This is a genomic window from Paenibacillus woosongensis (genome assembly GCF_030122845.1).
Lineage (GTDB): Bacteria > Bacillota > Bacilli > Paenibacillales > Paenibacillaceae > Fontibacillus > Fontibacillus woosongensis_A.
In genome coordinates this window covers 4,727,844-4,785,514 of sequence record NZ_CP126084.1, presented here as the reverse complement: position 1 = coordinate 4,785,514, position 57,671 = coordinate 4,727,844, and the positions used below count along the sequence as shown (strand labels likewise).

Annotated in this window: 38 protein-coding genes (2 of these 38 cut by a window edge); 29 read left to right on the top strand and 9 right to left on the bottom strand. The window is 51.1% G+C overall.

Annotated features, from left to right (window positions below):
- Both QNH46_RS22095 and QNH46_RS24665 read right to left on the bottom strand, forming a co-directional pair.
- Positions 1-792, bottom strand: partial view of a glycosyltransferase gene (locus QNH46_RS22095; RefSeq protein ID WP_283926034.1) — the 5' portion only. The gene continues 2,904 nt to the left of window position 1, outside the view; 792 of the gene's 3,696 nt are visible here — the first part of the coding sequence; it begins with the start codon at positions 790-792; the stop codon falls past the left edge of the window.
- 97 nt (positions 793-889) lie between these two features.
- Entirely contained in the window at positions 890-1,900 is a 1,011-nt protein-coding gene (locus tag QNH46_RS24665) for a CatB-related O-acetyltransferase (RefSeq protein ID WP_283926033.1), read from the bottom strand.
- 379 nt (positions 1,901-2,279) lie between these two features.
- On the opposite strand from QNH46_RS24665, the gene QNH46_RS22085 reads away from it, so the two are divergent.
- The 19 genes from QNH46_RS22085 (at position 2,280) to QNH46_RS21995 (ending at position 28,953) form a co-directional block, all read left to right on the top strand.
- Positions 2,280-2,477: a cold shock domain-containing protein gene (locus QNH46_RS22085; RefSeq protein ID WP_155612535.1), complete on the top strand. Its 198-nt coding sequence runs from the start codon at positions 2,280-2,282 to the stop codon at positions 2,475-2,477.
- A gap of 322 nt (positions 2,478-2,799) precedes the next feature.
- Positions 2,800-3,348, top strand: coding sequence for a ribosome hibernation-promoting factor, HPF/YfiA family (gene hpf, locus QNH46_RS22080; protein WP_283926032.1), 549 nt, complete (start codon positions 2,800-2,802; stop codon positions 3,346-3,348).
- Positions 3,349-3,555: 207 nt separating this feature from the next.
- Positions 3,556-6,063 carry a preprotein translocase subunit SecA gene (gene secA / locus QNH46_RS22075; RefSeq protein ID WP_283926031.1) on the top strand — a complete coding sequence of 836 codons (2,508 nt, stop codon included), beginning with the start codon at positions 3,556-3,558 and terminating at the stop codon, positions 6,061-6,063.
- 77 nt (positions 6,064-6,140) lie between these two features.
- A protein-coding gene (gene prfB, locus QNH46_RS22070; protein ID WP_283926030.1) for a peptide chain release factor 2 occupies positions 6,141-7,257 on the top strand; the annotation gives its coding sequence in 2 pieces (ribosomal slippage) (positions 6,141-6,212 and positions 6,214-7,257; 1,116 coding nt in all).
- 78 nt (positions 7,258-7,335) lie between these two features.
- Positions 7,336-8,256 (top strand): YitT family protein, encoded by a 921-nt coding sequence (locus QNH46_RS22065; RefSeq protein ID WP_283926029.1) that lies wholly within the window; start codon positions 7,336-7,338, stop codon positions 8,254-8,256.
- A 179-nt stretch (positions 8,257-8,435) separates the two neighbouring features.
- A complete protein-coding gene (gene argC / locus QNH46_RS22060; protein WP_283926028.1) occupies positions 8,436-9,500 on the top strand; it encodes an N-acetyl-gamma-glutamyl-phosphate reductase in 1,065 nt (354 codons plus the stop codon).
- Positions 9,501-9,518: 18 nt separating this feature from the next.
- Positions 9,519-10,754: a bifunctional glutamate N-acetyltransferase/amino-acid acetyltransferase ArgJ gene (gene argJ, locus QNH46_RS22055; RefSeq protein WP_283926027.1), complete on the top strand. Its 1,236-nt coding sequence runs from the start codon at positions 9,519-9,521 to the stop codon at positions 10,752-10,754.
- A 61-nt stretch (positions 10,755-10,815) separates the two neighbouring features.
- On the top strand, positions 10,816-11,655 hold the full coding sequence (gene argB, locus QNH46_RS22050) for an acetylglutamate kinase (RefSeq protein ID WP_283926026.1): 840 nt from the start codon (positions 10,816-10,818) through the stop codon (positions 11,653-11,655).
- 76 nt (positions 11,656-11,731) lie between these two features.
- Positions 11,732-12,967, top strand: coding sequence for an acetylornithine transaminase (argD, locus tag QNH46_RS22045; protein ID WP_283926025.1), 1,236 nt, complete (start codon positions 11,732-11,734; stop codon positions 12,965-12,967).
- Between the two features lies 1 nt (position 12,968).
- Entirely contained in the window at positions 12,969-13,934 is a 966-nt protein-coding gene (gene argF / locus QNH46_RS22040; RefSeq protein ID WP_283926024.1) for an ornithine carbamoyltransferase, read from the top strand.
- Between the two features lie 45 nt (positions 13,935-13,979).
- Positions 13,980-15,215 (top strand): argininosuccinate synthase, encoded by a 1,236-nt coding sequence (locus QNH46_RS22035; protein WP_283926023.1) that lies wholly within the window; start codon positions 13,980-13,982, stop codon positions 15,213-15,215.
- Between the two features lie 37 nt (positions 15,216-15,252).
- The gene (gene argH / locus QNH46_RS22030; protein WP_283926022.1) at positions 15,253-16,668 is read left to right on the top strand and encodes an argininosuccinate lyase; all 1,416 of its coding nucleotides are present in this window, start codon (positions 15,253-15,255) and stop codon (positions 16,666-16,668) included.
- A gap of 331 nt (positions 16,669-16,999) precedes the next feature.
- Positions 17,000-18,997: a methyl-accepting chemotaxis protein gene (locus QNH46_RS22025; RefSeq protein ID WP_283926021.1), complete on the top strand. Its 1,998-nt coding sequence runs from the start codon at positions 17,000-17,002 to the stop codon at positions 18,995-18,997.
- Between the two features lie 799 nt (positions 18,998-19,796).
- On the top strand, positions 19,797-20,753 hold the full coding sequence (locus QNH46_RS22020) for a carbohydrate ABC transporter permease (RefSeq protein WP_283926020.1): 957 nt from the start codon (positions 19,797-19,799) through the stop codon (positions 20,751-20,753).
- The gene (locus QNH46_RS22015; protein WP_155612547.1) at positions 20,750-21,595 is read left to right on the top strand and encodes a carbohydrate ABC transporter permease; all 846 of its coding nucleotides are present in this window, start codon (positions 20,750-20,752) and stop codon (positions 21,593-21,595) included. The genes QNH46_RS22020 and QNH46_RS22015 overlap by 4 nt, the downstream gene beginning before the upstream one ends.
- A 101-nt stretch (positions 21,596-21,696) precedes the next feature.
- Positions 21,697-23,436: a cache domain-containing sensor histidine kinase gene (locus QNH46_RS22010; RefSeq protein ID WP_283926019.1), complete on the top strand. Its 1,740-nt coding sequence runs from the start codon at positions 21,697-21,699 to the stop codon at positions 23,434-23,436.
- Between the two features lie 110 nt (positions 23,437-23,546).
- Positions 23,547-24,854, top strand: coding sequence for an ABC transporter substrate-binding protein (locus tag QNH46_RS22005; protein WP_283926018.1), 1,308 nt, complete (start codon positions 23,547-23,549; stop codon positions 24,852-24,854).
- Positions 24,855-25,239: 385 nt separating this feature from the next.
- Complete coding sequence (locus QNH46_RS22000) at positions 25,240-26,856, top strand: response regulator transcription factor (protein WP_283926017.1); 1,617 nt, start codon at positions 25,240-25,242, stop codon at positions 26,854-26,856.
- 15 nt (positions 26,857-26,871) lie between these two features.
- On the top strand, positions 26,872-28,953 hold the full coding sequence (locus QNH46_RS21995) for an alpha-glucuronidase family glycosyl hydrolase (RefSeq protein WP_283926016.1): 2,082 nt from the start codon (positions 26,872-26,874) through the stop codon (positions 28,951-28,953).
- A gap of 68 nt (positions 28,954-29,021) precedes the next feature.
- Here the strand turns inward: QNH46_RS21995 and QNH46_RS21990 are convergent, their stop codons facing one another.
- Both QNH46_RS21990 and QNH46_RS21985 read right to left on the bottom strand, forming a co-directional pair.
- Entirely contained in the window at positions 29,022-30,323 is a 1,302-nt protein-coding gene (locus tag QNH46_RS21990) for a CynX/NimT family MFS transporter (protein ID WP_283926015.1), read from the bottom strand.
- A gap of 143 nt (positions 30,324-30,466) precedes the next feature.
- Positions 30,467-31,936, bottom strand: coding sequence for a VanW family protein (locus QNH46_RS21985; RefSeq protein WP_283926014.1), 1,470 nt, complete (start codon positions 31,934-31,936; stop codon positions 30,467-30,469).
- A gap of 222 nt (positions 31,937-32,158) precedes the next feature.
- Here QNH46_RS21985 and ftsE point away from each other — a divergent pair, with 222 nt between their 5' ends.
- The 5 genes from ftsE (at position 32,159) to QNH46_RS21960 (ending at position 38,874) form a co-directional block, all read left to right on the top strand.
- Positions 32,159-32,845, top strand: a complete 687-nt coding sequence (gene ftsE, locus QNH46_RS21980; RefSeq protein WP_155612555.1) for a cell division ATP-binding protein FtsE — start codon at positions 32,159-32,161, stop codon at positions 32,843-32,845.
- Complete coding sequence (ftsX, locus tag QNH46_RS21975) at positions 32,835-33,749, top strand: permease-like cell division protein FtsX (RefSeq protein ID WP_283926013.1); 915 nt, start codon at positions 32,835-32,837, stop codon at positions 33,747-33,749. Before ftsE ends, ftsX begins: the two co-directional genes overlap by 11 nt.
- Before the next feature lie 129 nt (positions 33,750-33,878).
- Complete coding sequence (locus tag QNH46_RS21970; protein WP_283926012.1) at positions 33,879-35,099, top strand: murein hydrolase activator EnvC family protein; 1,221 nt, start codon at positions 33,879-33,881, stop codon at positions 35,097-35,099.
- Between the two features lie 200 nt (positions 35,100-35,299).
- The gene (locus QNH46_RS21965; protein ID WP_283926011.1) at positions 35,300-36,763 is read left to right on the top strand and encodes a S41 family peptidase; all 1,464 of its coding nucleotides are present in this window, start codon (positions 35,300-35,302) and stop codon (positions 36,761-36,763) included.
- Positions 36,764-37,509: 746 nt separating this feature from the next.
- Positions 37,510-38,874 (top strand): PDZ domain-containing protein, encoded by a 1,365-nt coding sequence (locus QNH46_RS21960; RefSeq protein ID WP_283926010.1) that lies wholly within the window; start codon positions 37,510-37,512, stop codon positions 38,872-38,874.
- A gap of 954 nt (positions 38,875-39,828) precedes the next feature.
- Here the strand turns inward: QNH46_RS21960 and QNH46_RS21955 are convergent.
- Both QNH46_RS21955 and QNH46_RS21950 read right to left on the bottom strand, forming a co-directional pair.
- A complete protein-coding gene (locus QNH46_RS21955) occupies positions 39,829-40,695 on the bottom strand; it encodes a flagellar motor protein MotB (RefSeq protein WP_283926009.1) in 867 nt (288 codons plus the stop codon).
- A complete protein-coding gene (locus QNH46_RS21950; protein WP_283926008.1) occupies positions 40,692-41,528 on the bottom strand; it encodes a flagellar motor protein in 837 nt (278 codons plus the stop codon). Before QNH46_RS21950 ends, QNH46_RS21955 begins: the two co-directional genes overlap by 4 nt.
- 275 nt (positions 41,529-41,803) lie before the next feature.
- On the opposite strand from QNH46_RS21950, the gene uvrB reads away from it, so the two are divergent.
- From uvrB to QNH46_RS21930, 4 genes are all read left to right on the top strand, one after another.
- The gene (gene uvrB, locus QNH46_RS21945) at positions 41,804-43,798 is read left to right on the top strand and encodes an excinuclease ABC subunit UvrB (RefSeq protein ID WP_283926007.1); all 1,995 of its coding nucleotides are present in this window, start codon (positions 41,804-41,806) and stop codon (positions 43,796-43,798) included.
- A gap of 268 nt (positions 43,799-44,066) precedes the next feature.
- Positions 44,067-46,919, top strand: coding sequence for an excinuclease ABC subunit UvrA (uvrA, locus tag QNH46_RS21940; protein WP_283926006.1), 2,853 nt, complete (start codon positions 44,067-44,069; stop codon positions 46,917-46,919).
- Positions 46,920-47,228: 309 nt separating this feature from the next.
- Positions 47,229-49,082: a right-handed parallel beta-helix repeat-containing protein gene (locus tag QNH46_RS21935; RefSeq protein ID WP_283926005.1), complete on the top strand. Its 1,854-nt coding sequence runs from the start codon at positions 47,229-47,231 to the stop codon at positions 49,080-49,082.
- Positions 49,083-49,274: 192 nt separating this feature from the next.
- Positions 49,275-49,487 (top strand): hypothetical protein, encoded by a 213-nt coding sequence (locus QNH46_RS21930; protein WP_283926004.1) that lies wholly within the window; start codon positions 49,275-49,277, stop codon positions 49,485-49,487.
- Between the two features lie 515 nt (positions 49,488-50,002).
- Here the strand turns inward: QNH46_RS21930 and QNH46_RS21925 are convergent.
- Positions 50,003-51,748, bottom strand: coding sequence for a cellulase family glycosylhydrolase (locus QNH46_RS21925; RefSeq protein ID WP_283926003.1), 1,746 nt, complete (start codon positions 51,746-51,748; stop codon positions 50,003-50,005).
- Positions 51,749-52,168: 420 nt separating this feature from the next.
- A complete protein-coding gene (locus tag QNH46_RS21920; protein ID WP_283926002.1) occupies positions 52,169-53,518 on the bottom strand; it encodes a transcriptional regulator in 1,350 nt (449 codons plus the stop codon).
- A gap of 374 nt (positions 53,519-53,892) precedes the next feature.
- Here QNH46_RS21920 and QNH46_RS21915 point away from each other — a divergent pair, with 374 nt between their 5' ends.
- Positions 53,893-56,475 (top strand): U32 family peptidase, encoded by a 2,583-nt coding sequence (locus tag QNH46_RS21915; RefSeq protein ID WP_283926001.1) that lies wholly within the window; start codon positions 53,893-53,895, stop codon positions 56,473-56,475.
- A gap of 965 nt (positions 56,476-57,440) precedes the next feature.
- On the opposite strand, the gene QNH46_RS21910 is transcribed toward QNH46_RS21915, so the two are convergent.
- A protein-coding gene (locus tag QNH46_RS21910) for a hypothetical protein (protein ID WP_283926000.1) crosses the window boundary here: on the bottom strand, positions 57,441-57,671 show its end. It continues 408 nt past the right edge of the window; only the last 231 of its 639 coding nucleotides appear in the window; its start codon lies off the right edge, out of view; it ends in the stop codon at positions 57,441-57,443.

The following is a 57,671-nucleotide window of genomic DNA, read 5'->3' as shown; positions in this document are numbered from 1 at the left end:
AGTATGAATGGCCCAAATAATATAATTATCTGGGGCTAGCAATTGTTTTTTTTCGCTGGCTTTATTAAATTCGGAAATAAACTCATTAACTATTTCTTTTTTGTTAACTATGGAATGATATACATTCAATAATTCGTTCATATCATTTTGATTTATTGAAGCTGGTTCATCAACACGAAATATCATAAGATCTTCGGGAACCTCACTAAGTAAGGTTTTATCAATTAAGGGATAGCGAGTGTCACCTGCCGTAACAACAATAGGTTCCCAATTAAACAGTTTCAGATATTTGACGAATTTTAAAGTTCGTTGCACCCCAGACCCGCCGATGGGTGGGAAGATATGGGCTATTACAAGTACTTTCTTCTTAAGTGAGACAGTTTCTTCAGAAATTGTGTGATTCGAACTTAATGTATTTAATTTATGCTCAAGCTCCTCAATTAGCAATTCATCAAGGGAAGTGTCTTTCGCTCTTCTATAATAATGGTACGCATCTGTATAATTTTCTAGCAGTTCATTCACATGACCTAAGTTATACAAAAGATCAGTATTGTCCCCTTGAATGACTATTCCTTGTTTAAAGAAAGCTTGGGCTTTACTGAGGTCACCTTCTATTAGTTTAAGAATACCTTTAAAGGAATAGATATCGGGGTCATGAGGGAGATATGAATCAATACTATCTAAGATGACACCAGCTTCTCTTATTTCATTATTGTTAATATGATGTTGAATTTTTTTCTTTAATTGGTCAGCAATTTGGTTAAATTCTTCCTTATCTTTTATCCAATCCATCTCGTCTTCACCCCTGATAGTAATTAAGTTATAATATCGTTTATCGGCTATTTATCTAGTATTAATTAGCTTTTTAAAGCACCCAAAATATAATGTACTATTCTTCTCCCTTCAAAGGGGAATCGCTTTTTAGGGTGATGCTGGAGAATAAAGGATAATCAACTCCAGAAATCAAATCAACGCCAAACTCATCGGCAAATTCTATGTATCTCATGGTGTCTAAACTTCTTGTAGTTATAAAATAATCAGCCTGCGCAAATAAAATTTTTTCGTCAGTAATAATATCGTTTATTATTAAAATGTCTGGCAGATTATCTTTTGTCGAAATTATCTGTCGGATTAGGTCGACATTATGATCGAATTCATCATTCTGTTCAATTCTGAGTAATAATGATATATCATCGCTAGATGAAAAGTTAGCAATAAACTCTGAAATTACTTTTTTGAAAATAGGGTACTTTTCATAGAAATCCGGGATAAACAACACTGCTGTCGATTTTTTTTCCAACGATAATATATCGGTAGGCTCAGAGATCTGCTCGTCGAACTTTGCTATAAAATCCTCAATATCTTGGCCGAACCAACTTCTATTTTCTTCAATTGTATGACTGGACCAATTCCACCACTTGATATTCTGCAGTCTTGCTATTTGTTCTGGCTCGAATCTATATCTATGTATTTTCATCGGATTTCCCACAACTATAGAATATGGAGGGACGTCTTTAGCAACTACAGTGCCTGCCCCAATTACAGCGCCATTACCGATACGAACTCCGGATAAAATCGTAGCATCGTTACCAATCCAAACATCATGTCCAATAATAATTTGCCCTCTTCTTGGTAGTTTCCTAACTTCTTCAAGCAAAGGAGAAGTAGAAATTGATTTATAATCATGATTCCTATCTATAAGTAAATTAACATTATAAGCAATTGAACAGAAATTCCCAATGTGAACATTTGCTATTTCATTTCCGGGAGCGATTTGAATATTTATTTCATTTATATAGCTATTTCTACCGAGACTTAGTATAGGAAACTCTTGCTTGCCTCCATTATTAAAAACGAAAGATCTGATCGAATCATCACAAGCTGCTTTAAACTTAATCATTTTTTACCTCCCATTTATTATTGATTAGATTAGGGATCACCTAGCTAACAAACATATTGTAACAAACAATTAATAAATTCATGCTGTTCAAAAACTTATTTCTACTAAATGATAAATTTATATTGAGAAAATATAGGTTCGAGCAAAAGATATCTCGGAGAATTTCTGTTTCACTCCCCCCTTTCCAGGGTAATAAAATATAGCGCATTTCTGCCTCTGCTAGCTAAATGGGTCATTCCGCTTTTTGCGACAAGATTTTACAATAAATTAACAGTAAAACCTTTTCTTTTCCAATTGACACGATTTAAGCTGGAGTGGTATAGTCAGAAATGTGAGCTTGGTTCACACTCTTATTTGATAATGAAGGGAATGTTAGTGGATGCAAGGTAAAGTGAAATGGTTTAACGCAGAGAAGGGTTATGGCTTTATTGAGACTGAAGAAGGCGCAGACGTGTTCGTACACTTCTCGGCGATTCAATCCGAAGGCTTCAAAACGCTGGAAGAAGGACAATCTGTAGAGTTCGAGATCGTTGAAGGCGCTCGCGGACCGCAAGCGGCTAACGTAATCAAATTATAATCATCCGGCAGAGCCGACCTACATATAACGGTACGATGGTTAACAATTGAAGATTCGCTAGCATAGACCCGGGGCAACCCGGGTCTTTCACTTTTCCTGGCAAGCGCTTACATATAGCAGCATACTGACCGGCAGGTTCAAGAAAAACGGCCAGACATACTCAGCGGGCGCTGCACCAATTTGTCACAGAACTGCAAGACTAGCACTGGCGGCCTGCGCCATGGGCCTGGTCCTTTTTTAGGCTTTAATCCTGCATTTACAATTTTTACTTTGGGCTAACATCGTGGTATAATAAAGGTGCAAAGCAAAGGAGGAGTGCCCTATGAATTTTAGTATTCGTGGACAGCAAATTGAAGTGACTGACGCACTGCGAGATTACGTAGATAAGAAGCTCAGTCGACTTGACAAGTACTTTGAAGCACCCCCTACCTCAGAAGGCTACGTCACGTTAAGTGTCGTACGCGGTTTGCATACGGTGGAGGTTACGATTCCTCTAACCGGCGTCGTGCTTCGCGCTGAGGATCGCAGTGATGACATGTATGCATCGATTGATGCCGTCGTGGACAAGCTCGAACGCCAAATCCGCAAGCATAAGACGAAGATCAATCGCAAGTTCCGTCAGGAAGGCAGTCTGAAGAGCCTGTTCGTTGAGAATGGCGGTTCCGTCGCCGTGGATGAAGCGGACAGCGATGATCTGGAAGTCGTCCGCACGAAGCGGTTCACAATGAAACCAATGGACGTGGAAGAAGCCATACTGCAAATGAATATGGTCGGCCATAATTTCTTTGTATTCTCCAACATCGATACCAAAGAACTGAACGTTGTCTATAGACGGAATGACGGGAAATATGGTTTGATCGAGCAGGATTAGTATAACGTATCCAATCACGACGATTGTATGAATGACATGGTAATTCTTGCAATTGAACTTAGGGAAACGAGCCTTGTCCGCCCGCGGATGGGGCTCTTTTTTAGATATTGGAATGCCGCAGGAAACGTGACGGCGCTTGTTGCGGCATGCCTTACAAACTGTTACAATTTAGGTAAATCATTTGTTTAGCCGTGAAAGGGGTTAACTATGCTAGGAATAGTGAAGAAGATATTTGGCGACACGAATGAACGTGATGTCAAACGTCTTATGAAGACGGTGGACTTAATCAATACATTAGAACCGAAATTTGAGGCGCTGTCGGACGAGCAGCTGCAGGGCAAAACGGCCGAGTTCCGCGAACGGATCGAGAAGGGCGAGACATTGGATGAACTTCTTCCCGAAGCGTTTGCGACGGTTAGGGAAGCTTCGCGCAGAACGCTGGGCATGCGCCATTTTGACGTACAGCTGATCGGGGGGATGGCCCTCCATGAAGGCCGTATCGCCGAGATGAAAACCGGTGAAGGTAAAACATTGGTAGGTACCTTGCCGGTTTATTTGAATGCGCTCCTGGGCAAAGGCGTTCATGTCGTTACGGTCAACGACTATCTGGCTCAGCGCGACAGCGAGCAGATGGGACAGATCTATAATTTCCTCGGCATGACTGTCGGGGTGAATCTCAGCGGGATGGAGCATGCGGACAAGCAAGAAGCTTACGCCTGCGACATTACCTACGGAACGAACAATGAGTTCGGGTTCGACTATTTGCGCGATAACATGGTTCTGTACAAAGAGCAGATGGTTCAGCGTCCGCTTTATTTCTGTATCATTGACGAAGTGGACTCGATTCTGATCGACGAGGCGCGCACGCCGCTGATCATTTCTGGACAAGCTCAGAAATCGACGGAGCTGTATTACGCAGCAGACCGTTTTATTAAGAGACTTGTGCCTGAAGAGGACTTTACGGTTGATATTAAAGTTAAAGCAGTATCCTTGACCGAAAAAGGGGTGGCCAAAGCCGAGAAGGCTTTTGGCATCGACAATCTCTATGACCATGCCCATGTCACGTTGAACCACCATATCGTTCAAGCGCTTAAGGCGAATGTCATTATGCGCCGCGACGTAGACTATGTCGTAACCGAAGACGAAGTCATGATCGTCGACGAGTTTACGGGCCGCTTGATGGCGGGACGCCGGTACAGCGAAGGGCTGCATCAGGCGATCGAAGCCAAAGAAGGCATCGAGGTACAGAACGAGAGCATGACGCTGGCGACCATTACGTTCCAGAACTATTTCCGTATGTACCGCAAACTGGCGGGAATGACCGGTACGGCGAAGACCGAGGAAGAAGAGTTCAAGAAGATCTACGGCCTCGAAGTGCTGCAGGTGCCGACAAACCGTCCAAACCGCCGGATCGATATGCCGGATGTCGTGTATAAGAGCGAGGAAGGCAAATTCAAGGCTGTCGTCGAGGAAATCGTAAAACGGCACAAAGAGAAGCAGCCGATTCTTGTCGGTACGGTATCGATCGAGAATTCCGAGCGTCTCTCCGAAATGCTGAAGCGCAAAGGCGTCCAGCATAAAGTGCTCAACGCGAAATACCATGCTGAAGAAGCGGAGATCATTTCACGCGCAGGGGAGCCGAACTCCGTGACCATCGCTACGAACATGGCGGGCCGCGGTACGGACATCCTGCTTGGCGAAGGGGTAGCCGAAATCGGCGGTTTGCATATTATAGGTACCGAACGCCATGAATCGCGCCGGATCGATAACCAGCTTCGCGGACGTGCGGGCCGTCAGGGCGATCCGGGCTCCACACAGTTCTATCTGTCGCTCGGCGATGAGCTGATGAAGCGCTTCGGTGCGGATAACGTGCTCAACATGATGGAGCGCCTTGGTTTCGAAGAAGATCAGCCGATCGAGAGCAAGATGATCACGCGCGCCGTGGAATCCGCCCAGAAACGGGTCGAAGGCAACAACTTCGATGTGCGCAAGATCGTCCTGCAATATGACGACGTCATGAACCAGCAGCGCGAAATCATCTATAAACAGCGCCGGGAGCTGCTTGAATCTGATAACATCAAGCAAATTATTATCGATATGATCAAAGCGGTTATCGAGCGGGTGGTCGAAGCGCATACGGCCGACGAAATCCCAGAGAACTGGGAGCTGCAGGACGTAGCGGAGTACATGAACGCCAAAATGCTGGATGAAGGCGCGATTACGAAAGATGAGCTGTGGGGCAAAGAGCCCGAAGAAATGGTTGAATATATTTTCTCTAAAGTGATGACCAAATACGATACACGCGAGGAAGCGCTCGGGCCGGAAATGGTTCGCGAATTTGAGAAGGTTATCGCGCTTCGTGCCGTGGACAGCAAGTGGATGGATCACATCGACGCCATGGATCAGCTGCGCCAAGGTATCCATTTGCGGGCATACGGCGGTACCGATCCGCTTCGCGAATATCAATTCGAGGGCTTTGAAATGTTCAACCAGATGGTAGCCAGCATCCAAGAAGAGGTTGCCACATATATTATGAAAGCACACGTTGAGAGCAATCAGGAGCGCCAGGCGGTTGTGGACGAGAGCAAAATCTCCACCAGCGGCGAGCCCGCGGAGAAACGTCCGGTTCAACGCGGCGACCAGATTGGACGCAACGATCCATGTCCATGCGGCAGCGGCAAGAAATACAAACACTGCCACGGGCAGAATGCATAAAGTACGTGGAATGACTCTTGCAGCAGGCTAGAGCATCCTGAATCCTCAAGTACATTTGGGAAGGTGAATGAACAACGATGATCGACCCGAGCATCAAGCAGGATATGCGGGAAATCGCAAAGAAACTATCCAATCTTAGGGGGTCTCTTTGACTTAGATCTTAAGCATGAAATGATAGCCAACTACGAGGACAAGATGGCAGCCCCGGATTTCTGGGACGACAATGACAAAGCGCAGGGCATCATTGCCGAGCTGAATGCCATCAAGTCCTCGGTAGACCAATACGAAGCGCTGCAGCGGGAGTATGATGATACGGCGTTGATGGCCGAACTTGCCGAGGAAGAGGGCGACGAAGAGCTTGCGGCCGATATCGGCGGCTCCGTTGAAGCGCTGCTGAAGAAGCTGGAGGATTTCGAGCTCCAGCTTCTGCTCAACTCGCCGTACGATAAGATGAACGCTATTCTGGAGCTGCATCCTGGAGCGGGCGGCACCGAGTCGCAGGACTGGGGCCAAATGCTGCTGCGGATGTATACCCGCTGGGCGGAGAAGCATGGCTTCAAGGTCGAGACGCTGGATTATCTTCCAGGTGACGAGGCGGGGATCAAAAGTGTTACGCTGCTGATCAAAGGATACAATGCCTATGGCTACCTGAAGGCAGAGAAAGGGGTACACCGCTTGGTGCGAATTTCTCCGTTCGATTCTTCGGGGAGAAGGCATACCTCATTCGTATCCTGTGACGTCGTACCGGAGATTACGGAGGACGTGGATATCGAAATCCGGTCAGAGGATTTGAAGATCGATACGTACCGGGCAAGCGGGGCCGGCGGACAGCACATCAATACGACGGATTCCGCCGTACGGATTACTCACCTGCCGACAGGTATCGTGGTGACGTGTCAGAATGAACGTTCCCAGATCAAGAACAGAGAGCGGGCCATGACGATGCTCCGTTCCAAATTGCTCGAGCGCAAGCTGGAGGAGCAGCAAAAGGAATTGGACGAAATCCGCGGCGAACAGTCGGATATCGCCTGGGGCAGCCAAATCCGATCCTATGTGTTCCATCCTTACAGCATGGTGAAGGATCACCGCACATCGGTAGAGTCCGGCAACGTAGGGGCCGTCATGGACGGGGAGCTTGATCCGTTTATCGATGGATATTTGCGCAGCCAAATCAAGACCGAGCCCAAAAACTAAGCTATAGATTGAGACAAGAATTCCTACACTAGCGTTAGCGTGTAGGAATTTTTTTGGAGCCAAATAAGGAGGATTACCGTGCCATCAAAGTCACGCAAACGCAGGCCAGGGGACTATATCCCGTTAAGCGGCCCGTTCCGGCATGCGCTCGATACGTTCATGATCCTGATCGGGGCCTTCATCACCGCCATGGCCTTTAACTTGTTTCTTGTGCCGAATCACATTGCTTCCGGCGGTGTTTCCGGGCTATCGATTATTGCCAAGTCGCTTTTTAATATTGAACCGGCATTTACCCAATGGGCGCTGAATATCCCGTTATTTGCTGCAGGATACCTTTTGCTAGGAAGATATTATGCGCTCCGTTCGCTGCTGGGGACGGTAGTCCTGCCGCTGTTTGTGTTTTTGACCAAGGATTGGACGGCGCCTACAACGGATCCGCTTCTGGCCTCCTTGTATGGAGGGATTGGCGTCGGCCTGGGGCTAGGCCTTGTGTTTCGGGGACGGGGCTCCACCGGAGGACTATCCATCGCAGCGCAAATCATTCAGAAATACAGCGGGCTTAGCCTATCCCTTTGCGTAGTATTGATGGATGGGCTGGTCATTGTTCTGGCCGGCATCGTGTTGTCGCCGGAGCGGGCGCTGTATGCCTTAATCGGCCTTTATATTACGGGGAAGTTCATCGACGTTGTGGAGCTCGGCTTCAATTACACGAAGGTGGCTTATATTATAGCCGATAAAACCGATGAGATCGCAGATGCCGTGCTGCATCATCTTGACCGGGGACTCACCAAACTGTCCGCGCAGGGCGGCTATACTGGAGATGACCGGACCGTATTGATGGTCGTAGTCGGACAGAGTGAAGTGACGAGCCTGAAAACGCTGGTGCAGACGATCGAACCAACGGCATTTGTCATCATTACCAATGCCCATGAGGTACTGGGCGAGGGATTCTCGCTGGTCCGGGGGAGCAAATACAATAAATCGAAGAATCCGGGGTAAGGCCTGGGTTCTTTTTTTGTATATCGCTTCAGTTAGCCATTTGTGCGGAATAAATAATTATGCATTGCGGTTGTATTTATATAAGTATAATCGTATAATAATACATATTTTCTTTTCGGATCGCAAGTGAGCAGGGAACGTTTAGAAACAAACCGAAATTAGGGAGAGGAAGAGAGGTTATGACGGTGTCTGGAAATGCAAGCAAAGTAAAAGTGGCTATCGTTGGTTCCACAGGGTATGGCGGGGTAGAGCTGATTCGTTTTTTATTGGGACATCCGCTGGCGGAGATCACCTCTGTCATTTCGGCTTCAAGCGCCGGAGTACCGATTACGGATGGATTCCCGCATTTATCGGAAATCCTGGTTCAGGATCTGGACGGAGTAGACCCGGAGGAAATGGCCAAGAAGGCGGATATCGTATTTACGGCAACGCCGTCCGGAGTAAGCAGCAAGCTCGTGCCACAATTGCTGGAGGCGGGGCTTAAGGTTATCGATCTATCGGGAGATTTTCGCATCAAGGACGGTTCGGTCTATGAGGCCTGGTACAAACACGATGCCCCGGATGCTGGCGTACTGGAGCAAGCGGTATACGGGTTGAGCGAAATTAACGGCGACGATGTCGTTGGCTCGGAATTCATTTCAAATCCAGGGTGCTACCCGACAGCAACGCTGTTAGGGTTGATCCCGGCGTTAAGTGCAGGCTGGATTGATCCGGCGACGATTATTATTGACGCGAAGTCCGGGGTTTCCGGGGCCGGCCGCGGCACCAGCCTGATGACGCATTATGCGGAGATCAATGAGAATTTCAAGGCTTATAAAGTCAACAAGCATCAGCACATTCCAGAAATCGAGCAAAGTCTGTCGCAAATTGCGGGAGAGCAGGTGACCGTCACGTTTACGACGCAATTGGTGCCGATGACGAGGGGGATTATGTGCACGATGTACGCTCAGCTCAAAGGAGCTTATACCGATGAGGATTTAACCGAGCTGTATCGCCAGTATTATGAAGGCAGACCGTTCGTGCGGATTCGGGAGGCGGGTAAATGGCCGGCGACGAAGGAAGTATTCGGCTCGAACTACTGTGATATCGGCTTTGCCGCAGATCCTCGTACGGGAAGATTAACGATTATATCGGTTATCGATAACGTCGTAAAAGGTGCAGCAGGTCAGGCCATTCAGAATATGAATCTAATGATGGGTTGGGATGAGACGACGGGACTTAAGCTCAGTCCAGTTTATCCGTAATTGCGAGGGGAGAACGCCATGGGAGAGGTTAGCAAGTTTACTGTAGTTACTGAGGGAACGGTTACGACGCCGCAGGGTTTCCGGGCAGGGGGACTGCATTGTGGCCTGAAAAAAACATCGCGCAACGATCTTGGCGCGATCGTATGTGAAGTGCCTGCTGTAGCAGCAGCCGTGTATACATTAAATGTATTCCAGGCTGCACCGCTTAAGGTGACGCGCGACAGCCTCGCCTCTAGCAGCCAGCGGCTGCGGGCGATCGTCGTGAATAGCGGCAACGCCAATGCTTGCACAGGCAAGCAGGGCGAGGAGGATGCCTACGCGATGCGCGCAGCGGCGGCGGAAGCCTTCGGGCTGCGGCCGGAGGAGGTCGCCGTGGCGTCGACGGGCGTCATCGGCGAGCTGCTGCCGATGGAGCGCGTGAACGCCGGGATTCATGGACTTCCGGCAGTGGTAGCGCCGGGAGCCGACGGGGCGGAGGAATTCTGCCAAGCCATCCTGACCACGGACCTCGTGAAGAAAGAGGTATGCGTGAAGCTGAACGTGGATGGACGGGAGGTCAGCATCGCCGGAGCCGCCAAAGGCTCAGGCATGATTCACCCGAACATGGCGACCATGCTTGGCTTTGTGACGACCGACGCGGTTATCGAAGCCGAAGCGCTGCAGGCGCTGCTCCGCAAGGTGACCGATGCTACCTTCAATATGATCACGGTAGACGGCGATACGAGCACGAACGACATGCTGCTTGCGATGGCGAGCGGGCTGGCCGGAAATGAGCCGCTGACACCGGAGCATCCGGCATGGGAGAGCTTTGCGGCCGGCTTCGGCTATGTGTGCGAGGTGCTCGCCAAGGCAATCGCGCGCGATGGCGAGGGAGCTTCACGGCTCGTCGAAGTGAACGTGGAAGGCGCGGTCAGCGATCTGTCGGCCCGGGCTATTGCGAAGACGATTATCGGCTCCAGCCTGGTGAAATCGGCCGTATTTGGCGCCGATGCGAACTGGGGCCGCATCATCGCGGCGGTAGGCCGCGCTGGCGAGCCGGTGAACCCGGAGACGGTGGACATTTCGCTCGGCAGCATCCGTGTGCTGACAGGCTCCCGGCCGATTCCTTTCGATGAGGATGAGGCGCTTGCTTATCTGCAGGGGGACACCGTGGTTATCCATGTCCACCTGCATAACGGCGAAGGCCAGGCCACGGCCTGGGGCTGCGATTTGACCTATGACTATGTACGGATAAATGCGGCATACCGCACTTGACTTCGGGGTTTTTCGACACATAATGATTACTTCATAAGAATCGGAGAGGGGTTTTGGAGCGATGAGAACAGCGCTGGATAACAGTAATACGGCAAGCAATCCGCTTGCGGCAAACGGAACGTTTGTAATGAAATGTGGAGGCAGCACGCTCGCAGAGCTTCCGGATTCCTTTTTCGAGGATCTGGTGAAGCTGCAGCAAAGCGGAGTGCAGCCGGTCATCGTCCACGGGGGCGGGCCGGCGATTTCCGACAATCTGAATAAGCTCGGCATTGAAACGAAGTTCGTGAACGGGCTGCGATATACGTCTGAGGAAGTGCTGGACGTCGTAGAGATGGTGCTGGCCGGAAGCATCAACAAAGGCATCGTGCGCCGCATCGGGCAATCCGGGGGCAAAGCGCTAGGCTTGTCTGGCATAGACGGCCAGCTGATCACCGCGCAGCCGGTAGCGGCTAGTGCAGAAGTCGGGCTTGTCGGCGACGTTACCAAAGTTGATGCCGCTCTGATCGAAGGCGTAATCCAGCTTGGATTTATGCCGATCATCGCGCCGCTTGGCGTGGATGCGGCGGGCCAGCGTTACAATATCAATGCGGACACGGCAGCCGGGGCGGTAGCGTCCGAGCTCGGCGTGGAACGAATGATCGTCGTGACGGATGTGCCGGGCATTCTGAAGACCATCAACGGGGAGAAAAGAGTGCTGCCGACCGTGACTGTACAGGAAATTGAAGACATGATTCAGTCCGGTGAAATTTACGGTGGCATGATCCCGAAAGTCCGGGCTGCGATTGCCTGTATCCATGGCAAGGTGCAGGAGGTCGTCATCGTGGACGGCAGCGAACCGGGGATCCTAAGCCGCGTTCTGTCCGGCGAGGAAATCGGGACGAAAATTGTACGGATGCAGTAGCATGGCATTTTAGACTGCGTTATAGTTAATAGAGTGAAATGAAGAGATTTTATCCAAATGATAGGAGTGACAAGCGATGGCACAAAGTGATCTTAAAGAAGCAAAGGCATCCAAGGCGGCGGACGCGAAAGCAAAGAGCGCGCTGTTTCCAAGCTATGCCCGCTATCCGATCAGTCTCGTCAAAGGACATGGCAGCTGGCTGTGGGATGACCAGGGGAATCGTTATCTCGACTTTATGAGCGGCCTTGCGGTGACGAATCTCGGGCATGCTCCTGAAAAAGTGACGGCGAAGGTCAAAGCTCAGCTGGATGAGCTATGGCATGTATCGAATCTGTTCCATATTCCGCAGCAGGAGAAGGCTGCGCAGCTGCTGACGGAGGTCACTTGTGCCGATGTCGTGTTCTTCTGCAACAGCGGGGCCGAGGCGAATGAAGCGGCCATCAAGCTGGCGCGCCGTTACCATCAGAAGATCAAAGGAACCGGCCGTTACGAAGTGATTACCTTCCAGCAATCCTTCCACGGGAGAACGCTGGCGACCTTGACGGCTACGGGGCAGGATAAGGTGAAGGACGGCTTCCTGCCGCTGCCGGAAGGCTTCAAGACTGTACCGCTGCATGATATGGCGGCGCTGAAGGAGGCCATCGGGCCGAATACGGCGGCGGTCATGCTGGAGATGATTCAGGCCGAGGGCGGAGTATATCCGGTCGATCCTGGCTTCGTTCAAGAGCTTGCCGCGCTTTGCAAAAAAGAGGGACTCCTGCTGATCGTAGACGAGGTGCAAACCGGCATGGGCCGTACAGGCAAATGGTTTGCGCACGAACACTACGGCATTGAACCGGACATCTTCACCTCCGCGAAAGGCATTGCGAGCGGATTGTCCGTCGGGGCGATGCTCGCCAAGGAATACCTGCGCGAAGCATTCACGCCAGGCAGCCATGCGACCACATTTGGGGGCAACCCGGTAGCAGCCGCGGCGGTCATCGCAACGATCGAGACGATGCTGGAGGACAGCATTCCGCAGCGCGCGGACGAGATGGGCAAATATTTGCACGAACGTCTTCAAGAGGCGTTCAAGGATGAACCGTTCGTGAAGGCCATCCGCGGCAAAGGCCTGCTGATCGGCATCGAATGCGCCGAGCCGGTAGCGGATCTGGTTACTGAAGGCCAGAAGCGGAAACTGCTGTTCGTCACTGCCGGTCCGAATGTCATTCGCCTGCTGCCGAACCTGAACGTGAGCCGGGAGGAAATCGATCAAGCCGTCGATACGCTGGCAGCGATCATTTCCGCCTATACATCCAAGGAGGAAGTGTAGTATGAGTCTAATAGAGGGAACGAAGAAGAATGCATTTAATTTGAAGGGCCGCGATTTCATCGAGCTCAGCGACTATACAACGGAAGAAATTCAATATTTGCTCGACCTCGCGATCGAGATCAAGGATAAACAGAAGAAGGGCGAGATCTATCATCCGCTGAAGGGAAAGACCGTCGGACTTATTTTTGAGAAATCCTCGACACGGACACGGGTATCCTTCGAGGTTGGCACCTACCAATTGGGTGGGCACGCCTTGTTCCTGAGCAAGAACGATATCCAGCTTGGCCGCGGCGAGACGATCGCCGATACGGCGGCCGTCATGTCGAGATATCTGGACGGTATTATGATCCGTACCTTTGGTCACGAGAATGTCGTCGATTTGGCTCGTTATTCGACCGTTCCGGTCATCAACGGGCTTAGCGATCTGGCGCATCCTTGTCAGGTGCTGGCGGATTTGCAAACCATTTACGAGCATAAAGGAACCCTCAAAGGCCTGAAGCTGGCCTACATCGGCGACGGCAACAATATGGCTCACTCCCTGATGATCGGCTGTGCGAAACTCGGGGTTCATATCTCCGTGGCGAGCCCGGAAGGCTACGAGCCGGATGCGCAAATTACGGAGCAAGCCCGGCACATCGCGAAGGAGACGGGATCGGCTGTCGAGGTTGTCCGTGATCCGAAAGCGGCGGTAGCGCAGGCGGATGTCATTTACACAGATGTTTGGGCAAGCATGGGCTTCGAGGAAGAGCAGAAGGCGCGCGAGGCGGCGTTTGCTGCGTATCAGGTCAATGAAGAGCTGGCGCAGCATGCGAAGCCGGATTATTTGTTCATGCACTGCTTGCCGGCCCATCGCGGCGAGGAAGTGAGCGAAGGGGTTATCGATGGCAAGAATTCGATTATTTTCGATCAGGCCGAGAACCGTCTACATGCCCAGAAAGCGCTGATGGCAGCGCTGATCGGATCATAGGATTTTAAATCGGAGCTATAAAAAGTAACAGGAGGATCATTTAATATGGCAAAAAATAAAATCGTGCTCGCCTACTCTGGCGGCTTGGATACATCGATCATTCTCAAATGGCTTAAGGAAACGTACGATGCCGAAATTATTGCTTTCACGGCGGATATCGGCCAGAAAGAGGAACTGGACGGCCTGGAAGCCAAAGCACTGGCTACTGGGGCTTCCAAAGTATATATCGACGATCTGCGCGAGGAATTCGCCAAGGATTTCATCTACCCGATGTTCCAGGCTGGTGCAATGTACGAAGGGCAATATTTGCTCGGTACGAGCATCGCCCGTCCGCTGATCGCCAAGCGCATGGTTGAAATCGCCCGTGCGGAAGGCGCAATGGCTATCGCCCATGGCGCTACAGGCAAAGGGAACGACCAGGTCAGATTCGAGCTGGCCGCCGCTGGTCTCGCTCCGGAAATCCAAGTGATTGCCCCTTGGCGCCTCAGCGAGTTCCGCGACCGCTTCCCGGGCCGCGCGGAAATGATCGCGTACGCCGAAGAGCACGGCATTCCAGTTACTGCGTCCGCTGCGAAATCCTACTCGATGGACCGCAACCTGCTGCATATCAGCTATGAGAGTGGCGTGCTCGAGGATCCTTGGTACGATGCGAGCGGCGAGGAGAGCAAGGATATGTACCTGCTCAGCGTATCCCCGGAGGATGCGCCGGATCAGCCGGAGTATTTGGAGCTGGAATTCGAGCAGGGCAACTGCGTCGGCCTGAACGGCCAGCGTCTTGACCCGCTTGGCGTGATGGAGAAGCTGAACGAGCTGGGCGGCAAGCACGGCATCGGCCGGGTGGACATGGTCGAGAACCGTTTTGTTGGCATGAAGAGCCGCGGTGTATATGAGACGCCGGGCGGCACAATTCTGTTTACGGCCCATCGCAAAATGGAATCCCTCACAATGGACCGCGAAGTGATGAATTTGCGCGACAGCCTGATTACCCGTTACAGTACACTCGTGTACAACGGCTTCTGGTTCGCGCCGGAACGTCTTGCTTTGCAGGCGCTTGTGACGGAGAGCCAGAAGAACGTGACCGGAACGGTACGCGTGAAGCTGTACAAAGGGAACATTATCGGGGCCGGCGTTAAGAGCCCGGTGAGCCTTTACAATCCGGACATCGCTACGATGGAGGCCGATCCAACCGAAGCTTATGACCAAGGGGATGCAACCGGCTTTATCCGCCTGAACGCACTGCGCCTCAAAGTTAGCTCCGGTGTGGAGCAGAACAGCAAGTAATTGAAGCTAGGTTTGAAACAGATAAGGAGTGAATCAGGTGAGCAAGCTGTGGGGAGGCCGCTTTACGAAGCAGACCAACAAACTAGTTGAAGAATATACCGCGTCCATCGGGTTCGACAAGGCGCTGGCGGAAGAGGATGTGCAGGGAAGCCTGGCGCATGTGACGATGCTGGCCAAGTGCGGGATCGTTCCTGAAGAGGATGCGGCGAAGATTAAGGAAGGATTGCAATCCGTACTTGAAAAAATCCGCCGCGGAGAACTCGAGTATTCCGTCTCAGACGAGGATATTCACATGAATATCGAGAAGAACCTGATCGAGGAAATCGGTCCGGTCGGCGGCAAGCTGCATACGGGCCGCAGCCGCAACGATCAGGTGGCGACGGACATGCACCTGTATTTGCGCAAGCGGGTCGTCGAATTCGTGGGACTCTTGCATGACCTGCAGGAGGCCTTGATTGGGCAAGCGAAGGCCAATCTGGATACGATTGTTCCAGGCTATACCCATTTGCAGCGGGCTCAGCCGATTCTGTTCGCTCACCATTTGCTCGCTTACGTCTCGATGTTCCAGCGGGACATCGAGCGCCTGCAGGACAGCTACAAGCGGATTAACGTCCTGCCGCTCGGGGCTGGGGCTCTGGCGGGAACAACCTTTCCGATCGACCGCCATTTCGTGGCCGAGCAGCTGAATTTCGGCGCTGTTTACGAGAACAGCCTGGATGCAGTCAGCGACCGCGATTTCATCCTGGAGTTTCTGGCGGATGCGTCGATCCTGATGATGCACTTGTCCCGCTTGAGCGAGGAATTGGTCATGTGGAGCAGCACCGAGTTCCGCTTTATCGAGCTGGACGATGCTTTTTGCACAGGCAGCAGCATCATGCCGCAGAAGAAGAACCCGGATGTGCCCGAGCTTGTGCGCGGGAAGACGGGCCGCGTCTACGGTAACCTGATGGGCCTGCTGACCGTCCTGAAGTCCCTGCCGCTCGCTTACAACAAGGACATGCAGGAAGACAAGGAAGGCATGTTCGATACGGTGGCAACGCTGCAGGGAGCGCTGCAATTATTCGCTCCAATGATTGCTACAATGAAGGTCAACAAGGAGCAGATGCGCGAGGCCGTCAACAAAGATTTTTCCAATGCGACCGACATCGCCGATTTCCTGGCCAGCAAGGGATTGCCGTTCCGTCAGGCTCACGAAGTGATCGGCAAGACGGTGCTGTATTGCATTCAGCACAATAAATATTTGCTGGATCTCTCCCTCGAGGAGTTCCAGCAATTTTCGCCGCTGTTCGACGACAGCATTTATGAGGTGCTGCAGCCGGAGACGGTCGTTAACGCCCGCAACGTTTACGGCGGTACAGCGACCGGCCAGGTGAAGGCCGCGATTGGCCGGGCTGAGGAGAAATTGCATTCGACCGGGCAATGGGTGCAGGAATATTTGGCTAAGAGCAAATAATAATGATGCATTTAAAGCATATACGAAATGATCAAGAGCAGATTTTGCCCCTGGGCAGATTCTGCTCTTTTTTGCGACTAAATAAGGTTTTACAAAGAAAATCAAATGAATTTACAGTAAATTATCATTTATTTTCATGAAAAGTATAAAAAAATATTGAATTTTGTCGAAATATAGATATACAGAATGATTGACTAAGGTCAATCGAGACAGGGTATCTAGTCATTTCGAGCTATGAAAGAACAAAAAAGGTATGTAACGTCCATTGAAGCAAAGAGTAATTAGGTGGAGGAACGGGTATCTGCATCATGGATTTTGAGAGGAGATAACGATGAAGAAGATTTGGTCGAACTTAAGGCGTGTATTCGAGATTACCTCGCTGCGGAATCGTCTGCTGCTTGCGTTCACGATTATGCTGGTCATTCCTAATATGGTCATTATGGGGTCCAGTCTGACGAGCGCCAAGCATGAAATGGAATCCAAGATTGGGAGTTCATCCAAAACGAGCGTCGAGCTGATGAATGAAGCGCTGGATGCTTATGTGGAAGCGCAGGTACAGAACGTCGAGCAATTGGTCATGCAGATGAATTCCAAGCAAATCGATGAAGGATCGCCAGAGGTACAGGCGATGCTGGAGCTGTTCATGGCGAAGCATCCTGGGCTTGAGCTGCTTACCGTAGGCAACAATAACAAGGCTTTTATGAAGGCGCCGGATCCGGGGCCGCATGAATATGATCCGACGGCAAGGGACTGGTATAAGGCCGCGCTTGCCGATCCGAATAATACAGTCATAATCGATCCTTTTACTTCGACAACTTCGGGACATCATAATTTGTATATCAGCCGCGCGCTTCCGGATGGGCAGGGAGCCATGACCGTATCCTTTAACATGGAGGCCATCAACGAGTTCACCCGGAACGTGCAAATCGGCAGTGAAGGGTTCGTATACATATTCGATCGCAGCAACAAGATTACATACCATCCGCAGTACGAGCCCGGCGATGATGCTGTGGGAGAGCATATTTCGAGAATTCAAGCGATGGATTCGGGATTTATCGATTACAAAAACGAGCTGACGGGCAAGCCGCAGAGAGCTTACGTTCTGACGAACGAGCTGACGGGTCTTAAAATCGTCGGAGTTCTGGAAATTAGCGAATTCGATAAAGCGATTGCCCCGATTGTCTGGACTTCTGTAATCGTGCTTTGTATCGCGCTCGTCGTTTCTGGCCTCGCGCTATTCTTGATTATTCGCAGCGTAACGCGTCCCATTGAGCAGCTGAACGCCTCCGCGAAGCGCGTGGGAGAAGGTTATCTCAATGAAGAGGTCCAAATTAAGCGGAAAGATGAAGTTGGACAGCTCGCCGGGAACTATAACGAGATGGTCGCTTCGATTCGCGGAATGGTGATGGATGTCGCGGAAATTTCCAGCCAACTTGCCGCTTCCAGCGAGGAGCTGACAGCCGGGACTGAGCAGAACGCAAAATCAGTCGAGCACGTCGTGGATCTGGTTCAGGTGTCCTCCGAGGGAGCCGAGAGACAGGCCAGCGTCTCACTGGAGAGTGCCGATACGATGGAGGAGATGTCCCAAGGCATTTATAAAATCGCTGAAGCGTCGGGAGCGATCGTCGATTCCTCGTCCAAGACGGTTGAGGATGTGCGTTACGGCAGCGAAAAGGTGGAGCAGGTCAGCCTGCAAATGGAGGAAATCCGGCGTTCTACAGAGCAGTCAGCCGAGCTGATGCACAAGATGAACGAGCTTAGCGCCCATATTGCCGGAATGAGCTCAGCGATTTCGGATATCGCCGTCCAGACGAATCTGCTGGCGCTGAACGCGGCGATTGAAGCGGCGCGTGCCGGTGAGGATGGCCGCGGCTTCTCCGTCGTGGCAGGCGAAGTGAGGAAGCTGGCTGAACAGTCCAGGGAGACGGCGGAGCAAATCGGCGAGGATATCGTGCAAATGACGAGCTTGGTAGAGAAGGCCTATGCGGTCATGAACGGCGAGGTTGCAGCTAACGTCAAACGCGGCATTAGCGTCACTACAGATGCGCAGAATGCATTCCGGCAAATCGAGCAATCGACGCGTCATATTACGGAGCAGATTCACGATGTGTCCGCGATTACGCAGCAAATGTCGGCGAGTGCCGAGGAGATTGCCAATTCCGTGAAGCATATTTCGGAAACCTCGCAGCAAAGTCTCGACTCCTTCCAGAGCGTAACGGCCGCGACGCAGGAGCAGCTGGCCTCGATGGAGGAAATTTCGTCAGCCGCAGAGGGCTTGGCCCGTATGGCGGCGGATATGCAGACGAAGATCGAGCATTTCAAGGTCTAAATCTCCTTATAGCAGCGCCCTGAGTATCTAATTGCACCCTTTAGAATAATGTTGGGAGAACCATCCTGGTCTAACCAACGAAATTCTAGGGGTGCATTTTTTATGCGATGCTAGCTATAGGCTGGAAGATCAACGAATCTCTCGTAAGAGGAAAATATGTATAGAAAGAGCTTTTTAGGATAAATAGATGAATTATAACATCCATTATTAATTGTTCAACTTATAATAAATGGATTAATAGTAGTTAGTTTCTGCGGTAATGAAGGGGATGTGGATTTAAATGGATTTCATGTCCCTAGAAGAAGAGAAATTGCCAATAATGGGCTGGGTGCTTGACTTTAGGTGCATAAAATTCATCTAAACCTCGGAAATATCCGCTTAGAGTATCATTAGATGCATGGATTCCATTTAGTGCACGACACAACATATTGAACAACAGCAGCCTATATACAATGAACTAAAGATGGGGTGCAAACAAGGAGAAATATGACTCTTAAGAAACGCAAAGCATTGTTTCAGAAAGCTGATCCGGAAGCATAAGCCTGTGATGAAACTTTGTGACTGGATTCCTGCCACTTATGATGTACCTGAATCATTCAAGAAATCCGGGAGCAGCAGCGTGCACCCTTTAGAATAGACATTGGAAACCATTCTGGTTTGTCCGGTGAATTCTGAGGGTGCGCTTTTCTTTTTGCAAAATTAGATATTCTGAAAATATTGAATGATTTTGAGCAATTGTCTCCTGTAGCTCCACGGGACTCTCCATCTATACTAAAAGTAAGAAAAGGAGAGTGAACACATGGAACGTACAACACCTTTAGCTAACGGGACGCCTGAGCGTAAAAAGCCATTTCTCAAGCGTTGGGACTCTCCCATTGCAGGATATCTGTTTATTTCCCCATGGCTGATCGGGTTTTTGGCGTTGACAGCCTACCCGATGCTGTTGTCCCTATATTATTCCTTCACCAACTATACTTTAATGAAACCGATCGAATGGATCGGTATGGAAAACTACAACCGTATCTTTACGGCAGACGAGAAATTCGTCCAATCGGTCAAAATCACGTTTTATTACGTACTGGCCTCGGTACCGCTGAAGCTCATTGCCGCGCTGCTTGTGGCCATGCTGCTGAATAAGGCGGTGCGCGGGATTTCGGTCTACCGGACGGCCATTTACTTTCCGTCCTTGATCGGGGGAAGTATCGCTGTTTCCCTGCTGTGGAAAAACATCTTTGGCGTGGACGGCTTCTTCAACAAAGTCCTCGGCGTTTTCGGTATTCCAGGCACAGGCTGGGTGACGAACCCGGATACGGCGCTCTGGTCGCTGATTGTATTGTCCGTTTGGCAGTTCGGCTCTTCGATGGTTATTTTCCTCGCGGGTCTGAAGCAGATTCCGAATGATCTGTATGAAGCTTCCTCGGTGGACGGAGCGGGCAAGATCAGACAATTTTTCAATATTACGCTGCCGATGCTATCGCCAACCTTGTACTTTAACCTGATTATGGGGGTCATTAACTCCTTCCAGGTGTTTACGCCAGCGTACGTCATTACGGCCGGAGGTCCAATGAACTCCACTTATGTGTATGCGCTTTACTTGTATGAGCGGGCGTTCAGCCGTTATCAGCTCGGATATTCCTCCTCCTTGGCCTGGATTATGCTGCTGATGATCGTTGTTGCCGCCGTAGCCATTAACGTGACATCGAAATACTGGGTGTTCTACGAATCCGACAGCCAAGGAGGGAAAAAGAGAAAATGACCCAATCAAAATGGAAAGGTTTAACTCGTCATGCAATGCTCATCATATTCAGCTTGATTATGGTCTACCCGGTCATTTGGTGGATCGGCGCTTCTTTGAAAAGCAACCAGGAGCTGAGCTCCCCGTCGCTTTTCCCGACCGTACCCCAGTGGTCCAACTACGTTAAAGGCTGGCATTCGGTTCCCGGCTTTACGTTTACCGATTTCTATATCAATACCTTCTATTTAATTATCGCGGTGATTATCGTGACGGTTATTTCCAGTACACTGGTCGCTTTTGGATTCGCCAGACTGGACTTCCCGCTGCGGGGCTTCTGGTTCTCGCTGCTCATGCTCACGCTGATGCTGCCGGGACAGGTGCTAATTATTCCGCAGTATGCGATGTTCCACCAGTTCGGCTGGGTCAATACGTATTTGCCATTTATCGTACCCCACGCTTTAGCCGGGGGAGCGGGAGGAACCTTCTTCGTATTCCTGCTGATCCAATTCATTCGCGGTATTCCGCGGGAGCTGGATGAATCGGCAAAAATCGACGGCTGCAACTGGTTTGGAATCTATTGGAGAATCATCATGCCGCTGATGAAGCCATCGATCGTTACCGTCATCATCTTCTGCTTCCTCTGGAACTGGGATGATTTCCTCGGTCACCTGCTGTACATTAACTCTGTAGATAAATACACGGTAGGCCTGGCTCTGCGGATGATTAACGACTCTCAGGGCGGCGCGGAATGGGGACAATTGCTAGCTATGTCGCTTGTGTCCATCCTGCCGGCAACGCTGCTGTTCAGCTCCGCTCAGAAGTACTTCGTCGAGGGCGTCGCTACGACTGGAATTAAAGGCTAGCCAGCAAGGAACATAATCGTTTACAATGAAAAAACATTGAGGCTTATACAGCTTCAATGTTTTTTTAGATGATGAATGCATATGGAAAAGGGGACGTCCTTATGACTAATCCATTTAAAAGATACCGCATTGATCTTCTGTTCACCCTTTGCTTTGCCGGCCTGATCACGCTCGTGCTGGCCAGCACGGTATGGATCAGTTATGCCATATCCTCCCGCGAGCTGGCCGAGAATACGTCTTATTACCAGAAACGGCTGCTGGAGGAACTGAACAATGAAATTACGGGCAGGCTTACATCGATTGAGCAGGTCTCTCTGACGACTTCCAGAGATAACGATTTGCTTGCATTCCTGTCAGGCAAGGATGACATGTTCGATCGCTACCGGAGGTCGATGGGCATCAAGCAGGCACTGGCCCATCTAACCTATTCGATTCCGCAAATTCAGGCGATCGACTTGTTCCTGGAGCAGCCGCAATGGGGCGACAATCAGAGCTATATCCAGTTTCACCAGCTGGAAGCGGCGGAAGAGCAGCCCTGGTATGCGGCTCTGGAGAAGAACGACTTCGCTTGGTCAGAGGAACATCAGATTTCAACTTTTAAGGGAGAAGCCTCTGTGCTGAGTTTTTCCCGGAAAATTTATTATAATACGCGATTTATGGGCATTCTTGTCGTCCATGTGAAGGCCGATTGGATCCGCAGCATGCTCGAAGGGTATTCCCAAGATTCAAACCGCATCTTACTGGACAGAAACGGCAGGGAGCTGCTGAGTGTAGGGAAGTCTATGAAGGAAGCCGGGCTGGTAGAATCCGATCCGCGGTTTACCGGTGAATCCGGCGTGTTCCGTCTTCATACGCAGCCGAACAGTATCGAGAATCTCATCGTTTATTCCAAAGTAGCGGATTCCGACTGGATGATCGTCGAGATTACCCCGTGGAAGCAAATTACCGCGGGCAGCCTGAAGCTGGCCGGGGCGATTATTTCAATCGGCATCGGCGCCTTGCTGCTGGCTTTCCTGCTGACGCTCTGGCTCAGCCGCCAGTTTATGAAGCCCATTGCCCAGCTCGTCAAGGCGATGAAAACTTATGTCGTCGGGGGGACTCAGCCGGAGCTGACGAGCGATTATTCGAATGAGTTTGGCGTTCTGTTTGCGGGCTACCGCAGGCTGAATGAGCGGATTGAGGCGCTTTATTTGTCGCTTGCCGAGCGTTATGAGCAGCAGCGCAAGGCCGAAATTGAAGCGCTGCAGGCGAATATCAACCCGCATTTTCTCTATAATACGCTGGATCAGCTGAATTGGATGGCGATCGCGGAAGGCCAGGACAAAATGAGCCGCATCCTGGAGCTGATGGGCCGTATGTTCCGCATCGGCTTGTCTCATGGAGAAAGCTTCATTACGATTGGCGAAGAGCTTACGCACGTCGGTTGTTATTTGGAAATCCAGCAGCTAAGATGGGAGGACGGGCTAGAATACGAGGTGCATGTATCTCAAGAATTGCAGAAGCTATTTATTCCGAAGATGACACTCCAGCCCTTTGTAGAAAATTCGATGATCCACGGGTTCAATTCCAGACAAAGCGGCAAAATCGTCATTCAAGTGACAGAAGAGGGCGAACGCATCCGCATCGTCATCGAGGACGATGGGATCGGACTTTCCCATAATCATGATAAGGGGAATAATCGGCGCAAGGGCGGGTATGGTATACGGAACGTAAGGGAAAGATTCTCGGCTTATTTTGGCGAAGACTTCGATATTGCGCTTGCGGACGGCGAGCATGGAGGGACGGTCGTGTCGATTGTGTTCCCGCGGTTGGAAGAAGCACCGGGCAAAAGTGAAAGATAATCGGACGATTTTATAATAAATTGTGCATCTCTCTAATACTCCAATCTATAAGGAGTTGATAGAATAACAAGTGACCACAATACATCTATCTTTTTAGGGGGTAAGTCAACATGATGAAATGGAAGCGATTGCAGATTGTTGCGGCATTGCTGGTATGCTCCTTGCTGCTGGCAGCTTGCGGCGGCAAAGGAGATAACGCAGGAACAACGGCAGGCAATACTCCGGCTGTATCCAATTCAGCTTCAGAGAAAGTAAAATTGCGGGTGATGTGGTGGGGATCCCAACCACGCCACGAAGCTACGCTGAAAGCGCTAGAATTGTACACCGAGAAAAATCCGCACGTTACCTTCGAGCCTGAATACTCGGGAATGGACGGCTATCTCGATAAACTGTCTACTCAAGCGGCAGCTCACAACGAACCGGATATTATCCAAATGGATCCGGGCTGGATTTCCGACTGGACGTCCCGCAACCAATTGGAAGCGCTGGATGGCAAAGTTAATCTGGCTGACTTGACGCCAAGCCTTCTGCCGATTGGCCAAAAAGATGGCCAGCAATACGGCGTACCGCTCGGCTCGGTAGCCTTCGGTATGATCTATGACAAGGCTGCTTTGGAAAAAATGGGTGTAGCTGCACCACAGTACGGCTGGACGTGGGATGATTTCTTTGCCCTGGCGGAAGAAGTGAAGCCGAAGCTCGCTAAAGGCCAATATTTCACGCTCGACTATGCCGGCAACTACTTCATGTTCAGCGCCTATCACTACGCTAAAGGCAAAGGCACGCTGATCACCGAAGACGGCAAATTCAACATCGACGAAGCGACATTTCTGGAGTGGACGAAGAAATTCGAACAGCTGCGCAACGACGGCCTGATCCCTCCAGCGGATTTGAACGCGTCTGACAAGGAAATGGATCCAACAGCGGACCTGCTGGTTAACGGCAAAGTATTGTTCCGTTATTCTTTCTCCAACAACTACACGACTTGGGACAGCATGAAAGAAGGAGCATTCGATCTTATATCCATGCCGCGTGCCGAGGAAGCGGGCGGCTGGCTGAAGCCATCCATGTTCCTCAGCTTGTCTCCAAACTCGAAGCATAAGGAAGAAGCAGCGAAATTTATCGATTGGTTCATTAACGATCCAGAGGCAGGAAAAATTCTTGGAACGGCTCGCGGTGTACCTGCCAACGCGAAAATTGCAGAAAGCCTGATTCCGAACCTGTCTGAAGGCGAGAAAGTAGGCATGCAGCTGATCGACGCAACGACTCCGGACGGACAAACGTTTACGACGGGGCCGGAAGGCTGGGTTAACTTCATTGATAAAGACTTCCCGCTTGTGCGCGATGAGCTGAGCTTCGGCAGAACGACGCCAGAGCAAGCTTACGAGTCCTTGAAAAAAGCTGCGCAAGAATACGAGTAAACTTAATTTTAAATGCGTGTTCAAAAAGTAAGTCTTTCAGCACCGAAGCGTATTCTTTCGATGTGCGTTTTTACAAAACGCCTTAGGTTGGATGAAGCTAGGGATGAGGAGCGCGGCTAAACGCTTTCGAAGAAAACGACTACGGAAGCATCGCTAGGCGAAACCTACGTGAGCACCGGAAAGCCCGGCTGAATTCAAGATTCGATGTCGAATGAGCAGCCTGATTTACTTCGTGATCAAAGAATGACTTTTTGAATAACCTCTAAAAAACGTCATGCCTGAGGGGCTTAACAGCTTATCGGGCATGACGTATTATCATCATTATAAGAATTGCGATTTGAACATCATGCGCAAACATCATGTTGCAAGAGGAGGGGCTCTACAGATGTGGAAGATTGGAATCATCGACGACGACCGTGTGGTGCTGCAGGGAATTCGGAGAGCGATACCTTGGGACGAGCTGAATGCAGAATGGGCGGGTGAGGCGCTGAACGGAGAAGAAGGGCTGGAGATGATTCGGTCGGCTTCGCCCGATATTGTGATTACGGATTTGTATATGCCCGTGATGAACGGGCTAGACATGATCGAGCAGCTGCGGCAAACCGGGTATGCGGGCAAAGTCATCATCCTCAGCGGATATTCGGATTTTGAATATGCCCGTCAGGCCCTGCGTCTGAACGTAAGTGATTACCTATCCAAGCCGGTCAGCGTTCCTACCTTGAAGTCCGTACTGGGCCAGGCCATTGCCGATCTCGAGAAACAGGAAGAGAAGCGCATGAGGCAGGATGAATTGCTGCAGAAGCTGCGTCTCTACGAGCCATTTGTCGAGAAGGAATGGGTTAAGTCGGCAGCGGCGGGCACCCTGCAGAACTCCCGTCTGGATACGGAGATTCCAACGCCATATCGTCATTGGGCCGACTGCGATCATACCGTTCTCGGCATTGAATTGGTCCGTGATCAGCGGGCAACGAAGCTGAGCTTGCCGGACTGGAGTCTCCTTCGCTTTGCAATCAGCAACATTATTTGCGAGGTAACCCAGGAGGCCTTTGCCTCCTTTGAATATACCGATTTGCATACGAACCGCTCCGTCGTCATCATTCACAGCGACCGTACGGAGCCAGCTGGGCGGCTGCGGCAGAGGCTGGAGCAGCTTGGCGTCCGCCTGATCGATTGCGTCCAGAGCTATTTGAAGCTGAAGCTCCGCATCGGAATTGGGGAGCGTAAGAGCAGCATCAGGGAGATCGGCAATTCGACGGAAGAAGCCTTCCGCGTCATTGATCTGAATCCCCAGCCCGCGGTTTCCGGTTATGATCTGTATGTCTTTGCGCAGGAGCTGCACAGCGAAGGCACAGGAACGCCAATCCGGCCCGTGAAGCTGTATTTGGAGCTGGCCGGAGCCATCCGGACATCGCAGGAGAATCAGGCGCGTAAAATTATTTTGGATTACATGACGCGCTTGGAGAAAGAAGAAGGCATCACGAAATCATACGTCGGCATGCTGGCAGGCGAGCTGTGGGGAATTATCGCCTTTGCTTTTTATGAAATGGGGACGGTGCTTGACGATATTTTCTCGAACGATTCCATCACTCGGGAAATCGCCGAATTGAAGCGTCCTTCCGAGCTGGCCGAATGGCTTGGCGCCAAGATCGGCATCGTGTTCAGCAGCCGCGAGTGGGGCGGCAACGGCAAGCACCGGCAGGCTGTCGACTTCATGATGGAATATATCCACGAGCACTATGCCGAGGATATTACGCTGGCCGGGCTGGCGGATAAAGTGTATATTTCGCGCAACTACCTGTCGATGATTTTCAAGAATATTACGGGTGAGACGTTTAACAATTATTTGACAAGAGTACGGATCGAGAAGGCCCGGGAGCTGTTGATGGAGAAGAAAGCATTGGTTTACGAAGTGGCGGAAATGGTCGGATACAAAAACGTTCCGTATTTCAGCACCGTGTTCAAGAAGATCACGGGGATGAACCCGACGGAAATCGTGAAATGAAGAAGAGGTGGCAAAATGAACAGCAATTATGATTTGGCATGGCTGCGATACGGCGGAGCGTCAGTGGAACGTTCGGCAGCGATTCAGCTATTTGAAGGGTATTTGAGCAATATCGTGGCAGCGGGCGAAGGGTCCTCGCCGTTGTTCCGCACAGCGGTGCAAGAGTTGACGGAGGGTCTCGCCAAGCTGACAGGCAAGCAGCCTGCGGTAGAGCCGAATGCAGCCGCGGATCGCTTTGTGGCTCTAGGAACCATCGGCGGTGCCGGCAATCCTCTGCTTAACGAATCGGTGGAGGGAGCAGAAGCGGCTCGCCTAGGGGAAGAAGGGTATATCATCCGCAAGGCAGTCCGTGAAGGCAAGGATTATATTGTTATTGCCGGGGGATCGGATAAAGGGCTGCTTTACGGTGTATTTCATTTCCTGCGCTTGCTGCAGACGGCGGGTCAATCTCCCGATGGGCTGAATTTGGTCGAAGCGCCGAAGTATCAGCTGCGGATGGTCAACCAGTGGGATAATATGGACGGAAGCATTGAGCGCGGATATGCGGGCCAGTCGATATTTTATCAGGACAGCAAAATCGTCTCCGACTTGACTCGCGTACGGGAATATGCCAGATTGCTGGCCTCCGTTGGCATTAACGGTATCGCCATTAATAACGTGAACGTGCACGAGGTAGAAACGAAGCTGATTACGCCTGAGCTTCTGCCTGACGTTGCCCGGGTTGCTGATGTATTCCGCGAGTACGGCATTCGCCTCTATCTCAGCGTGAATTTTGCCGCGCCGATCGAGCTGGGCGACACGTCCACGGCTGACCCGCTGGAGCCAGCGGTACAGGAATGGTGGAAGCAGCGGGCAGCGGACATTTACCGTTATGTTGCCGATTTTGGCGGATTCCTGGTCAAAGCGGACTCGGAGAACCGCCCGGGACCATTCACCTATGGACGGGATCATGCGGACGGAGCCAATATGCTGGCTGAAGCGCTGGAGCCTTACGGCGGACTCGTATTGTGGAGATGCTTCGTCTACGATTGCCATCAGGACTGGCGGGATCGCAAAACCGACCGGGCCCGCGCGGCATACGACCATTTCAAGCCGCTTGACGGCAGATTCAAGGACAATGTCATTCTGCAAATCAAGAACGGCCCGATGGATTTCCAGGTCAGAGAGCCGGTATCGCCGTTGTTCGGAGCCATGAAGCAGACAAATCAGATGCTGGAGTTTCAAATCACCCAGGAATATACGGGACAGCAAAGACATGTATGCTATTTGATTCCGCAGTGGAAAGAAGTGCTCGAATTCGACACCCTCTGCGAGGGAGAAGGCAGCAAGGTGAAGGATATCGTCGCCGGGCAGGTTCATCCGTATAAACATAGCGGGATTACAGCGGTATCCAGCATTGGCGATGATTATAATTGGACGGGCCATTATCTCGCCCAATCCAACCTGTATGGGTACGGCCGGCTGCTGTGGAATCCGGAGTTGAGCGCGGAGGAGATTGCTGAGGAATGGACGAGCATGACCTTTGGCGTGAACCAGGATGTGGCGAGTACGATCCTGGACATTCTGATGGAATCCTGGCCGACCTATGAGAGCTATACGTCCCCGCTAGGCGTGGGCTGGATGGTTGTGCCGCATTATCACTATGGACCTGACGTGGACGGCTACGAATATTCCAAATGGGGAACGTACCATTTCGCGGATCGGGACGGCATCGGTGTAGACCGGACCCTGGCTACGGGTACGGGATATTCCCACCAATATGTTGGCGCTAATGCAGCATTATATGATAGTCTGGAATCTTGTCCGGATGAGCTGCTGCTATTTTTCCACCATGTTCCTTATACCTATGTACTAAAATCCGGCAAGACGGTTATTCAGCATATTTACGATACGCACTTTGCGGGAGTGGAGCAAGTAGAGAAGTGGATCGCACGCTGGGATGCTTTGGAATCCAAGCTGGATCCGCAGCGCTTCGCCCATGTGAAAGAGCGTTTGCTGGAGCAGCTTGAGAGCGCCAAGCACTGGCGGGATGTCATCAATACCTACTTCTACCGCAAATCGGGCATCAAGGATCAGCATAATAGAGTAATTTACTAGGATGCAGTTATAAATAATAGAAAGAACCCTGGGCTTCAGCATGGGCTGAACCAGGGTTCTTTGCGTTGTTATTCCACTTCGATGTAGCCTTTGCGCCCGGCGGCGTATCCAAAGAGGATCGTCAGCAGGGACAGCGAGGTAATCGTCGCCAGCGGCACCGTCCAGTTGCCGCTCTGGTCGTGAATGAAGCCGAACAGGGTCGGGCCGACGGCGGCTAGCAGGTAACCGAGGGATTGCGCCATGCCGGACAGTCCGGCCGCCTGATCTGCGGTTCGCGATCGCAGTGCGAAGAACAGGATGACAAGGCTGAAGGTGGTGCCGCAGCCAAGTCCGATTGCCATAATAAACAGCGGGGCCAAAGCCGGGGAACCGAGCCATACTCCGCCGAAGCCGAGCAGGAACAGCGCGGAAGAGCCGGCGGCTAGTCCTTTCTGGCTTTGCGTTCTTGAAGCGATGAGCGGCATCAGGAATGAGCCGGCCATACTGACGATTTGCATCAGTGAGAGCATCCAGCCGGCTGTTCCGGGAGCCATCCCCTGCTCCTGGAGAATTTCCGGCAGCCATGAAATACCTATGTAGAACATGATCGATTGAAAGCCCATAAAGATCGTTACTTGCCAGGCAATGGCCGATTTCCAGACGGCTCCCGTCTTGCGGTAGGAGCTCGCGCCTTGCCCTCTGCTCTTATCGCCGCTGCGGCGCAGCTGCGGAATCCAGGCCAATGCCGTCGCGGCCGACAGGATCACCCAGTAGACGAGAGCGCCCCTCCATCCGGCGTTTCGCGAGAGCGGGATGCTGATTCCTGAGGCGATGGCCGCCCAGCCATTCATGGATGAGGTATACAGGCTGGTCATCAGGCCGATGCGATGGGGGAAATCGCGTTTGATCAAGCCGGGCAGCAGTACGTTGCAGACGGCAATCGCGCTGCCGATCAGTGCGGTGCCGAGAAACAGAGCCGGATTATTTGGCATGGAGCGCAGCAGGATTCCCGTGGTCATGATAATCATGCAAAAGAACATGGTGCGTTCCATCCCGAACCGCCAGCCCAGCTTAGGAGCAGCAAGGGCGAAAATAGAAAAGGCGATCAGCGGCAGCGTGGTCAGCATTCCTGCTGCGGTATGGCTCAGTCCCGTACCGCTCTGGATTTCCCCGATCAGCGAGCCGACGCCGGTCAGAGGCGAACGCAGCGTCGCTGCCGTAAGCAGGATGGCTGTTATCAGCAGGGCCGCTGCACCAATCCGTCGTTCGGCTGGGCGGTTGCCGGGCTTGGGGGTTGCGCCAGAGTTGTAACTGGAGTCCGGGTCGGAGGAAGAGCGTGCGTCAGCTTCACTTGCTGATAATACAGGTGCGTCGTTTTTTGTTTTTGGCATAGCTGTAGTACTCCTCCTGATCAATGTTGCCGTGCTTATTTAAAATTGGCTTAACCTTAACATATGAAAACTTTTACAAGCAATAGTCAAGTTAGGGAAAAAGCCTGATATATTTCCTCGTGGTAAAGTGAGTCCCTTTGCGTTTAAAAGCTTGGCCCCTTTACGCCATCCTCCAGCAGGAGCTTTGGAGCCGTGCGTTCCGAGCCCGGCGTTGATGGTGCCGGAGTGTGTCCCGTGTTTTCAGGTGCAATGGCGATGACGGTCGGCTGAGGCGGATAGGTATCTCGGGATAACTTGACTTTGCTTACGGGTTTGCCGGAAATTTTTGTGATCCGGTAGGATTCGACAATATAGCCGGGTTTGCCTTCGATAATCTTTTCTTCGGTTCCGGGAGCAAGGGAGGGATTAGCAACGTATTTCGTAGGGGCGGGAATCGTCTGGGTAGTGAGGGATTCGACATCATATGTGATGTCGCCCGGCGCATCGCCGAACAGCTTAACGGTCAACTGGTCGTCTTTCACCTGGGAATGAATGAGGAGGTGGCGCCCGGTCGTATTTTTGAAGCGGAAATTGATATATCCCCTCGCAAACGTGGCATCCAGACCTTTAGCAACGTAGCTGACGGGCAGCGTGTGATTGCGTCTCTCCACAATATCCAATCCGGCCAGAATAACGGCATTGTAGAGCGTGCTGGACACTTGGCAAATGCCTCCTCCGACACCAGGAACGAGCCTGCCGCCAAAAATGACCGGGGCCTCCCGGAAGCCGTACTTGTCCTCCGCAGTCTCAATGACCTGCTCGTAATCAAAGGTTTCCCCCGGAGCCAATACCATCCCATCGATTGTGCGTGCCGCTGCTTCGATATTATGCCGCCGGCCTTCCCCGCTTCCGTGCAGACTGGTCGTGAACTCGGTGATCTTCCGCTCGATGCCCTGCTGGTGCAGGCTCTCCAGGGTCACCTTGGGCCGGAGGGTGTAGAGCGGTACTTCAAGAACGGGCAGCCCCTGCTTGGCCTGGCGGGTTCTCTCATTGGGCATGCTCTCTTGGTGCAGAGCCTTCAGACTGCGCTGCCGAATCATGGCTCCAAAGGTAATCCAATCGATCCGGCTGACGGAGCGCTCTGGCAGATACGTGATTTTATCGGCTTGGGAAATGAGGCGCACGGCATCGGTAGGGCTGCCGAAACGGCTCTGCTCCCACTGTGGCGTAAACAGCCTGCGCAATTTTTTTTCGTCCAAATTTACATGCAGTTCCCAGGGCTTGGGGAAATGCCACCTGGCCTTCGCCCGTTTCCATAGAGAACCTTCAAACAATTGGTCAAGCTCGTCGTAGAAATGGGAAGCGTCATATTGCACGCCAAGCTCTTTCCATGTTGTATTGACTTTGGTTTGCTGTACTGTAACGACAACCTTCTCCTGCTCCATTTCCAGGATCATTTCCTCTACCAAAGCCACGGCTTTGTTCCGTTTCAAACTGCCGATGTCCAATCCATTTATCGAGACGCCGGGCGGCACGGTATCCCGGCTGGCATATACAAATATAGTTCCAAAGACAACAGACCACAGAAGCAGAACGCAAGAAAGCAAAATAGTTACAAGGTGCAATCTCTTCATGCGCATCTCCTTTCCAATTCGAGAACATGGCAGCGTACAAACATATATATGATGAAATTCTGGAAACTTTCGGCCGTTCAGGGTACTCAAAAGGTAACATATTTGTTACAATAAAAAACGGGCTGATGAAATAACTCAGCTTTTAAAGGAATTGGCTGGAAAGTGTCGAAATGAAATACAGCAGCCTACAGACTAAGGAATCAAGGTTTAGGACGTGATGAATTGATAGAGATGCAGGATGTTTATAAGACCTATCCGAATGGAACTCACGCCCTTCGCGGCGTCTCGGTTCAGATAGACCGCAATGAATTCGTATATGTCGTCGGTCCCTCTGGTGCAGGGAAATCGACTTTCATGAAGCTCATATATCGCGAGGAAGTACCCACGAAAGGACAAATTTCCGTCAACGGCTTTAATATCGGCAGGCTGAAACAGCGGAAAATCCCTTATGTCCGCCGCAATATCGGCGTGATTTTCCAGGATTTCCGGCTGCTGCCCAAGCTGACCGCTTACGAGAACGTAGCTTTTGCGCTGGAAGTCATCGAAGCGCCGAAGAAAGTCATCAAGAAGCGTGTGATGGAAGTGCTTGATCTCGTCGGGCTCAAGAACAAGGCGAACCGCGATCCGTCCCAGCTGTCGGGGGGAGAGCAGCAGCGTGTGGCCATCGCCAGGGCGATCGTCAACAATCCGTCCGTAATTATCGCGGACGAGCCTACCGGAAATCTCGACCCGGAGACTTCATGGGGGATTATGCAGCTGCTCGATGAGATAAATTTCAGGGGTACGACGATTGTGATGGCTACCCATAACAAAGAGATCGTGAACAGCATGCGGAAGCGCGTTATCGCTATCGAGCACGGGCAAATTGTTCGGGACGAACAGAGAGGGGAATATGGTTATGAGTTTTAACACCCTCCTTCGTCACTTCCGGGAAGGTTCGAAAAATGTTTTCCGCAACGGCTGGATGTCGGTAGCTTCCGTTACGTCCATCGTTGTGTCGTTATTTATTTTAGGCGTGTTCATTTTATTGGTGCTTAACGTTAATGCGTTCGCGGATGATGCGGACAGCATGGTGCAAATCAAGACGTACCTGAATTCCAACGTCGATGACAGCATGCGGCAGAAGCTGCATAACGATATCGCGGCGATGGAGGAAGTGAGCAAGGTTACCTTCATATCCAAGGCGGAGGGACTTAAGGACTTCCGCGAACAGCTCGGGGAAGAGGGCAAGGACTTGCTCGAGGGATATGACGAAAATACGAATCCAATTCCGGATACGCTGCAGGTAGAGGTCGTTGAACCAACGACGGTTCCGTTCGTCGCTTCCAAGATCGAGCAGCTTAACACGAAATATCCGGATGAACCGATATATAAAGTAAGATACGGGCAAGGAACGACGGAGAAGCTGTTCAAGATAACCCGCGCCGTCCGCAATATCGGCTTTGCCTTTGTTGCAGGCCTCGGCCTGATGGCCATGTTCCTGATTTCCAATACGATTCGCGTAACGATATTGGCCCGTCGCCGGGAAATCGGCATCATGAAGCTGGTGGGTGCGACGAATATGTTTATTCGTTGGCCGTTCTTTGTGGAGGGGGCGCTGATCGGGCTGATTGGCTCGGTCATTACCGTCGGCGTTCTGTTCTTCGGATACAACCAGCTGGCCGTTTCAGTCAAAGAGGACATCACATTGGCTTTCCATCTCGTTTCACTGGATGAGGTCGGATTCCAGATCGGGGTACTGTTGATCGGGCTGGGTCTGCTCATTGGAATATGGGGAAGCACAGTTTCTATACGCAGATTTCTTAAAGTGTAATTGAATTGATAGAAAAGCAGCCTTAAGAAGAATTGAACGACTACATCCGGGAATGGCAAGGGATCGGTGCTTTTCTTAAGCCAGAAATGAGCATGCAAGAACAAAATGAAGAAGGATGGGGAAGCGAAGTTGAAAAAGTGGATTTCCGTTGTAGTCGTTGTCGCTTTAGCCGTTATTATCTTCCAGCCTGACAATGGGTATGCTAAGAGCAAAACAATAAACCAAATCGATAAAGAGCTGAAGCAGCTGCAGGAGCAGGCGAAGAAGGCCAAACAGCAGCAGGAAAAGGCCGCTCAGCAGAAGCAGGAAGCTCAGCATTATGTTAACAAGAACACGAATTATCTCAATGAAGTGCTTAGACAGATGGATGTCGTGAGCGCGGAGCTCGCCAAAATTTCCATGCAGATTCATGATACGGAGGAGAATCTCAGAGAGACGGCCGTCAAGCTGAGCGAGACGGAGACGCGGATTGAGGAGCGTTCCGGTCTGCTGGATTCCCGCGTGCGTTTGATGTATACCGACGGGGCGGTATCGTACCTCGATGTGCTGCTGTCATCGACCAGCTTCACGGATTTCCTGGAGCGGGCCGACTCGCTGCAGGCGATCGCGAATCAGGACCAGCTCTTGCTCAAGGAGCATAAGCAGGACAAGCTGCTGATTGAAGAGCAGAAGGCTCAACTGGAGCAGGATTATGCGAAGGTCAAGCAGTTGTATGCGGATGCGGAAGCCCGCAGAAGCGAGCTGCAGCAGAAGGAAATCGAGAAGCAGCAGCTGATTGCGAAGTATCATGCCGAGATCGAGGAATCGGATGATATCAGCGAAGAGCAGGAGAAGCTTCTCGTTGAGCTGGCCACGAAGCGCGCGGCTCTGGAGAAGGAGAAGAACAAGCTCAAGGCAGCGCAAGTGTACACTTATAAGAAGAGCTCCTCTTCCAGCTCCGGCGGATTTAAAGGAAACGGCGGCTCGATGGCGCTGCCGGTCAGCGGCGCACGCTTGTCTTCCAACTATGGCACCCGGGTTCACCCGATCACGGGGACAGTGAAGAAGCATACAGGAATGGATCTTGCGGCTCCGCAAGGGACGGAAATCCGGGCGGCTGAAGGCGGCGTGGTTATCGTTGCCGAATGGTGGAGCGGTTATGGCAATACGGTGATCATCGACCACGGCGACAACGTCTGGACGCTGTACGGTCATATCCGCAACGGCGGCATCAAGGTCGAGAAGGGCGATAAGGTCAAGCGCGGACAGAAGATTGCCGAGGTGGGCAGCACGGGCAATTCGACAGGACCCCATCTGCATTTCGAAGTGCGGATCAACGGCAGTCCTGTAGATCCAGCCCCTTATTTGTAGCGGAATCGTTGGACATTTCTATACAGCACTTATAAAATAGTATTATGCGTTTATAAACGGATACCGTCTATACAGGACGAATATCCGTTTTTCCTTCTTTACTTGTTGTATATATTCCGTACAAGCTAAACATATACTATGATGGTTATTACAGGTGGGCTTCGGGTCGGCCGGATTAAACAGAGGCGGTGATTTTACTCATGTTCAAAGGACGCACAGTTACTTTACTCGTATTGGTTGCTATGGTGGTTAGTAGTCTTCTCACCGTGACTTTGACGGGCCAATGGAGCTTGGCTGGCTCGGGACAGCTGTCCAGTGGATTGTTTGCGGATATTGGCGGACAGCCGAAGAGCGATATTAAGAAAATCGAGACGGCGCTTGATCTGGTAACTAAGAACTATGTGGAAAAGGTGGATCGCAGCAAGCTCGTGGACGGCGCCATCAATGGCATGATGAATGCGCTGGATGATCCCTTCTCTTCATATATGGCCGGGGCAACGGCTCAGCAATTTTCCGAACAAATCGAAGGGTCTTTTACGGGAATCGGCGCGGAGGTATCGACGGAGAACGGCAATGTCGTCGTCGTGTCGCCCATCAAGGGTTCTCCGGCGGAGAAGGCCGGCATCAAGCCGAAGGACATTTTATTGTCCGTGAACGGCGAATCGTTTGAAGGTCTTACCTTGAATGAGGCCGTAGCCAAAATCCGCGGCCCTAAAGGAACGGAAGCCAAAATCAAAGTGAAGCGTGCCGGAGTAGCGGAAGCTCTGGAATTTACGATTGTACGCGCCGATATCGCTCTGGAAACGGTGTATGCCCGGATGGAGAAGGATCATGTCGGGGTTATTGAAATTACGGAGTTCTCGATGAATACGGCGAACCGCTTCAAGAAAGAACTGGAGGCATTGGAACAGCAGGGGATGAAAGGTCTGGTCATTGACGTGCGGAATAATCCGGGCGGTGTGCTGCCGATCGTCATCGAAATGTCGGAGCTGTTTGTGCCAAAAGGCAAAGGAATCGTTCAGGTAGAAAATAAGAACGGGCGCCGTGACGCCACATTATCAGAAGGCTCAGGCAAACCTTATCCGATCGTCGTAGTAACGAATAAAGGCAGTGCCAGCGCCTCGGAGATTTTGGCGGGTGCGCTGCAGGAATCAGCGGGAGCGAAGCTGGTCGGGGAACCGACTTATGGCAAAGGCACTGTCCAGTCGAGCTACTCCCAGGAGATGGGCGACGGCAGCATGCTCAAAATCACGATCGCCAAGTGGCTGACGCCAAACGGAGAGTGGATTCACAAGAAAGGAATCCAGCCGGATATCAGCGTATCCCAGCCGGATTACTTCTCGGTAGCTCCAATTAACAAAGAGAAGACTTTCAAATTCGATACGCTCGGTGAAGATGTGAAGAGCGCGCAAGTCATGCTCAAAGGGCTCGGGTACGATCCGGGCCGGGTAGATGGCTATTTTGACAAGAATACGGAGCGTGCGCTGAAGAAGTTCCAAAGCGACCAAGGAATCCGCGCGGATGGCGAATTGGATGCCAAGACAGCTGAGAAGCTGGAAAGCAAGTTGATTGAGCTGATCCGCGATCCGAAGAATGATGCACAATTGAACCGTGCCCTGGAGGAAATCCGGAAGGAAATAACCCAAGCGGCGTCGAAACCATAAGAGGGCTGATTTCAGCCTTCTTTTTTCTTAAGATGGATTGTTGATGGGCCGTCAAGGTGATTGCTAGAGAACGTTAGGATGATTGTTGGAGACGGGCTCAATTAGCAGGGAGCTATGATGGATCCTGGAGAACGGTTAAAGGTAGGGAGCTATGGTGGATCCAGAAGAACGGTAAATGGTAGGGAGCTATGATGTTTTTGGAGGAGCGTTAAACGGTGGGGGCGGTATGATGGCTGCCATTGGAGCCGTTAGGACCTTGCTGGTCAAAACTTTAGAATGACTGCTAGTGGAGTTAGGATACTTGATGGAGTAACTTTAGGATGGTTGCCGGGGTAACTGTCAGGACGGTCGCTGGTGTAACTGTTATATAATTAAGTGGATCTGTTGTATTTAAAAGCTGCACTTTAACGTTCAACGTATAATTAGCTGGATTTCCTGTACTTAAAATGTGTCTTGCAGGACAGTAAAGTAACAAACAGTAGTTTAGATACAGAAAATACAGCTATTTTTATCAAATCGGCGCAAAAGGATAAAATAGATACAAGCAATACAGTTAAATCGCGAAGTAGAGCTAAGTAGAGCTAAGTAGAGCTAAGTAGACATGAGCAGACCTGGGTAGACCCGGATAGACCCGGATAGACCCGGGTAAACCTGGGTAGTCATGAGTAGTCATGAGTAATCTTGGAAAGTTATGATGATTGATACCGAATGTATTTTTGTAAAACGGATGGGAGCGTGAATACCTTTTGGATACCGTGCTTGAAGTTCTGTGGATGCTGGCTGAAGCGGCAGGGCAGCTTCTCCTGCAGCCATTCTATTATATTGCGATTATTCTAATGATGCTTATTTATAGACGTCAGGTGCTGCTGGAGCGCAAGCTGTTTCATGTCAGGCTGCACAGTTGGGGTGTACAGACCTGGCGGACGGTACTGGGAGGGCTTTTGGCAGGACTTTTCGTTTCGCTTGTCTCGCTGTTTACCGGAATGACTTTAACGGTGGAAGGAATTATCTGCGTTTGGGCTGTTACGCTGCTCCTCCTATTATTCCGCGTCCGCTACTTATGTCTGGCTTATGCTGTGGGGCTGCTTGGCATGGCCCAGTTTATTATTAATTTGGTTCCGGGTTTGCAAGGCCAGGGGTGGACTGCTGAGATATTGCGCGTGATCCGGGAGCTTAATATTCCGGCTCTTTTGTGCCTGGTAGCCGTGCTGCATGTAGCTGAAGGGTTTCTGGTGCGCTGGCAGGGGGCGTCCTTTGCGGGGCCGTTGTTTTTTGAAGGGAAGCGCGGCAAGCTGGTTGGCGGCTACCAATTGCAGAGCCTGTGGCCAGTTCCGCTGTTTCTGATGATACCGGCGCACACGACGGGGGCCATGTTGCCATGGACTCCGTTATTCGGCGGGGAAGCCTGGCAGGAAGGCTTTCAGTGGATTGCGTTTCCGATTGTGATTGGCTTTTCGGAGGTAACTACGGGACTGCTGCCGCGGGCTAAAGCAAAGGTATCTTCTGGCCGTTTGCTCGGCTATGGGATGATTATGCTGGTTTTGGCGCTGTTAAGCGCATGGTGGAGTCCGCTGACGATAGCCGCTGCGCTGGCGGGCATTCTTTTACATGAAGGACTGGTTTGGCTCAGCCGTTTCGAGGAGCAGAAGCGCAGTCCGCTGTTCGTCCATCCTGTTGACGGGCTCAGAGTGCTAGCGGTGCTGCCGGGAAGCCCTGCCGAGGAGCTTGGCATCCAGGCTGGCGAGACGATCATTAAGGTTAACGGCACTCCGGTGGCTACGAAGGAGGAGCTTCATGCCGGGCTTCGCATGAATCCCGCCTTCTGCAAGCTGGAGGTACGCAACCTCGCGGGTGAGAGCAAGTTCCTGCAGCGCGCAATTTACGCAGGGGAGCATCATCAGCTGGGCGCCATTCTGGCGCCGGACGATCAAGCGCCTGTTGCTGTGCGGATGCGGCCGATTGCGCTTTTGCATCTGCTCCGTCCGCGCCGCGAGGGAGAGTCGTTCCGTGGCGGGTCTCGCCGATCCGCCGGAAGGCAAAGGGCCAAGAAGCTGGCGGACAAGCCGCAGCCGTCCCAGCAGCAGGAGCTGGGGGCCGAGACGGAAGGCTAGCGTTTAGCATAGCGGGAGCCGTGGACCTGCAGCGGGTTCGCTGAGTTTTCAGGGCTTATAGGCGGTGCAGGGTTTTCGGGCTTATGAGGTTATGTGGCTTGTAGAGCTTGTGAGGCTTGTAGAGTTTATCAGGTTAGTGGCTAGTAGAGCTTATCTGGTTTATAGACTGATAAGGCTTGTAGGGTTGTAGACTTGAAGGCTGGATAGAAGCGGCAAAGGGCAGTTCAGAGGCATTCCTCTTGAACTGCCTTTTTTAGTGCGTGCGTTTTATGCGGGGAATGGATTGCTTATCGATTTGACAGCTGCTATTTTCAATAAGTCTCGTCTTGAGAAAGGTCAGGGTTGTTTGTAAGTTGCGAGTTCCAAATAAAACTGCGATAATACAGGATTTATCTTATGGAGGTACATATTAGACGAAAATGATGCAAAAGTGGCTCGGCCCCAATAAAAGTGGAGTCTTTCACTCTAATAAATTAGTCTACTGATTTATGACTAGATGGTCAGGATCAGGTAACTGGATGTATTTCATGCAGTTAGTTCATCGCTTCTGACCGTGTTAGAGGGAACTAACTGCAAAACCTGCATTTCGTTTTAAGCAATTTCGACGAGTTAGCTCTATTCAGGTAAACTAGCTGCATGTTTTACACTTAGCGCATGTATTTTTTTTAAAAGAGCTTATCTAGCTGTATAAAATACATTTAGTTTTTAATTGACTGAGTAAAACGAAAGGGCTGGATGGCGGCCACCAACGCCCCGGCATTTTTCTAACAAACCCCAATGCCAACAGCCGAAAGGCGGGATATTACGAGGATTGCCGAGAGTCGCCTAGCTGTTTATTAGTGGGGTCGTTCTGTGCTTCCGTTGCTCGAGTTAGGACGTAAACAAAAAAATGCACCGTGAGCAATACGATGTGCACACGGTGCGAAGTAAAGACATATGAAATGAACAAGCTAACTATTGCTGAAGCTGCCGCAGCACAGTGATTTCGACGCGGCGATTTTTCTGGCGCCCGGCTTCGGTGGAGTTGTCGGCGTCGGGACGGGTGTCCGCGTATCCGGCATATTGAAACCCGTTCGGGTCGAGCTTCTCTGTGTCGACGAAATAGCGAAGCACGGACAAGGCTCTGGCTCCAGACAACTCCCAGTTATCCTTGTATTTCGAGGCATGGACGATCGGCAGATTGTCCGTGTGCCCTTCGATGCTGATGACCGTGTCGAGCGTGCCGAACAGGCTGGCGAGCTTGGACAGCGTTTTGGCTGAGCCTTCTTTGAGCTCGGCTTTGCCTACATCGAACAGGAAACGGTCGCTTAAGGTGATGGAGATGCCCTTGGGCAGATCGGCTACCGTGATTTGATCCTCCAGTCCGTTATCTTTTATATAAGCTTCGATCATTTTCATTAAATTGAGCAGCTCCTCCTCCTGCTTGCGGAAGGCGAGCTCACGCTCTGTAAGCGGTCCTTGCGAGGATGCTCCCAGCGTGGGTTCACTGCCCTGGTTCTGATCGGGACCCTGAGCGTCCTTGCCGTTGTTTCCCTTCTGATTCGTACCAAGCTCACCTCCGGAAGGAGGATTGCGATGCGTAAAGCGGTCGGCCGTGCCGAGAATCCCGCTGCCATTTTCCAGAACCGAGTCCCCGCTTTTGAACGTCTGCTGCAGTGAAGCGGTGACCACTTCATATTTTTCAATGTCGAGACGGCTCATGGCGTACATAATAACAAAGAAAATCAGCAGCAGTGTGATCAGGTCGGCATAAGTAATCAGCCAGCGGTCCTTGGTCTCTGCTCCTTCTCTTCGGCGTTGTCTGTTGTTGCGCTGCCTCATAGGTCATTCTCCATGAAGGAAGTTGATGATGAAGACCTGGACGAGGACGAAGCAGAAGCTGAAGGCACAGAAGCTGGCAGGCCGTCGTTGATATCGGTCAAGAAGGACTCCATTTTCCGCCGTACGAGTAGCGGATGATCTCCATTTTGCACGGACAATACGCCTTCCAGGATCATTTCCATGCGGCTGATATCGTCTTCTCCGCGAGCCTTGATCTTGGAGGCGATCGGCAGGAAGATGAGGTTGGCGCTGGCGACCCCGTAAAGTGTAGCTGTAAAAGCCAAAGCGATCGAGGGGCCGAGTGCCGTAGGCTCCGTCAGACTACCCAGGACATGGATGAGCCCCATGACCGTGCCGATGATCCCCATCGTCGGGGCATAACCGCCGGCGGATTCGAATATTTTGGCATAGCTTTCGTATTTCTGTTGGGCCGCATCCATTTCGTATTCCATAATCTGCTGGACCATTTCCCGGTCCGTGCCGTCAACGACAAGCTGAATCCCTTCGCGCAAATAGGCGTCGGAATGATCGATAATTTTCTTCTCCAGGGAGAGAACGCCTTCGCGTCTCGCCGTCATAGCCATATCGACGATGTCTTCAACCAGTTGCCCCGCGCTCGCGTTCGCGGATGTAAAAGCGAGCTTCAAAGCCCGGGGAATCGTCTTTAATCTGCGCAGGGGGAAGCTGATCATGACCGCGGCAAACGTGCCGCCGAAAACGATCAGAGCAGCTGTAAGCTGCATGAGGCCACCGACCTCTCCGCCCTCCCATAAAAATCCGCCGATCAAGGCGGCCAGTCCAATGATAATGCCAATAATCGTTGCGATATCCATAGATTTGTCGACAGCTCCTATCCTAATACTTACTGATTGCATCCAGAGGATGAAAAAGGTATAATGACATGGGAACACCCATTCCTATTTTGCGTAATTGTGGAATTGGGAATTCGGGTTCTGAGAACAATTGGCTTGTCATTTACGTATTCTTTTCTTAAGTATATAGATTTGGGTTAATATTATAAGGAGGCTTTTGTCCTCCTTTTTGGAAATAATGAAGATATTTTCATTCCCTAGTATTTCATTTTAGACGATAAGGGTGATGTTGGACAATGAGTGATATTGTCTTTAGCAACAATAAATTCGAGATTGTTTCCGATTTCTCTCCCCAGGGCGACCAGCCGTCGGCTATCGACCAGCTGGTAGAGGGTGTCAAGCAAGGCAAGCGCCATCAGACGCTGCTCGGCGCAACGGGCACCGGGAAGACGTTCACGATTGCCCATACGATCGCCAGACTCGGTCGCCCGACGCTTGTGATCGCCCATAACAAGACGCTGGCAGCTCAGCTAGCGAGCGAGTTCAAAGATTTTTTTCCAAACAACTCCGTAGATTACTTCGTTAGTTACTATGACTACTATCAGCCTGAAGCCTATATCCCATCCTCCGACACCTATATTGAAAAAGACTCCAGCATTAACGAAGAGATCGACAAGCTTAGACACTCGGCAACGAGCTCGCTGTTCGAACGGCGCGATGTCATCATCGTAGCCAGTGTGTCCTGCATATACGGTCTCGGTTCGCCAATGGAGTATCGCGATCTCGTGCTCTCTTTGCGGGTTGGCATGGAGCGGCCGCGCAATCAGATATTGAGCCGGCTGGTGGATATTCAGTATCAGCGGAATGATATCAACTTTGTGCGGGGCACGTTTCGGGTGCGCGGCGATGTCCTGGAGATCTTCCCGGCTTCCAAAGGGGAGCAGGCGGTGCGGATCGAGTTCTTCGGCGATGAGATCGAGCGGATCACGGAAATCGACGTGCTGACCGGGGAATTGGTGGGAGAACGCGAGCATGTGGCTATTTTCCCGGCCTCTCACTTCGTTACCCAGGAAGAGACGATGCGCATTGCGATCCAGAATATCGAACGGGAATTGGAGGAGCAGCTCGAGCTGTTCCGCTCGCAGGGCAAGCTGCTGGAAGCGCAGCGCCTGGAACAGCGTACGCGTTACGATATTGAAATGATGAAGGAAGTCGGTTTTTGCTCGGGGATTGAGAACTACTCCGGTCCGCTGACTTTCCGGGAGCGCGGGGCTACCCCATATACTTTGCTGGATTATTTTCCGGACGATTTGCTGATCGTGGTGGATGAGTCGCACGTTACCTTGCCGCAGATCAGGGCGATGTACAACGGTGACCAGGCGCGGAAAACGGTGCTTGTTGAGCATGGGTTCCGGCTGCCTTCGGCGCTGGATAACCGTCCGCTGAAATTCGAGGAGTTCGAGGAGAAGGCGAATCAGCTGATTTATGTGTCTGCGACGCCCGGCCCTTACGAGATTGAGCATACGGATAAAATGGTGGAGCAAATCATCCGCCCGACCGGACTGCTTGACCCGATCATTGAGGTCCGTCCGACGAAGGGACAAATCGACGATCTGATCGGCGAGATCCAGGATCGCCTGGAGAAGGATGAGCGGGTGCTGGTCACCACGCTTACGAAGAAGATGGCCGAGGACCTGACGGATTATTTAAAAGAAATCGGCATTAAGGTGCGCTATCTGCATTCCGATATCAAGACGCTGGAGCGGATGAGCATCCTGCGGGATCTGCGGCTGGGCACCTTCCATGTGCTTGTCGGCATCAACCTGCTGCGGGAAGGCCTCGACCTGCCTGAGGTGTCGCTGGTAGCGATACTGGATGCGGATAAGGAAGGCTTCCTGCGCTCGGAGCGCTCTTTGATCCAGACGATTGGCCGGGCTGCCCGGAACTCCGAGGGACGCGTGCTCATGTACGCCGACCAGATTACGGAGTCGATGGACAAAGCGATCAAGGAGACGGAACGCCGCCGCGCGATTCAGATCGCCTACAACGGGAAGCACGGCATCACGCCGCAGACAATTCGCAAGAAGGTGCGCGATGTCATCGAGGCGACGCGTGTGGCCGAGAGCAAGAGCGAGTACCTGGCCGATGTGGGCAACGGCAAGATGTCCAAGCGCGATCGCGAGGCGATGATCGGACGCCTGGAGGCCGAGATGAAGGAAGCGGCCAAGAACCTGCAATTCGAACGCGCCGCAGAGCTGCGCGACGCTATTCTCGAGCTCAAGGCGGAGTAAAAAAACGAAGATATATAAGTTGAGCTTAAGAGTGGGATTTATAGCAAGTGCGGTGAAATGATTCCGAAGAAGCTACAAGCTTTCTGCAAGAAAGCTGCTTCGAAAGCATGGGCTGCGGTCGCCTTTGTTTTCGGATTTCAACCGTTGTAGAATTTATCAAATCAGGAAATCTGAAAACAACAGCGATCGTAGGAACATTTCCCCAACGCAGCTACCTTTATCCATAGTCCATAACTCAAGTTATATAGAATCAAGGAGATGAAATCTATTGGCCATTGAGAATATAGTCATTAAAGGCGCCAGGGCGCACAATTTGAAAAATATAGATATTACGATTCCGCGCGACAAGTTCGTGGTGCTAACCGGGCTCAGCGGATCAGGAAAATCCTCATTGGCATTCGATACGATTTATGCGGAAGGGCAGCGCCGCTATGTAGAATCCCTTTCCGCCTATGCGCGCCAATTTTTGGGGCAGATGGAGAAGCCGGACGTGGATTCCATTGAAGGCTTGTCCCCGGCGATTTCGATCGATCAGAAGACGACGAGCCGGAACCCGCGCTCCACGGTAGGTACCGTGACGGAAATTTACGACTATTTGCGATTATTATTCGCCAGGATTGGACATCCCCACTGTCCCGAACACGGCATCGAAATTACTTCGCAAACCGTAGAGCAGATGGTAGACCGGATTATGCAATATCCGGAGAGAACGAGGCTGCAGATTTTGTCGCCCGTCATTTCCGGCAAGAAGGGCGAGCATAAAAGCTTGTTCACGGAAATTGCCAAGCAGGGCTTCGTGCGGGTGCGAGTCGACGGAGAGCAGCGTGACCTGTCCGAAAATATCGAGCTGGAGAAAAATAAAAAGCATTCGATCGAGGTGATCGTGGACCGGATCGTCATTAAGGAGGACGTGCGGAGCCGGCTGGCGGATTCGATCGAGACGGCTCTGAAAATGTCCGGCGGACAGCTGCTCGTCGACATTATCGGCCAGGAGGAGCTGCGGTTCAGCTCGAATTTTGCCTGTCCGATCTGCGGTTTCAGCATTGAGGAGCTGTCTCCGCGGATGTTCTCCTTTAACAGTCCGTTCGGCGCCTGTCCGGAATGTGACGGGCTTGGGGCGAAGATGATCATTGACCCCGAGCTGCTCATACCGAATCCGAACAAGAGCATTGAAGAAGGCGCGTTCGAGGCTTGGGCGGGAAGCACGTCCAATTATTATCCGCAGTTTCTCAAATCAGTGTGCGAGCATTACGATATTCCGCAGGACGTGCCGGTCAGCGAGCTGAATAAGGAGCAGATGGACACGCTGCTCTATGGCACGGGCAGCACCAAAGTCCGTTTCCGTTATACGAACGACTTCGGCATGAGCAAGGACGCCTATGTCACGTTTGAAGGAATCGTACACAATTTGGAGCGCCGTTACCGGGAGACGTCTTCCGAAGGCATTCGCGAGTTCATTGAGGAATTTATGGGTTCCAAGCCGTGCGGGACGTGTAAGGGGCATCGTCTGAAGAAGGAGAGCCTGGCAGTAACGATCAATGAACGGAACATGGCTTATGTGACCAGTCTGTCGATAGGAGAGGCACGGGCGTTCTTTGACAATCTGAGCTTAAGCGAGAAAGAGAAGACCATTGCCCATATGATTCTCAAGGAAATCAACAGCCGTCTCGGCTTCCTGGTCAATGTCGGCCTCGACTATTTGACAATGAGCCGCGCAGCGGGAACGTTGTCCGGGGGCGAAGCGCAGCGCATCAGACTCGCTACGCAGATCGGATCGAGCCTGATGGGGGTACTTTATATTCTGGACGAGCCGAGCATCGGGCTGCATCAGAGAGATAACGACCGGCTCATTTCTACGCTGGCCCATATGCGCGATCTAGGCAACACGCTGATTGTCGTGGAGCATGACGAGGACACGATGATGGCTGCCGATTACATTATCGATATCGGCCCTGGCGCCGGCATGCATGGCGGGCAGGTCGTCGCACAAGGGACGCCGCAGGAAGTCATGGACGACCCGAACTCTCTGACCGGCCAATACTTGAGCGGCAAGAGGTTTATTCCGGTTAATACAGAGCGCCGGAAGCCGAACGGCCGCTGGCTGGAAATCAAGGGCGCTAAGGAGAATAATCTTAAGAATATTAACGTGAAGTTCCCAATTGGTGTGTTCAGCGCCGTGACGGGTGTGTCTGGATCAGGGAAATCGACGCTCGTAAATGAAATTTTATATAAAACGCTCGCCCGCGATTTGAATCGCGCTAAGGTACGTCCAGGTCAATACCGGGAAATCAAAGGGCTGGAGCATGTCGAGAAGGTCGTTGATATTGACCAGTCGCCAATCGGCCGCACGCCGCGATCGAACCCGGCAACGTATACAGGCGTATTTGACGATATTCGCGATCTGTTCTCCCAAACGACGGAAGCAAAGGTTCGCGGCTACAAGAAGGGGCGTTTCAGCTTCAACATTAAGGGAGGACGCTGTGAGGCGTGCCGCGGAGACGGGATTATCAAAATCGAGATGCACTTCCTGCCGGATGTGTACGTGCCTTGTGAAGTATGTAAAGGAAAACGATACAATCGCGAGACGCTGGAAGTGAAATACAAAGGGAAGAGCATTGCCGATGTGCTGGAAATGACGGTAGAAGTGGCAACGGACTTCTTTCAGAATATTCCGAAGATTCACCGCAAGCTGGAGACCCTGCTGGATGTAGGCCTTGGCTACATCAAACTGGGCCAGCCGGCCACAACGCTGTCCGGCGGGGAAGCCCAGCGGGTGAAGCTGGCTTCCGAGCTGTATCGCCGGAGCACGGGCAAGACGATCTACATTTTGGACGAGCCGACGACCGGGCTGCATGTCGATGACATCGACCGCCTGCTCAAGGTGCTGCACCGGTTGGTTGATTCTGGCGAAACAGTGCTTGTGATCGAACATAATCTTGACGTCATCAAGACGGCAGATTATCTTATCGATCTGGGCCCCGAGGGGGGCAGCGGCGGCGGTACCATTATCGGCACAGGCACGCCGGAGGAGCTCGCCAAGAATGAGCAATCCTATACGGGGCGTTACCTGAAGCCGATCCTGGAGCGCGATACGAAGCGAACCCGGGAGCTGCAGCTTTAGGATTAGTAAGTATCTAAAGTTGAAGAGGGGCTGTTCAGAGAGTCCTTCTTCGAGTAATTTAAATCAAAACTAAAGCCCAAGAATGTTGATTTTACAGCATTCTTGGGCTTTTCTCATGTAAGGGACTGTGCTAAAAACTAATTTCGGACAGTTACCTTGGTGTATATGAGTTCTTTAAGAGGGTTCTGTCCGGTAAATGTCCTCTTTTTTTCCATTTGTTGTGTGATGATTATGCTAATCTAGAAATGTACAAATCCAGATAAGGTGATCTGTACATAGACAAAATGATAAAAAGGAGAACAAACAGTCATGAAAAACCATCAAGAAATGAAGCATTACTCGGAGCAGGAAGCTAGTTCTATTAAAAAGGTGGAGACAGAGAGAAATACGGCATGTTATGTGCTTGATCCCGTGGAATGGGGCATCCATACAAACGGCACCGAAGCGATAAAGACGACAGAAGGCTTAAATGCGGCGCTTGCTTATGCGAAAAATGCTGGCTACCCTGAGGTGTTTATCCCGAAGGGAATTTATTTGATCCATGGCGTTGGCAAAAACGAATTTGCTCCGGAGAGAGAAGCGGGTGTCAAAGTTCCTTCCCACATGAAGCTTACACTGGATTATGAGGCTGAATTGAAGGTAGAGCCCAATAGTTCAAAAGGCTATTCCTGTATTTACCTTCGCGAAGTAGAGAACGTATCTATTTCAGGGGGGATTCTTACTGGCGACCTCGATGAACATGTTTTCAGCACAGATCCTATAAAGACGCATGAATGGGGATTTGGAATTTACCTTCATGGCAGCAGAAACGTTTCTATCGAGAATATGAAAATCAGAAAATTTACCGGGGACTGCATTTTCCTAGGTTCAGTAGGTGTGCTGGGCATTGATCCAGACTATGCAGAACCGGAAAAAGTAACGATTCGGAATTGCTCGCTGGATGGAGCACGGCGAAACAACATCTCGATTACGGCTGGTGAGCATATTTTAGTAGAAAATAATGAAATTACGAATGCAGGCACGGTAAAGGGCACCATGCCGAAAGCTGGCATTGATATTGAAGGATATGGCGAGGGGGATATCGATTATGAAGTCCCATGCAAGATCGTCGTGAGAGGGAACTTCTTCCGTGGTAATTTCAGATCGTCCATTCTAAATTTCAACGGTTATGAGGTGGTGATTGAAGGCAATCACTCCGATAATACCATTTCATATGGCAATGGAACGGATACGGTAATTAGTGGGAATGTGCTAGTGAGGACAGATGGGACACTTACGGCAATTGCTGGACAACGGGTGTCGCAAGGATTCGATGGTAACAATGTAACGATTGTCGGAAATATTATTAAAGGCTTCGGGAGCGGTATCGATGCCCGCGGAAAGGACGTGGTTGTGACAGGCAACACGATCTCCCATTTGGGTGATACAAGCGGCATAGGCATTGATGTATGGGAGGCGGAGAATATATGGGTTGCAGATAATGCCGTTCATCGTAGTCAAGGACTAGCTTACAGAGTAGATAGCAGTAAAGATGTACAGCTCTTGAACAACAAGGCATTCCAATCGGGGCGGTACGCCGTAGAAGTGGATAAGTCTACAGAGGTTATTTTGCGAGGCAACGTATTCAATCAGTGTAAGGGCGGCATTCAAATAACCAACCGTGGAAAAAAAGATACGCAGGTTTTGGCAGAAGGCAATCATATTGATTTTACTGGATATACGGGACAGCCTGCATATGCGATCAGCTTTGATAAAAATAGTGATGTCGAGCTTAAATCAAACTATATCAAAGGTACGCGCAATGTAGCTATTTATGGGGAGAACACGGCGGGTAGAGCTGTTAAAGTTGCGGATAATGAAATTACCGCCAGTCTCAGTGCGACTGCGGCGATCCAAATAGACGGCGGCCAGTTTGGCGAGTTTGTTGGCAACCGTATTACCTTTAATCGAATGGCAACCGGAGGTTACGGTATCATCCTGAAGAACAGCGAGAATGCGATTATTGCTCAAAACTCGATTTATTCAAACACGGGTCATGCGTTATCCGGTTCGATTGTGACGGAGCACTCCAAAGCTACAAAAGTGTTAAACAATTTAGCGGTTAAAGGGAGTATGAAATTGAACACGGATACGGATATGGATCGTGGAAATATGGTTGTTTGAGTTTTGTTGATTGAGCAATTACAATAAAGTCAAGGAAATCAGCCACTACAACTCCGTGAAAAAACGCTTAAATATTGTCTAAATTGTGACAAATTCATTTTTTATTTGCTGTTCCCCTTGCATCCAAACCCTGGGGAAGATAACATATAGGGAGATGTGTATATACGTGATTTTTAAGAAGGGGGTTACGGCATGCGACTGCTCGCAGAAGCGGCAGAGAATACATCAAACTTCAACGGGTTCGATATTTTTATGCTGCTGTTTACAGTAATTATTTTTATCGGCGTGGTTCGGCTGATGGTCGCTCGTCCGAAGAAGAATTTGTTTGCAATCGGTTTCGGCATCGTAAGTTTGCTCGTTTTCCTGGCATCGGATGCTGTGATGATCAGCGGCTGGTTTAAATAAATACAAAATGAGCAGAAGACACTTTGTTTCGTTACGGGAACAGGGTGTTTTTTCAATTTCATGTGAGATGAGAATTTTGGAAGTCGGTACCCGTGGGTTCATAAATAACACACACAAACGGCAGGGATGCCATTTGTGTGTGTTTGGCAGGTGGAGGAAGCATTCGCAGGTTAGCGTTGTCCGTTAGTCCGTAGCCCGTCAGTCTGTTAGTGCGTTAGCCCATTAGCCCGTTCGCCCGATACCCCGAGTCTAACGAATGTCAGCCACGCTATTTGCGGTTTAACTGCTGTTTGGAGCGGTATAGACTGAAATAACGTTCCCTGGGTTCGTTATATTTTCACAGGGGTGATTTTTCTACAAATAGCGGTTGTGAGATTCGTTAGGAGGTCTCGGTCTCAGTCTTACTGCTCGGTCACGGGGCTTGCAGGCTCAGTATCACAGTTTGCAGGCCGCCTGTAATCAGCAGTAATCAGTCATTGTCGCTGGTGAGATGCTGAGCGATTTTTCTTGAGAATTTAGAAATCATTAACCGGCAGCCATTCCAGCCAATCGATGACGATAGTGCCGCTTATCACCTCTATTTTTAACTCGAACTCTCCGCTGGCGGGTATCGTCTGCTGCCCCGCCGAGATGATGCTCCAATCTTGGGAAGACACGTTGATGGTTTGGTGCCTATCGCGATCCGTATGCACAACGAGCTCAGCAATCTCGTCGATACCCTCGTGAGTACCCTCGTCAGCGCTCTCGGTCAAGGCGCGCAGTTTGATTTGCAGCGTGTAGGCGGCGGGAGACTCACACAAGAACGGGTATGCGACCCAATCTCCCGCAGTAAGAGTCACGCAGAGGCGATGCTCTTCGTTCCATTCCTCTTCCGGCTTCAAATGATAATTTGGCGTACCTTCCTGGGCCATGAGGAACCCGACGCGGATGCCGTCACCTGGACGAAATACGTTAGGCTGCTCCTTGGAAGTTGAAGCTCCAAGGCCGGCTTGCTCGGTACGCTGGCAGGAGCATAGCTCGGTGATCCTTTCACTGTCAGCTGCGACGCCCCAGCTAATGTCTTGGCCCCGATGTCCATAATGCTCGGCAGGCATGCGAAGCGGCAGCTTACGCTGAACGGCTCGCAGCACGCTTGGGAGATAGTCGCAGTTGCCAATCAGAATGTTGTCCAGGTATTCGTTAAGGATGGCTGCTGAAGCTGCTTGATCCGGTTTCTCGCCGCTGCCTTCCACATAGTTCAAAATAAGATCCCAGTGATGTGGCCGGCGGATGGAGCAAGGGGAGTTAGCTGTGTCGAGTTTTTTCCAGGTCCAGAAGTTCCATGAAATATGATGATCCTCATATAAACCAAAGGCTCCGGCATACCAGCCCAAGCTGTTCTCACCGCCTTCACCCATGTATATAGGCATGTTCAGCATTTCCCGCTTCTCTAAATACGGGGCGATTCCTTCCTGGTCAGGACTGCTCCAGTACTTGTGGAATTGCAGCAAAAGATTGTCGTCGAACATTTCTTCGGCGGTAAACATCGACCAGTCGGTCGCCCAATGGGCGCCTTCAATGATAATCATATGCTTGTCGTCGACTTCACGGATCGCGGCGGTGATTTCCTTGTAGAGCGGCATGAGCTTGTCGTTATGCATGTTGAACCATTCCGGAAGCGGCTCGTTCAGCAGATCGTAACCGCCGACGATCCATTCGTCCTTGTAGCGTTCGGCCAGCATTCTCCACAGCTCGACGGTACGCCGCCAGTAATCCTCGTTAGTGAACAGCTCGGGCTGATCATGTTCGGAGTCGTCGATGTTCGCTCCCGTTTGCCCGCCTGGTGCTCCGTGCAGATCAAGGATGACGTACAGGCTGTATTTTTTGCACCATCCAATAAAACGATCGATTAAAGCGAGGGTGTCCGGGTTGAATCTTACAGGATCGCCCTCCTCCAGCAGCCAGCGCGCATTGATTGGCAGTCGAATGGAGTTCAAGCCCTCCGCGGCGATTTGGCGCACGTCATCCTCGGTTATAAACCGTTCGCGAAACGTAACCCAAAACTCCTTGGCAGCGGACTCTCCGATCAAGTCCGTGACGAGCTTCTCGATTCGTCTTGGCCGATCGGCGTTTGTCGGCGGGAACTTCCACATATAACCTTCCGGCAGCAGCCAGTTTCCCAGCCCCACGCCGCGCAGCAGCAGCTCCTGCCCGTCTCCGTTCACAATTCGCTGGCCTTCGGCACGCAAGTAGCCTTTTACCCGTCCATCGTCTCTGTACATTGCTTGCTCACACCTTTCGGTTGAAGTTGAGGTAGTAAAAGTGGACATTCAGCCTTAATATAGTCCTAAGTTTGCCGGTTTGGGTAGGTCTCGAATTTCGGGTACGATTTTTCGGGTGGAAGAGAAAAGGACTCCTGTATTCTACAGGAGCCAATGGTATATATTTTATGTAGACTAGGGCTATAGATCGGCAAATGTGCTATACAGTACCTAGAACGTTGTGGGCAGGGTATAAGGAAACCCACCGCGTAGGATTTGTTCCTAACGATGGGTTTGTCAGGTGCGCTTACACTTTAATAAAGCAACTGGGAAAAATTCTTAGAGCGGATATAGCTCTATGCACCATGTTGTAGAAAATAACTGCTGATAACATTATCATTTGTCGGAAGTTGAATAGGGAGGAGCAGGGCAAATACAAAGCTAACTGTCAAAAGAGGTATCAGAATTTTTTTCTTCATTTTCATAGACTCCTTTTATTATAGTTTTATATGTTAGCAAGGTTTCTTGGGATGCCATATCTCTATATTGTTCAAATAGCCCCATACATTTAATTATGCATTTTTTATTGTAAATGGAAGAGGATATATCGAGACTTTTTAACAAATACCCGAACCCAGTATTGTAATCATGTTTACTTAAGTAATAGTAGCCGAATTTATATAGTAATTGAGAAAAAAAGTTTTCAATAAACTGGGTTTCGTATAATTTAGCAGGTATTTCCTGATTGATATAACTAGTAATTTCAGACTCGAATTTTTTGAGAATTTCATCCACATTAAAATGATGCAGATTAGCCGCCTCCAGGATGTTGTATAGACCTGTCATAAGTTCATCTTGTTTTTTGTCGATATATGCAACGTACTCCGGGAGTATACTGGTATCTCCAGTCATTAGCTTAATCACATATGTGTTGGCCTTCGCCCATCCCATAAAGACAGTTATCCAGTGCCGGGTGTTGTCATCATCTTCTTTAACCCAGCTAAAATCGGCATAGTAGGAGGTATATTGTAGTGCCTGCTTATAATCTCTTCGTGAATCACAAGCATCAGCGTGAAATAGATTGGCTAATGCTATATATGTAAACAGCGGTCTACTTGGTTTAGATTTTTCTTGAATCTTTACAGGTCGAGCAGTGAAGTATAGCGATTTGGCCAAATGACTTAGTCTACTAGCTATCACATCTACTTTATCCCACTGATTTAAAGAGCGATATATATTACCTAAGTCTCTCAAAGCATCTAATTGATCAAGTTCATCCAACCGATCTACATAGGGCTCGAACAGGATAGCTGCTTTATAATTATCCTCTTGGTTGCTTCCCAAACGAATTGAGAATAATCGATATTGGCAGAAGGCGAGCCGTTCTGAATGCTGATGCTTCTCGCTTAATGCCACATTTTCAAACAATAGTTCTGCTGCTTTGCGCTTGTTCTGCTGGTAAAGGTCTTCCGCTACCTCGAATAGAAGGGGAGAGTACATCAGATTATCCATTAACAAACTGATCACTTGCTTTATACAGTCCAATTTATCGAGGTCTGCACAGCGGTATAAGAACGGCTTGAATCTTCGCCAGTTGGGGATGTTTTGGCTCAAATGGTCTTTAATATATTGCTCGTAAAAATATCCCTCAGGGTAATTCATGACCCTTGTAAGGCGATCCAAATGATCTACTGTCAATGTTTTGTGTTTATTTAATATGGAACTCAGTGTGCCTGCGTTAATATTGGAACTGCTTGCCAATTTCCTTAGATTCATATTTTCCTGGTTCATGAAATCGACGATATGCTGGAGAACTGAAGATGTATAGCTCATGCAAATCATCCTTCTTCAGTATTTCTTGTCAAACTGTAAGTGTTTAGAAAATGGAAAGGCCCTTGTCTTTAAAATATGTCTTTTTATTCTTTGATTTCTAGTATATTACAAATATAAACAATATTTGATGATTGGTCAATTTTATTTAATAAGATGTTTATATTATGTCATAATTTAATCTCAAGCTATACGAAAGAAGTTCATCCTTTGGAAGGGATTAAAGCTAGAGTCTGCAGGGAATGTCTGATAAAATAAATAAGTTATCGTCGTTTCAATTTAAATTTAAGGGAAATCAATATACGAGGGCCGATCGGCCGCTCGGGGAGGAATATATGAGCAGCACAACATTAACGCGGCAGGACGTGGAACTCTTGGCGCCGGCGGGCGATTGGGATTGTATGCGGGCCGCGGTGGCGAATGGGGCGGACGCGATTTTTTTTGGAGTCGAGAAATTCAACGCCAGAGCCCGGGCGAACAATTTTCGCATGGACGAGCTTCCGGAGATTATGGCCTTTTTGCACAGCTACGGGGTTAAGGGATTCCTGACTTTTAATATTCTCGTATTCGAGGATGAGCTGCGGGATGCGGCGGAGCTGATCGAGGCCTGCATCGATGCGGGCGTAGACGCGGTGATCGTACAGGATTTGGGACTGGTCAAAATGATCCGCGAAATGTCGCCGGACTTTCCGATTCACGGCTCGACCCAGATGACGATTACTTCGCCGGAAGCAGTCGAGTTCACGAAGCCATGGAATATGGAACGTGTCGTGCTGGGCCGCGAGAACAATTTGAAGCAAATCCAGAAAATCGGGGAGCAGGCGAAGCTGCCGATGGAAGTGTTTGTCCACGGGGCGCTTTGCGTGTCGTATTCGGGACAGTGCCTGACCTCTGAAATGTGGGGCGGCCGCTCCGCAAACCGCGGGGAATGCGCCCAGGCCTGTCGTCTCCCGTATGACCTGATGGTGGACGGAGAGCAGAAGCCGATGGGGGATGTGGCGTATTTGCTGTCTCCCAAAGACCTGGCGGCGATTGACTTGATGCCGGAACTGATTGAGGCGGGTGTGACTTCTTTTAAAATCGAAGGCCGCTTAAAAAGCCCGGAATACGTAGCTAACGTTGTGAGCAAATACCGCAAGGCGATTGACCGTTATTTTGACGGGGAGGATGCCCGTCCGTCGAAGGAAGAGGTCCGTGAGCTGCAGCAGAGTTTCTCGCGCGGTTTTACACACGGCTTCCTGGAGGGCACGAACAATAAGAAGCTCGTAGAGGGTACGTTTCCGAAGAGCCGGGGCGTGTATTTGGGCCGAGTGGAGCAGGTGCTGCGCGACGGCGTGGTCTGCCGCCTGGAGGCTCCTGTGAAGCGCGGAGACGGGATTGTTTTCGATGCCGGGGATCCGACGAAAAAAGAAGAAGGCGGACGTGTCTATGATTTGCGCCGCAAAGGTGTGAAGCTGGAAGGCGAGGCGGACGAGAAGTGGATCGTCGATATCATCCCGGGACGCAATGACGTCGATCTGCGCAAGGTTCACGTCGGCGACCGCATTTGGAAGACGAGTGATCCCGCGCTGGATAAAAGACTGCGCCAGACGTTCGAGACGGACAAGCCATACCGGGTATTCCCGGTGCATGTCCGCGCTACAGGGCGGGCTGGCGAGCCGCTGGCCACCTTCTGGACGGATGTGCAGAAGGGAACAACGGTGCGCGTCGACTCCGAGCTGCTGCTCGAGACGGCGCAAAAACGGCCGATGGACGGTGCCCTGCTCGAAGAGCAGTTCGGCCGTCTCGGCGGCACGCTGTTTCAGCTCGAGGAGCTGGATGCATCGCTGCATGGCGATGTGATCCTGCCGATGCGAGAGCTGAACAGCATCCGCCGGCGCGCAGTGGAGCTGCTCGCCGGCGAACGGCCAAAGCCGCCCGTTTATGTGAAACGGGCGGACGCCGCCACCGCCGCCACAGCTGTGGCGGCGGGAGGCGCTGGCGCACCACGCGCAGCGGGTGCGCCCGAAGGCGGCGGCGCGGGCTTGGCCGCGCGCCGCGCTTTGCGCGGTGAAGCGGAGCTCACCGCGCTGTGCCGCAGCCTGCCGCAGGTGCAGGCTGCGCTGGAGGCCGGCGTAGGGATGATCTACGCCGACTTTGAATTCATCAAGCAGTTCCCGGCAGCGGTGGAAGCCGTTCGGGCCGCGGGCAAGCGAATCGCGCTCGCGACGCCGCGCATCCATATGCCGGGCGAGAACGGCTACCATAACAACATCCTGCGCCTTGAGCCCGATGCGGTGCTGGTGCGCAACACCGGGGCGCTGTACTATTATCTGCGCCACCGGCAGGAGAATCCGGACGCGAAGCATCCGCAACTGATCGGCGACTTCTCGCTGAATATTGCCAACCACAAGACCGTGGAGCTGTTTCTGGAGACCGGCTGCGATATCGTTACGCCATCCTACGATCTCAACATCCAGCAGATGGTGGATTTGCTGGGCAACAGCCAGAGCCTGGCTGGTAATATGGAGATCGTCATTCACCAGCATTTGCCGATGTTCCATACGGAGCATTGCGTCTACTGCACCTTCCTGAGCGAGGGTACGGACTATACGAACTGCGGCCGCCCATGCGAGCAGCATAGAGCATCCCTGCAGGACCGCATCGGCATGTCCCATCCGGTTCGTGTCGACGAAGGCTGCCGCAATACGGTATATAATGCGATCGAGCAGTCGGGTGCGGAATATTTGCGGAACTTCCTGGAGCTTGGGGTACGGAGCTATCGTGTCGAATTCTTGGAGGAAACGCCGGAGAAGGTGCACGAGGTCATTCGTCTCTACACCCAGGCCCTGCGCGGTGAAATTAGCGGCACCCAGGTATGGAAAACGCTCAAAGCGACGAACCAGCTCGGCGTGACGCGTGGACAGCTGATCAAGTAAGCTGGCTGAAGTTAACAAGCCAACTAAGTGAAGTGAACTGAAGTTAATAAACAACTAAGTAAAATGGGCGGCTACTCAAGCCAAGTGCACGACGAAGGGCGAAGCTAGCCGACTGATCTATAGGAGTAACTAACCAAAGCCCCTCTGACGCTTCGTAATTAAGCGGAAGAGGGGCTTTTAGAGTTGATATAATGTTGAAATTTTGGAACTTTCGTCTGTTCTTGTCGCTGGAACTTATTAAGCAAGTTCTGCAGTGATAAGGCCAGGTGTTCCCTGTGTGGGCTTATCCCACATGCACTTCGAAGGAGGCAACCGCCTGTCAGCTAGTCTAACGAATCTCAGCCACGTTATTTGTACATATTTGCGATTATTTTGAATTTAACGGTTATCATCCACTCTATTTACGGTTTATCTGCTGTTTGGGGAAGTGAAGTGTAAAATAACGTTACCTGCAACCGTTACATTTACCCAAGGGCTTATTTTAACCAAATAATGATTGTGAGATTCGTTAGAGAGTCGCGGTCAAGGTCAGGATCACGGTCACCATCAGGGTCTAAGCCTTGGTGTCGCATCTCTCCTCGGAGTCCTGTCTTACTGTCGCGCCCCGGTGTCGTATCTCAGTGCTTCGTCTCAATGTCACGTCCTATGTCTTACGTGTGTCTCGTCTCGTGCCACAGTCTAGGTCCAGATCTCGCGTGTGTTACGCCTCGTGCCACAGTCCACGTCCGAGGTCTCACGTGTGTCTCACCTCGTGCCACAGTCTAGGTCCAGATCTCACGTGTGTCTCGCCTCGTGCCATAGTCTAGGTCCAGATCTAGGCGCCTGCCTCATTCTCACTCTATGTCCTGCCCCGGGTGCTTACAAGTTCACTCTCATGTTTCACGACTTGCGCTCAGCAGCAAAGTTTTGCTACAAGATGGCGAAGTCTCTACCTTACGATGAGCGTCCCCAAACATCTACCACAATTATAGTGTGGCAATGATTTTACCTGCAGAAATGGCTGTGGTATAGTCGGCGGGCGTTCCGGTATGGTCATAACCCGTCGGCCAGAATATCGTAGCTTCCGGCGGAGAAGAATTCGCCGCCGACAACGTCGTCCAAGTGTCGCTGCTGTCCTTGTAGCTGAAGCAATCGCACACGACGGCGTCGTGGCGGGTCGTCCATTCCGGAAGCGGGTCAGGCACAATCTCGAATTT

Bases quoted from the DNA above. Each gene is read 5' to 3' on its own strand.
- QNH46_RS24665 (WP_283926033.1), bottom strand. From the start codon at position 1,900: ATGATTAAGTTTAAAGCAGCTTGTGATGATTCGATCAGATCTTTCGTT.
- QNH46_RS22085 (WP_155612535.1), top strand. From the start codon at position 2,280: ATGCAAGGTAAAGTGAAATGGTTTAACGCAGAGAAGGGTTATGGCTTT.
- hpf (WP_283926032.1), top strand. From the start codon at position 2,800: ATGAATTTTAGTATTCGTGGACAGCAAATTGAAGTGACTGACGCACTG.
- secA (WP_283926031.1), top strand. From the start codon at position 3,556: ATGCTAGGAATAGTGAAGAAGATATTTGGCGACACGAATGAACGTGAT.
- argC (WP_283926028.1), top strand. From the start codon at position 8,436: ATGACGGTGTCTGGAAATGCAAGCAAAGTAAAAGTGGCTATCGTTGGT.
- argJ (WP_283926027.1), top strand. From the start codon at position 9,519: ATGGGAGAGGTTAGCAAGTTTACTGTAGTTACTGAGGGAACGGTTACG.
- argB (WP_283926026.1), top strand. From the start codon at position 10,816: ATGAGAACAGCGCTGGATAACAGTAATACGGCAAGCAATCCGCTTGCG.
- argD (WP_283926025.1), top strand. From the start codon at position 11,732: ATGGCACAAAGTGATCTTAAAGAAGCAAAGGCATCCAAGGCGGCGGAC.
- argF (WP_283926024.1), top strand. From the start codon at position 12,969: ATGAGTCTAATAGAGGGAACGAAGAAGAATGCATTTAATTTGAAGGGC.
- QNH46_RS22035 (WP_283926023.1), top strand. From the start codon at position 13,980: ATGGCAAAAAATAAAATCGTGCTCGCCTACTCTGGCGGCTTGGATACA.
- QNH46_RS22025 (WP_283926021.1), top strand. From the start codon at position 17,000: ATGAAGAAGATTTGGTCGAACTTAAGGCGTGTATTCGAGATTACCTCG.
- QNH46_RS22020 (WP_283926020.1), top strand. From the start codon at position 19,797: ATGGAACGTACAACACCTTTAGCTAACGGGACGCCTGAGCGTAAAAAG.
- QNH46_RS22015 (WP_155612547.1), top strand. From the start codon at position 20,750: ATGACCCAATCAAAATGGAAAGGTTTAACTCGTCATGCAATGCTCATC.
- QNH46_RS22010 (WP_283926019.1), top strand. From the start codon at position 21,697: ATGACTAATCCATTTAAAAGATACCGCATTGATCTTCTGTTCACCCTT.
- QNH46_RS22005 (WP_283926018.1), top strand. From the start codon at position 23,547: ATGATGAAATGGAAGCGATTGCAGATTGTTGCGGCATTGCTGGTATGC.
- QNH46_RS22000 (WP_283926017.1), top strand. From the start codon at position 25,240: ATGTGGAAGATTGGAATCATCGACGACGACCGTGTGGTGCTGCAGGGA.
- QNH46_RS21995 (WP_283926016.1), top strand. From the start codon at position 26,872: ATGAACAGCAATTATGATTTGGCATGGCTGCGATACGGCGGAGCGTCA.
- QNH46_RS21990 (WP_283926015.1), bottom strand. From the start codon at position 30,323: ATGCCAAAAACAAAAAACGACGCACCTGTATTATCAGCAAGTGAAGCT.
- QNH46_RS21985 (WP_283926014.1), bottom strand. From the start codon at position 31,936: ATGAAGAGATTGCACCTTGTAACTATTTTGCTTTCTTGCGTTCTGCTT.
- ftsX (WP_283926013.1), top strand. From the start codon at position 32,835: ATGAGTTTTAACACCCTCCTTCGTCACTTCCGGGAAGGTTCGAAAAAT.
- QNH46_RS21965 (WP_283926011.1), top strand. From the start codon at position 35,300: ATGTTCAAAGGACGCACAGTTACTTTACTCGTATTGGTTGCTATGGTG.
- QNH46_RS21955 (WP_283926009.1), bottom strand. From the start codon at position 40,695: ATGAGGCAGCGCAACAACAGACAACGCCGAAGAGAAGGAGCAGAGACC.
- QNH46_RS21950 (WP_283926008.1), bottom strand. From the start codon at position 41,528: ATGGATATCGCAACGATTATTGGCATTATCATTGGACTGGCCGCCTTG.
- uvrB (WP_283926007.1), top strand. From the start codon at position 41,804: ATGAGTGATATTGTCTTTAGCAACAATAAATTCGAGATTGTTTCCGAT.
- QNH46_RS21935 (WP_283926005.1), top strand. From the start codon at position 47,229: ATGAAAAACCATCAAGAAATGAAGCATTACTCGGAGCAGGAAGCTAGT.
- QNH46_RS21930 (WP_283926004.1), top strand. From the start codon at position 49,275: ATGCGACTGCTCGCAGAAGCGGCAGAGAATACATCAAACTTCAACGGG.
- QNH46_RS21925 (WP_283926003.1), bottom strand. From the start codon at position 51,748: ATGTACAGAGACGATGGACGGGTAAAAGGCTACTTGCGTGCCGAAGGC.
- QNH46_RS21920 (WP_283926002.1), bottom strand. From the start codon at position 53,518: ATGAACCAGGAAAATATGAATCTAAGGAAATTGGCAAGCAGTTCCAAT.
- QNH46_RS21915 (WP_283926001.1), top strand. From the start codon at position 53,893: ATGAGCAGCACAACATTAACGCGGCAGGACGTGGAACTCTTGGCGCCG.